The organism is Streptomyces sp. NPDC088246 (assembly GCF_044741025.1).
In the GTDB taxonomy this organism is placed as follows: domain Bacteria; phylum Actinomycetota; class Actinomycetes; order Streptomycetales; family Streptomycetaceae; genus Streptomyces.
In genome coordinates, this window is the sequence record NZ_JBIURV010000034.1 from 1 (window position 1) to 57,302 (window position 57,302).

Annotated in this window: 47 protein-coding genes and 11 pseudogenes (1 of these 58 running past the window's edge); 20 read left to right on the forward strand and 38 right to left on the reverse strand. The window is 69.5% G+C overall.

Annotated features, from left to right (window positions below; genetic code table 11):
• Positions 1-128: 128 nt before the first annotated feature.
• Positions 129-1,847, reverse strand: coding sequence for a GAF domain-containing protein (locus ACIPEK_RS34210; protein WP_402004414.1), 1,719 nt, complete (start codon positions 1,845-1,847; stop codon positions 129-131).
• 779 nt (positions 1,848-2,626) lie between these two features.
• Here ACIPEK_RS34210 and ACIPEK_RS34215 point away from each other — a divergent pair.
• The 3 genes and pseudogenes from ACIPEK_RS34215 to ACIPEK_RS34225 form a co-directional block, all read left to right on the forward strand.
• A pseudogene (locus ACIPEK_RS34215) lies at positions 2,627-2,737 on the forward strand (site-specific integrase); the annotation flags it as partial.
• Positions 2,738-2,928: 191 nt separating this feature from the next.
• A complete protein-coding gene (locus ACIPEK_RS34220) occupies positions 2,929-3,207 on the forward strand; it encodes an SHOCT domain-containing protein (protein WP_402004417.1) in 279 nt (92 codons plus the stop codon).
• An 82-nt stretch (positions 3,208-3,289) separates the two neighbouring features.
• Positions 3,290-3,661 carry a hypothetical protein gene (locus ACIPEK_RS34225; RefSeq protein ID WP_402004282.1) on the forward strand — a complete coding sequence of 124 codons (372 nt, stop codon included), beginning with the start codon at positions 3,290-3,292 and terminating at the stop codon, positions 3,659-3,661.
• A 120-nt stretch (positions 3,662-3,781) separates the two neighbouring features.
• Here the strand turns inward: ACIPEK_RS34225 and ACIPEK_RS34230 are convergent.
• The 4 genes and pseudogenes from ACIPEK_RS34230 to ACIPEK_RS34245 all read right to left on the reverse strand — a co-directional run.
• Positions 3,782-4,092 (reverse strand): annotated as a pseudogene (locus ACIPEK_RS34230) (transposase); the annotation flags it as partial.
• Positions 4,093-4,643: 551 nt separating this feature from the next.
• The gene (locus tag ACIPEK_RS34235; RefSeq protein WP_402004285.1) at positions 4,644-5,822 is read right to left on the reverse strand and encodes an acyl-CoA dehydrogenase family protein; all 1,179 of its coding nucleotides are present in this window, start codon (positions 5,820-5,822) and stop codon (positions 4,644-4,646) included.
• Between the two features lie 102 nt (positions 5,823-5,924).
• Positions 5,925-7,082 carry a methyltransferase gene (locus tag ACIPEK_RS34240; RefSeq protein WP_383074926.1) on the reverse strand — a complete coding sequence of 386 codons (1,158 nt, stop codon included), beginning with the start codon at positions 7,080-7,082 and terminating at the stop codon, positions 5,925-5,927.
• Positions 7,083-7,151: 69 nt separating this feature from the next.
• Positions 7,152-7,352 carry a hypothetical protein gene (locus tag ACIPEK_RS34245; RefSeq protein ID WP_402004288.1) on the reverse strand — a complete coding sequence of 67 codons (201 nt, stop codon included), beginning with the start codon at positions 7,350-7,352 and terminating at the stop codon, positions 7,152-7,154.
• A gap of 251 nt (positions 7,353-7,603) precedes the next feature.
• Between ACIPEK_RS34245 and ACIPEK_RS34250 the strand changes: the two genes are divergently transcribed.
• The gene (locus ACIPEK_RS34250) at positions 7,604-8,428 is read left to right on the forward strand and encodes an endonuclease I family protein (RefSeq protein WP_402004291.1); all 825 of its coding nucleotides are present in this window, start codon (positions 7,604-7,606) and stop codon (positions 8,426-8,428) included.
• Here ACIPEK_RS34250 and ACIPEK_RS34255 read toward each other — a convergent pair.
• The 3 genes and pseudogenes from ACIPEK_RS34255 to ACIPEK_RS34265 form a co-directional block, all read right to left on the reverse strand.
• Positions 8,398-8,787 (reverse strand): annotated as a pseudogene (locus ACIPEK_RS34255) (STAS domain-containing protein); the annotation flags it as partial. The gene ACIPEK_RS34250 and the pseudogene ACIPEK_RS34255 sit on opposite strands and share 31 nt — an antisense overlap.
• A 73-nt stretch (positions 8,788-8,860) precedes the next feature.
• Entirely contained in the window at positions 8,861-9,427 is a 567-nt protein-coding gene (locus tag ACIPEK_RS34260; protein ID WP_402004294.1) for a hypothetical protein, read from the reverse strand.
• 117 nt (positions 9,428-9,544) lie between these two features.
• Positions 9,545-10,039, reverse strand: coding sequence for a DUF1269 domain-containing protein (locus ACIPEK_RS34265; protein WP_402004297.1), 495 nt, complete (start codon positions 10,037-10,039; stop codon positions 9,545-9,547).
• A gap of 128 nt (positions 10,040-10,167) precedes the next feature.
• On the opposite strand from ACIPEK_RS34265, the gene ACIPEK_RS34270 reads away from it, so the two are divergent.
• Complete coding sequence (locus ACIPEK_RS34270) at positions 10,168-11,283, forward strand: chemotaxis protein (RefSeq protein ID WP_402004300.1); 1,116 nt, start codon at positions 10,168-10,170, stop codon at positions 11,281-11,283.
• Between the two features lie 138 nt (positions 11,284-11,421).
• Positions 11,422-11,745 (forward strand): plasmid stabilization protein, encoded by a 324-nt coding sequence (locus tag ACIPEK_RS34275; protein ID WP_402004303.1) that lies wholly within the window; start codon positions 11,422-11,424, stop codon positions 11,743-11,745.
• 28 nt (positions 11,746-11,773) lie between these two features.
• On the opposite strand, the gene ACIPEK_RS34280 is transcribed toward ACIPEK_RS34275, so the two are convergent.
• The 8 genes and pseudogenes from ACIPEK_RS34280 to ACIPEK_RS34315 form a co-directional block, all read right to left on the reverse strand.
• A complete protein-coding gene (locus tag ACIPEK_RS34280; protein WP_402004306.1) occupies positions 11,774-14,161 on the reverse strand; it encodes a phosphoketolase in 2,388 nt (795 codons plus the stop codon).
• 10 nt (positions 14,162-14,171) lie between these two features.
• Positions 14,172-15,596: an NADP-dependent succinic semialdehyde dehydrogenase gene (locus ACIPEK_RS34285; RefSeq protein ID WP_402004309.1), complete on the reverse strand. Its 1,425-nt coding sequence runs from the start codon at positions 15,594-15,596 to the stop codon at positions 14,172-14,174.
• 183 nt (positions 15,597-15,779) lie between these two features.
• A complete protein-coding gene (locus ACIPEK_RS34290) occupies positions 15,780-16,289 on the reverse strand; it encodes an ATP-binding protein (RefSeq protein ID WP_383074910.1) in 510 nt (169 codons plus the stop codon).
• A gap of 175 nt (positions 16,290-16,464) precedes the next feature.
• Positions 16,465-18,564: a xanthine dehydrogenase family protein molybdopterin-binding subunit gene (locus tag ACIPEK_RS34295; RefSeq protein ID WP_402004313.1), complete on the reverse strand. Its 2,100-nt coding sequence runs from the start codon at positions 18,562-18,564 to the stop codon at positions 16,465-16,467.
• A gap of 42 nt (positions 18,565-18,606) precedes the next feature.
• Positions 18,607-19,593 carry an FAD binding domain-containing protein gene (locus tag ACIPEK_RS34300; RefSeq protein WP_402004316.1) on the reverse strand — a complete coding sequence of 329 codons (987 nt, stop codon included), beginning with the start codon at positions 19,591-19,593 and terminating at the stop codon, positions 18,607-18,609.
• On the reverse strand, positions 19,590-20,156 hold the full coding sequence (locus ACIPEK_RS34305; RefSeq protein ID WP_402004319.1) for a 2Fe-2S iron-sulfur cluster-binding protein: 567 nt from the start codon (positions 20,154-20,156) through the stop codon (positions 19,590-19,592). Before ACIPEK_RS34305 ends, ACIPEK_RS34300 begins: the two co-directional genes overlap by 4 nt.
• Before the next feature lie 129 nt (positions 20,157-20,285).
• Positions 20,286-20,681, reverse strand: coding sequence for a hypothetical protein (locus tag ACIPEK_RS34310; protein WP_402004420.1), 396 nt, complete (start codon positions 20,679-20,681; stop codon positions 20,286-20,288).
• Between the two features lie 339 nt (positions 20,682-21,020).
• A pseudogene (locus ACIPEK_RS34315) lies at positions 21,021-21,516 on the reverse strand (formate dehydrogenase); the annotation flags it as partial.
• Between the two features lie 215 nt (positions 21,517-21,731).
• Between ACIPEK_RS34315 and ACIPEK_RS34320 the strand changes: the two are divergent.
• Both ACIPEK_RS34320 and ACIPEK_RS34325 read left to right on the forward strand, forming a co-directional pair.
• Positions 21,732-22,100, forward strand: coding sequence for a DUF6479 family protein (locus ACIPEK_RS34320; protein WP_383074901.1), 369 nt, complete (start codon positions 21,732-21,734; stop codon positions 22,098-22,100).
• Positions 22,101-22,224: 124 nt separating this feature from the next.
• On the forward strand, positions 22,225-23,052 hold the full coding sequence (locus ACIPEK_RS34325) for a VOC family protein (RefSeq protein ID WP_402004322.1): 828 nt from the start codon (positions 22,225-22,227) through the stop codon (positions 23,050-23,052).
• A 22-nt stretch (positions 23,053-23,074) separates the two neighbouring features.
• On the opposite strand, the gene ACIPEK_RS34330 is transcribed toward ACIPEK_RS34325, so the two are convergent.
• Positions 23,075-23,590, reverse strand: a complete 516-nt coding sequence (locus ACIPEK_RS34330; protein WP_383074897.1) for a DUF6328 family protein — start codon at positions 23,588-23,590, stop codon at positions 23,075-23,077.
• A gap of 193 nt (positions 23,591-23,783) precedes the next feature.
• Between ACIPEK_RS34330 and ACIPEK_RS34335 the strand changes: the two genes are divergently transcribed.
• The gene (locus ACIPEK_RS34335; protein WP_114242823.1) at positions 23,784-24,173 is read left to right on the forward strand and encodes a VOC family protein; all 390 of its coding nucleotides are present in this window, start codon (positions 23,784-23,786) and stop codon (positions 24,171-24,173) included.
• Positions 24,174-24,243: 70 nt separating this feature from the next.
• On the opposite strand, the gene ACIPEK_RS34340 is transcribed toward ACIPEK_RS34335, so the two are convergent.
• The 9 genes and pseudogenes from ACIPEK_RS34340 to ACIPEK_RS34380 all read right to left on the reverse strand — a co-directional run bounded on the left by ACIPEK_RS34340 (position 24,244) and on the right by ACIPEK_RS34380 (position 31,619).
• Positions 24,244-24,735: a GNAT family N-acetyltransferase gene (locus ACIPEK_RS34340; protein ID WP_383074894.1), complete on the reverse strand. Its 492-nt coding sequence runs from the start codon at positions 24,733-24,735 to the stop codon at positions 24,244-24,246.
• 10 nt (positions 24,736-24,745) lie between these two features.
• Complete coding sequence (locus tag ACIPEK_RS34345) at positions 24,746-25,195, reverse strand: DUF1992 domain-containing protein (RefSeq protein ID WP_402004327.1); 450 nt, start codon at positions 25,193-25,195, stop codon at positions 24,746-24,748.
• A gap of 148 nt (positions 25,196-25,343) precedes the next feature.
• A complete protein-coding gene (locus ACIPEK_RS34350) occupies positions 25,344-26,285 on the reverse strand; it encodes a hypothetical protein (protein ID WP_402004330.1) in 942 nt (313 codons plus the stop codon).
• Between the two features lie 173 nt (positions 26,286-26,458).
• The gene (locus tag ACIPEK_RS34355; RefSeq protein WP_402004333.1) at positions 26,459-27,256 is read right to left on the reverse strand and encodes a tyrosine-protein phosphatase; all 798 of its coding nucleotides are present in this window, start codon (positions 27,254-27,256) and stop codon (positions 26,459-26,461) included.
• 273 nt (positions 27,257-27,529) lie between these two features.
• Positions 27,530-28,118: pseudogene (locus tag ACIPEK_RS34360) on the reverse strand (transposase family protein); the annotation flags it as partial.
• A pseudogene (locus ACIPEK_RS34365) lies at positions 28,094-28,195 on the reverse strand (SHOCT domain-containing protein); the annotation flags it as partial. The pseudogenes ACIPEK_RS34360 and ACIPEK_RS34365, both read right to left, overlap by 25 nt.
• A gap of 106 nt (positions 28,196-28,301) precedes the next feature.
• A complete protein-coding gene (locus ACIPEK_RS34370; protein WP_402004336.1) occupies positions 28,302-30,263 on the reverse strand; it encodes an ABC transporter permease in 1,962 nt (653 codons plus the stop codon).
• Between the two features lie 104 nt (positions 30,264-30,367).
• The gene (gene modA / locus ACIPEK_RS34375; RefSeq protein WP_402004339.1) at positions 30,368-31,174 is read right to left on the reverse strand and encodes a molybdate ABC transporter substrate-binding protein; all 807 of its coding nucleotides are present in this window, start codon (positions 31,172-31,174) and stop codon (positions 30,368-30,370) included.
• A gap of 49 nt (positions 31,175-31,223) precedes the next feature.
• Entirely contained in the window at positions 31,224-31,619 is a 396-nt protein-coding gene (locus ACIPEK_RS34380; RefSeq protein ID WP_383074873.1) for a molybdopterin-binding protein, read from the reverse strand.
• A 207-nt stretch (positions 31,620-31,826) separates the two neighbouring features.
• Here ACIPEK_RS34380 and mutA point away from each other — a divergent pair, with 207 nt between their 5' ends.
• Genes mutA through meaB form a run of 3 tightly spaced genes read left to right on the forward strand, consistent with a single transcriptional unit; the run spans position 31,827 to position 36,925 of the window.
• The gene (gene mutA / locus ACIPEK_RS34385; RefSeq protein ID WP_402004343.1) at positions 31,827-33,692 is read left to right on the forward strand and encodes a methylmalonyl-CoA mutase small subunit; all 1,866 of its coding nucleotides are present in this window, start codon (positions 31,827-31,829) and stop codon (positions 33,690-33,692) included.
• A complete protein-coding gene (scpA, locus tag ACIPEK_RS34390; RefSeq protein ID WP_402004346.1) occupies positions 33,692-35,893 on the forward strand; it encodes a methylmalonyl-CoA mutase in 2,202 nt (733 codons plus the stop codon). The genes mutA and scpA overlap by 1 nt, the downstream gene beginning before the upstream one ends.
• Positions 35,894-35,905: 12 nt before the next feature.
• Positions 35,906-36,925: a methylmalonyl Co-A mutase-associated GTPase MeaB gene (meaB, locus tag ACIPEK_RS34395; protein ID WP_402004349.1), complete on the forward strand. Its 1,020-nt coding sequence runs from the start codon at positions 35,906-35,908 to the stop codon at positions 36,923-36,925.
• A gap of 67 nt (positions 36,926-36,992) precedes the next feature.
• Here the strand turns inward: meaB and ACIPEK_RS34400 are convergent, their stop codons facing one another.
• Positions 36,993-37,874, reverse strand: coding sequence for a GNAT family N-acetyltransferase (locus ACIPEK_RS34400; RefSeq protein WP_402004352.1), 882 nt, complete (start codon positions 37,872-37,874; stop codon positions 36,993-36,995).
• Positions 37,875-38,250: 376 nt separating this feature from the next.
• On the opposite strand from ACIPEK_RS34400, the gene rho reads away from it, so the two are divergent.
• Positions 38,251-39,390, forward strand: coding sequence for a transcription termination factor Rho (gene rho, locus ACIPEK_RS34405; RefSeq protein ID WP_402004355.1), 1,140 nt, complete (start codon positions 38,251-38,253; stop codon positions 39,388-39,390).
• An 85-nt stretch (positions 39,391-39,475) separates the two neighbouring features.
• Complete coding sequence (locus ACIPEK_RS34410; protein WP_402004358.1) at positions 39,476-40,474, forward strand: aldo/keto reductase family protein; 999 nt, start codon at positions 39,476-39,478, stop codon at positions 40,472-40,474.
• A gap of 146 nt (positions 40,475-40,620) precedes the next feature.
• On the opposite strand, the gene ACIPEK_RS34415 is transcribed toward ACIPEK_RS34410, so the two are convergent.
• The 7 genes from ACIPEK_RS34415 to ACIPEK_RS34445 form a co-directional block, all read right to left on the reverse strand.
• Complete coding sequence (locus ACIPEK_RS34415; RefSeq protein WP_383074859.1) at positions 40,621-41,982, reverse strand: NAD(P)/FAD-dependent oxidoreductase; 1,362 nt, start codon at positions 41,980-41,982, stop codon at positions 40,621-40,623.
• Between the two features lie 131 nt (positions 41,983-42,113).
• Positions 42,114-42,455: a hypothetical protein gene (locus tag ACIPEK_RS34420; protein ID WP_402004361.1), complete on the reverse strand. Its 342-nt coding sequence runs from the start codon at positions 42,453-42,455 to the stop codon at positions 42,114-42,116.
• Between the two features lie 29 nt (positions 42,456-42,484).
• Positions 42,485-44,215: a cytochrome c oxidase subunit I gene (gene ctaD / locus ACIPEK_RS34425; protein WP_383074857.1), complete on the reverse strand. Its 1,731-nt coding sequence runs from the start codon at positions 44,213-44,215 to the stop codon at positions 42,485-42,487.
• Positions 44,216-44,571: 356 nt separating this feature from the next.
• Entirely contained in the window at positions 44,572-45,309 is a 738-nt protein-coding gene (locus ACIPEK_RS34430) for a glucose 1-dehydrogenase (protein ID WP_402004364.1), read from the reverse strand.
• A 213-nt stretch (positions 45,310-45,522) separates the two neighbouring features.
• Positions 45,523-47,745, reverse strand: a complete 2,223-nt coding sequence (locus ACIPEK_RS34435) for an NADP-dependent isocitrate dehydrogenase (RefSeq protein ID WP_402004367.1) — start codon at positions 47,743-47,745, stop codon at positions 45,523-45,525.
• A gap of 115 nt (positions 47,746-47,860) precedes the next feature.
• Entirely contained in the window at positions 47,861-48,892 is a 1,032-nt protein-coding gene (locus ACIPEK_RS34440; protein ID WP_402004370.1) for a glutathione S-transferase family protein, read from the reverse strand.
• A gap of 11 nt (positions 48,893-48,903) precedes the next feature.
• Positions 48,904-50,418 carry an MFS transporter gene (locus tag ACIPEK_RS34445; RefSeq protein WP_402004373.1) on the reverse strand — a complete coding sequence of 505 codons (1,515 nt, stop codon included), beginning with the start codon at positions 50,416-50,418 and terminating at the stop codon, positions 48,904-48,906.
• 158 nt (positions 50,419-50,576) lie between these two features.
• On the opposite strand from ACIPEK_RS34445, the gene ACIPEK_RS34450 reads away from it, so the two are divergent.
• Positions 50,577-50,966: a universal stress protein gene (locus ACIPEK_RS34450; protein WP_402004376.1), complete on the forward strand. Its 390-nt coding sequence runs from the start codon at positions 50,577-50,579 to the stop codon at positions 50,964-50,966.
• Here the strand turns inward: ACIPEK_RS34450 and ACIPEK_RS34455 are convergent.
• From ACIPEK_RS34455 to ACIPEK_RS34470, 4 genes and pseudogenes are all read right to left on the reverse strand, one after another.
• Complete coding sequence (locus ACIPEK_RS34455) at positions 50,940-51,167, reverse strand: hypothetical protein (protein ID WP_402004379.1); 228 nt, start codon at positions 51,165-51,167, stop codon at positions 50,940-50,942. The genes ACIPEK_RS34450 and ACIPEK_RS34455 overlap by 27 nt on opposite strands.
• A gap of 31 nt (positions 51,168-51,198) precedes the next feature.
• A pseudogene (locus tag ACIPEK_RS34460) lies at positions 51,199-51,294 on the reverse strand (ABC transporter permease); the annotation flags it as partial.
• Positions 51,287-52,314: pseudogene (locus ACIPEK_RS34465) on the reverse strand (ABC transporter substrate-binding protein); the annotation flags it as partial. The pseudogenes ACIPEK_RS34460 and ACIPEK_RS34465, both read right to left, overlap by 8 nt.
• Positions 52,315-52,369: 55 nt before the next feature.
• Positions 52,370-53,026: pseudogene (locus tag ACIPEK_RS34470) on the reverse strand (ABC transporter ATP-binding protein); the annotation flags it as partial.
• A 284-nt stretch (positions 53,027-53,310) separates the two neighbouring features.
• Between ACIPEK_RS34470 and ACIPEK_RS34475 the strand changes: the two are divergent.
• The 5 genes and pseudogenes from ACIPEK_RS34475 to ACIPEK_RS34495 all read left to right on the forward strand — a co-directional run.
• A pseudogene (locus tag ACIPEK_RS34475) lies at positions 53,311-53,481 on the forward strand (IS1380 family transposase); the annotation flags it as partial.
• Between the two features lie 228 nt (positions 53,482-53,709).
• Positions 53,710-54,796: pseudogene (tal, locus tag ACIPEK_RS34480) on the forward strand (transaldolase).
• Positions 54,793-56,031, forward strand: a complete 1,239-nt coding sequence (locus ACIPEK_RS34485) for an NAD(P)/FAD-dependent oxidoreductase (RefSeq protein WP_402004382.1) — start codon at positions 54,793-54,795, stop codon at positions 56,029-56,031. The pseudogene tal and the gene ACIPEK_RS34485 overlap by 4 nt, the downstream one beginning before the upstream one ends.
• Positions 56,032-56,364: 333 nt before the next feature.
• The gene (locus tag ACIPEK_RS34490) at positions 56,365-56,802 is read left to right on the forward strand and encodes an ATP-binding cassette domain-containing protein (RefSeq protein WP_402004423.1); all 438 of its coding nucleotides are present in this window, start codon (positions 56,365-56,367) and stop codon (positions 56,800-56,802) included.
• 397 nt (positions 56,803-57,199) lie between these two features.
• Positions 57,200-57,302: the beginning of a plastocyanin/azurin family copper-binding protein gene (locus ACIPEK_RS34495; protein ID WP_383074834.1), read on the forward strand. It continues 146 nt past the right edge of the window; 103 of the gene's 249 nt are visible here — the first part of the coding sequence; the start codon lies at positions 57,200-57,202; its stop codon lies off the right edge, out of view.

Here is a 57,302-nt window from a genome sequence, read left to right on the forward strand (position 1 = left end):
GAACGTCCCGCTTCGCGGGACGTTCCCGAAAACCAGGACCAACCCCTACGAACCAGCCCCGCCAGGCTTGACGAAACAGATAGGGGCACCCCCCCGCAGCCACGGCCCCCGAAGTACCCCGCGAAGTGTCAGGAGAGTCGCAACGGCACCCGCCAGCTCAGTCGGGTGCCGCCCCGCGCGGATGTCCCCACGTTCATCTCGCCGCCGAGTCTCTCGGCGCGCCGAGCGAGGTTGTCGAGCCCGCTTCGGGGACCGCCATGCTTGGGCATGCCCACACCGTTGTCGGACACGACCAGGTTCACCGCCCCTTTTCCCACCACCAGCGAGATGTCCGCCGTTGTCGCCCGTGCGTGGCGGGCGACATTGCTCAGCGCCTCTCCGAGGACCGCGATCACCTGGTCGGCGATCTCGGCCGGCACATCCGTATCGATCAGCCCTCCCATCCGCAGGGACGGCTGGAAGCCCAGGGTCCGTGCGACCTGCTCGACCGTGGCCGCCGTCCGGGCGCGCAGCCCCTGGCCGGCCCGGCCCGAGTCACGGGCGCGGAGTCCGAAGATGGTGGACCGGATGATCTTGATGGTCTCGTCCAGATCGTCCACCGCGCGCAGCAACCGCTCCCTCGCCTGTGGCTGTTCCACGAGCCGCACCACGCTCTGCAGCGTCATCCCGGTGGCGAACAGCCGCTGAATGGCCAGGTCGTGCAGATCCCGGGCGATGCGGTCCCGGTCCTCCAGCAGGGCGATCTGCTCGGCGGACTCGCGCCGTTCGGTGAGCTCCATCGCCAGAGCGGCCTGTCCGGCGAACGCCAGCAGGGGTGCGGTCTCCGACTCGGTGAAGGCAGGACGCTCCCGTACCCGGGCCAGCAGCAGCACCCCACGGGTCCGCTCCCCCGTCACCATCGGGACCGCGACAGCGGGGCCGAGGAGCCCCGTCCACCTCGGCGGGCCTGCGGTGATCCTCGGATCATGTGCGACATCCAGGCTGGTGATCGGCTCGCCCGCGTCCAGGGCCGCGCCGGCGAACGATCCCGCTCGCGGCAGGACCAGACCGCGATGAGTGTCGGCGTCCACCCCGGACGCCAGTGCCACACGGAGGGATTTCCCCTCCGCGGGCAAAGCCAGCACACCGAGATCCGCGGCGAGGATGCGCGAGGAATGATCAACGATCATCTGCAGGACGTGTGCCACGTCCGCTCCGCTCAGCAGAGCCGCGACGATCTCACTGTTGGCTTCCTGCCAGCGTTGACGGTCGCACGTCTCCGCGTACAGACGGGCGTTCTCGATGGCCACTCCCGCCGCCACCGCGAGCGTCGACAGCACGGTTTCGTCCTCGGTGTCGAACACCCGGCCGCCCCGCTTCTCCGTCAGGTACAGATTGCCGAACACCTTGTCGCGGACCCGGATGGGAACCCCCAGGAACGAGTGCATCGGCGGATGGTTCGGCGGAAACCCATAGGACGACGGATGCTCGGAGAGTTCCACGAGCCGCAACGGCTCGGGGTGACGGATCAGCTCGCCGAGGATGCCGTGTCCTTCGGGCAGGGGGCCGATGGCCTCGCGCTGCTCCCCCGTGACGCCCACCGGCAGGAACTGTGTGAGCCGGGTTCCCTCACCGACAACTCCCAAGGCCCCGTACTCGGCATCGACCACGACGACCGCGGAATCGACGATCCGACGCAGCACCTGGGGCAGGTCGAGCCCTCTGCCCACCGACATGACGGCATCCAGCAGCAGGGCCGCCTCGGCTGGACCCCGCTTCACGGCGTCCAGCCGATCCTGGAGATCGCCCGGCAGCGTGCCCAGCCGACGGTGCGCCTCTGCGCAGTGGTCAGATCCCTCGTCGCCCACGGTGCCTCCGTCGTGACCCGCGCGTAGCGCGGCGGGCCACACCTTCACGGTAGTAGCCGTACGCCGAGGAGCACCTGGTGGACGGCAATCGGCCCAAACGAGCGTCACGGACATCGTTCCAGCGTCAAAAAATTCGCCTGTAACGCACGTAGTACGCATTGCGCGCACTCACAAAACCGCAGGTCAGATGTGGTCGGCCACCGCCCCTTGAAGACACACACCGACTCCGCCCCTCGCCAACGGGCGGCCGGACCCCGGGTCGGCCACCCGTGCTGTGGCGCATGCCCACCCACCGAAAGGCTGCCGAGAAGGCGAGGAGCCCCTGCCCAGCGTCTTTCGCAAAGTCTTGCCCTTCGTCGCCATCATGCGCATGAACCGGCGCCCAACTCCTCACCCCGGCGGCAATGGTCACGAGCGGCATGCCGACCGCCTGTGCCAGTCGATGACCTACCCCGTGCCCCGGCGACGCCGGCGATCTGCCGGGGGTGGGCCTGCGGGCAGCACGCGAGACCCGATGTCGGCCGCCCTCCCGTCGGACCGCGAACAACCGTGGATGAGGCCACTCCATATGGCCTTCGCCGTGACCTGATTCATCCGCGGGGTGCCCCTGCGAAGCAAACCGGGCTCGCCCAACCCGGGAGGGCCGGACACCCCAGCCACGGCAGGCCCCGCGGGGCACGAAAACACTGACCCACACAACCCTGTTGGGGACGAATCCGTGTGGATGGAAACCATCTGCGCCTGGTACGAGGGCCGCAGCCCTCCGGCGGCGGTCCTCAGCGAAATCCCGGCGCAGGAAGCCGGAGAACGTGTGCCGCTACTTCAAGCCCTCCCCGGAAGCGATCGCGCAGCTCACCAGCCTGCTCGCACCTGGCGACCGCATGCGCTGAGTCTGCCCGGCGGCGAGGCTCGGGGGGTGGGCGGCGGTACGGCGGTCTGACTGCTGCGGTCGATCTTCAGGCCGCGGGCCCGAGCCCCTGGGGCCGTTCGGCCCAGCGCCGGGAACGCGCCTCCGATTTCCGCCGAAGCCGTTCCTCGTCCACGCTGGAATTGAGGAAACCGGCCAAGGGAAGTGATCGGCATGATGTGGTACGACGGCGGCTGGGGCCGGGGCGGCTGGTTCGTCATGACCGTGGTCGTGGTGCTGCTCTTCGCACTGGTGATCGCCGGCATCGTTGCCCTTGTCCACTACCTGACCAGCGCCCACCGTGGCCATCAGCCCGGCTCGACTCCCCCCTCCGGGGGGTATGGGTGGGGAGGCAGGCGAGCAGAGGACCTGCTCGCCGAGCGGTTCGCCCGCGGGGAGATCGACGAGGACGAATACAAACGTCGCCTCGCGCTGCTGCGGGAACAGCGGTGAACGCGGACCGCCGACGCCGGGTGTGGCTGGTCCTGGGCGGTGCTGCGGCGGCGCCCTGCTGGGCATTGCCACGACGGCGCCGTTGGCCACGACCGGCGCCTTCCGCGGTCCGCACACCGCCAACCGGCGGCCGCCGGGCACCGCACGGTGCACAGCGCCTCCGTTGTCCGGCCACCTGGTGGAGGTGGCCTCGGCCGATATGGGCCCCGGCATGACGGGCCGCCCCAGCGGTCCGGGTTGCGGCTGGATCGGGGTGTGCATGATGCGCCTGATCGCTCACCCCACCACCGTCACGACCAAAACGGTGTCGCTGCGCGCGGTCGACGCCGGACACCTCACACACCAAGCGATGGTGCTGCCTCTGCCCGCGGAGCAAGGCCCAGGACAGCTGCCTACCGGTGCGGACGGGCGCATCGATGAGACAGGAAGCCTCGGCGAGGCGTCACGCAGCTGAGCCTGGACACGTTAGTTGGAACCGGTGAAGCTCGATGAGCTGGTGGTTTCTGGTCGGTGGGACACGCTTGTTGGCACCAAGTGGTCACGCTTCTCGCAATCAACCGTGAGTTGTCAGTCAGGCCGGTCGAGCTCGGCCGCGAAGAAACTTGCCGCGGCCTTGAGGATCTCGTTGGCCCGCTTCAGCTCGGCGATCTCCTTCTTCATCGCCTTGATCTGCGCGGACTCCTCCGTCGTCGTCCCCGGCCGGGCGCTGGCGTCGACCTGGTCCTGCCGGACCCACTTGCGCAAGGTCTCGGTCGTGCCGATGCCGAGTTTCGATGCGACCGCTTTCATCGCGGCCCACTCGGTGTCGTACTCCGGCCGCACCTCGGCGACCATCCGCACCGCACGACGGCGCAGCTCAAGCGGGCACTGGGAAGGACGTGCCATGACTCGATCCTCTCAAACGATCGAGTCCCTACCGAACCCGGAACGGTTCACTGCACCGCTGGATGTACGAGAAGGCGATCGGGGAGACCTTGCGCAAGGGCCAGCAGGTTCGCCAGACCTGCGGGAACAAGCGGTGCTTGGCCCCCGGTCACCTTGAGGTCTCCGTCCCCCGCCAGGGTAGACCGCCGCTGGGTGACGCGGGCAGGTACGTGGGGAAGCGGAAGCGGGAAGACCACTTGGAACGGTGCGCGAACGGACGCGATCGCACGGAGGAAACCCCCACCGTGATGTCCACGGTCGTCTCGCGTGCCGAGAGTGTGTCTCGAATGCCCGGGCTGCCCAGCAGGGCAAGAGCTCGGACACCACCGGTGGAAGCCTCGGACAAGGCGGCTTCGACCTGCCGTTCGCCCCTCGCGCCCCTCCGTCCGGGCACCAATGCTCCACCATGTGACGAGTCCCGTCCCCCACCCTTCCGCTGGATGCTTACGCGAATCCATCCAGTGCCAACTATCCCCGGTATGTGACAACTAAAAATCTGTGGTCGCACCCGCTCACCGCCGTACGCGCGGCATGCCCAGACCGATCCACGAGATGATCTCCCGCTGAATCTCATTGTTGCCGCCGCCGAAGGTGAAGATGACCGCGGACCGGTATCCGCGTTCGAGCTCGCCGTGCAGTACGGCGCCAGCCGACCCTTCCTTCAGCGGTCCCGCCGAGCCGACGACCTCCATCAGCCAGGCATAGGCGTCGCGGCGTGCCTCGGAGCCGTAGACCTTGACGGCGGAGGCGTCCTGCGGGGTGAGGGTTCCGTTCTGGACCGCGGACACCATCTGCCAGTTGAGGAGCTTCATGGCGTCGAGCCTGGTGTGGGTGCGGGCCAGGAGGGCGCGGACCCAGCTCAGGTCGATGACGCGGCGGCCGTCGGTGAGCCGGGTGTCCGTCGCCCAGTGCTGGACGTTGTGGAGGGCGCGGATGGCCATGGTGCCGTGGGCGGCGAGGGTGACGCGTTCGTGGTTGAGCTGGTTGGTGATGAGCCGCCAGCCCTTGTTCTCGTCGCCGACGCGGCGGGAGACGGGGACGCGGATGTTCTCGTAGTAGCTGGCGGTGGTGTCGTGCGAGGCGAGGGTGTTGATGATGGTGCAGGAATAGCCGGGGTCGCTCGTCGGGACGAGGAGCATGGTGATGCCCTTGTGGGGTGGGGCGTCCGGATCGGTGCGGACGGCGAGCCAGACCCAGTCGGCTGTGTCGCCGTTGGTCGTCCAGATCTTCTGCCCGTCGACGACATAGTCGTCGCCGTCGCGCACGGCCCGGGTCTTGAGCGCGGCGAGGTCTGTTCCCGCGTCGGGTTCGCTGTATCCGATCGCGAAGTCGATCTCGCCGGCGAGGACCTTCGGCAGGAAGTAGTCCTTCTGTTCGTCGGTGCCGAACTGCATGATCGTCGGGCCGACGGTGTTGAGGGCCATCAGCGGCAGCGGAACGCCCGCCTGGGCGGCCTCGTCGAAGAAGATGAACTGTTCCATCGGCGACAGGCCGCGTCCGCCGTACTCCGTCGGCCAGCCGACGCCGAGCCAGCCGTCGGTGCCGAGGCGCCGGATCGTCTCGCGGTAGAAGTTCTTCTGCGAGGAGGGGTCGGCGTAGCGCGCGTAGGCGTTGTCGGGGACCAGGCCGGCGAAGTACGTACGCAGTTCAGCGCGCAACTGCTGCTGCTCAGGCGTGTATTCGAGGTGCACGGCCCCTCCAGGAGTCTCGCGGTCGCGTCGCCCGTGTGCGGCGGCGCACACAGTAGAACGTGTTGCAAGAATCCGGAAGGGCCAGGACGTCTCCGGCGGGCGTCAGCGCTTGACGGCGCGCAGGACGACGAACTTCGGGTCGCCCGCGACCGTGGTGCAGTTGCCGAAGATCCGGCGCAGCTGGGTGTGGTAGCCGAGATGCCGGTTGCCGACGACCCACAGCTCGCCGCCCTGCCGCAGTGCGGCGCGCGCCCCGTGGAACATGTTGCGGGCCGTTGCGTCGGTGGTGGCCTGGTGGGAGTGGAACGGCGGGTTGTTGAGTACCAGGTCCACACTGGCGGGCGGCAGCTGTGCCGGCCCGTCGCCGACGACGAAGTCGGCCTTGGCGCCCGGGCCGGTGTTGGCCCGGAAGGTCTCCTCGGCGGAGGCGACCGCCTGGTACGACTCGTCGATGAAGGTAACCGTCGCTTCGGGATTGGCGAGCGCGGCGGACAGCCCGACGACGCCGTTTCCGCAGCCGAGGTCGACTACCCGGTCGGGGCCGCTGCGCGCGGGAAGATGGCCGAGGAAGAAGCGGGTGCCGATGTCGAGGCGCTCGGCGCAGAAGATCCCGGCATGGTTGGTGACCGTCCGGCCGGAGACCGGACCGACGCCCTCGGGCAGGTCGTAGCGGTGTGGCCAGGGACTCGGCGTACGGGCCAGGGCCGGGTCCGGGGTGCAGAGGATGAGCCGGGCCTTCTTGACCGCGAGGGAGGTACGGGTCGGGCCGATGATCCGCTCGAAGAGTTTGAGGGTGGAGGTGTGGATCTCCTTGACCATGCCGGTGCCGATGACGACGGTGCCCGCATGGACGGCCGGCGCCAGCCGGTGGAGCTGGTCCTCCAGGAGCGCGAGGCTCTTCGGGACACGTACCAGCAGGACGTCGATTCGGTCCGGCGGGGTGTCCCTGGCCGACAGGAGGCGTACGGCATCCGCGCCCACGCCGTTGCGGTCCAGATTCGCCAGGGTCGCGCGCTGCGCCAGGTAGGAGTCGGTGATCTGTACGGGGCGGCGCCCGGCCAGCACGGTGCTCAGGGCGCCCCAGCGGTCGCCCACCACGACCACGGCGCCCGACAGGTCGACCGGTTCCGACTCGTCGGTTCCCTCCAGCCGCCGCAGCAGATACTCATCGGCAGCGTCCCAGGCACGGAACGGGTCGCGCGGGTCCTCGGGGAAGCGGGCGAGGTCGTACCCGGCCCCTGACGTAGTCAAACGGTTCATTGTGCACCCAGGCTAGCCGAGCTGCGGGGAGCGCCCACACACTCCCCGCATCGGCCGCCGGGCCATGCGCTAGGGCAGCGCCTTGTCGATCGCCGACCGGCCCTCCCGGGCGAGCCTGCGCTCCGCCCACTGAAGATTCTTCGGAGTCAGGTCCCGCCCTGAGGCGAGCACCAGGTCCTCTGCCGTCGGATTGTCGCTCCCGCCGGTGTGCAAGAGGCTGTCGGGAGTCACTCCCCGAGCTGCGGATACGGATTCGGACTCGTCACTCATGCCGCCTCCTCGTCCTTTCGGTCATTCTCGCCCCGTGCCCGGCCCGCCGCATCCGATGCCTCCCCGATCCGCTCCAGGCGCCACGGACAAGCCCTCACTTGACCTGCACATGATAGATACACAGCGTTCACACCATGGTGACGGTGCGTGTGGAAGGCTCCCGCTGACCACCTACCACACGACCGCCGCGGCGCCGCCCCCCACCTTGTGACGGCTTCGTGGTGCCCGCATTTTCGGAGAGGACACCCCACATGTCCCGTCGTCACCTTCATTACCGGCGCCCCCTGCTGGCGACCCTGGCCGCGTTCGCGGTACTCGCCGGCACCGCGGCCGCCGCGCCCGCCGCCACACCCCCGGCCGCGCCGGTCGCCACGACATCTCTCGGCACTCTCGACGACATGTACTACCAGGACGCGCTCGGCAAGTCCGGAACCGCACTCAAGAGCGCTCTGCACACGATCATCAGCAGCCAGACCAAGATCTCCTACAGCCAGGTCTGGGACGCACTCAAGAACACGGACGAGGACCCCGCCAACCCCTCGAACGTGATCCTCCTCTACTCCGGGCGCTCCGAGCCCAAGAGCGACAACGGCGGCTCGGTCGGCCAGTGGAACCGCGAGCACGTCTGGGCCAAGTCCCACGGCGACTTCGGCACCGCCACCGGCCCCGGCACCGACATCCACCACCTGCGCCCGGAGGATGTCACCGTCAATTCCATCCGCGGCAACAAGGACTTCGACAACGGCGGCAGCGCGGTCAGCGGCGCACCGGGCAGCTACACCGACAGCGACTCCTTCGAACCGCGCGACGCGGTCAAGGGCGATGTGGCCCGCATGATCCTCTACATGGCGGTGCGCTACGAGGGCGACGATGCCTTCCCGGACCTCGAACCCAACGACCGTGTGTCCAACGGCTCCGCACCGTACATCGGCCGTCTCTCGGTGCTGAAGGCGTGGAGCCAGGAGGACCCGCCGGACAGCTTCGAGAAGCGGCGCAACGACGTCATATTCGAGCAGTACCAGCACAACCGGAACCCGTTTGTCGATCACCCGGAATGGGTCGAGTCCATCTGGTAGAGGGAAAGACCCGGACCAGCTCCTTCCCCGTTTCGGTCGGCCAGGCCGCTCGCGCACCGGGCCACGGCCTCCTCACGGCAGTCGAAGGGCCGAAGGGCTGTGCGCTCGTCCTGCTCCCCGGCACCGGGGAGCAGGACGAGGTGCCCCGCCGGGTCGGCCACGGCGGTGCGCACACCGCCTTCCACGAGCCGGCCGAGTCCGCTCTGCAGCACCGCCCGGGCCACCGAGTCGATGTCGGTCACCCGCCGCAGATCCAGTACCGCGGCCCCCGTCTCCTGGGGTCGCGCCTCGTCGAGGGCGTACAGCACCTGCTCGGCCGCGGTGAAGTCGAGAGCACCCTGGGCGGCGACGACCGCGACCCGTTCGCGCCGGGCGCGCTCCCGCGGCCCGACCTGGGTGGACGGCTTCGGCGGCGCTCACCCGGCCCGGCCGTCAGCTGCGCTCGGCCTGGGCGATCCGGGGGAACGTCTTGACGCCGGCCACCTTGCGGCTGTTGGCGTGCTGGCTGACGGTCCGGCCGGGCGGGACGTCCGCGAAGCCGAGCACCACGGTGTCGAGCACCTTCTGGGACGAGTCGACGAACTCCACCTTGACGGCGTAGAAGGCGGCCTTGTCCGTGCGATTGGTGACGCGGACGAGGGCGCTGCGGAACTGCTCGGACTTCGCGACCGGCAGTCCCGTCACCGAGACGTCCTTGACCGCGTTGCCCCGTCCTTTGACGCCTGCGAGCCGCTTGGCGGCCTGCTGCCGGTTGCGCTCGGCGGCGGCGGAGACCGAGGCCGCGAATTCCTGCTGGGTACGTGGACTGGCGCTCGCGGACCGGGTCATGGCCGGTTCCGGGGACACCGTACGGGTGCTCCTGGCCGTGCCCTGCGAGGAGGTGCCGGAGCCGCCGCAGGCGGCGGTACCGGCGATGATCAACACGGCCAGCACGGCTGGGGTGAGGTTGCGGGCTGCGCGGCCGCCGAGGGCGTGCCGCAGGGGGCTGGTCGGGTTCACGGACGCTCCGTCTGCTCGGAAGGGCGTAAGGGAGATGAAGAGGCAGGGAGAGATGAGGAAATGGGGGTGAGGCAGAGACGGTGCGGGGAACCCGGACCGCCGCGGCTCACCGGTCGGTCAGGCCGCGTCCTCGCCGAAGATCTCGCGCAGCCGCGCCTCGCTCTGCGTGTCCAGGTTGCTGTGGAGCAGTTCGGCGCCGCCGTCGGGCAGGGCGTCGCTGATCCGGTCGGGCACCTCGTTCATGGTCAGCAGGAACAGTGCCGAAGTCCCGGGCGTCACCTTTTCCTTGACCTCGGCGATGAAGTCGTCGTCGATGCCGACATCGGCCAGCTTGCCGCCCAGCACCCCGGCCGCCGCACCGATCGCGGCGCCCAGCAGCGGCATCAGGAAGATCAGGCCGAACAGCATTCCCCAGAACGTGCCGCTCAGTGCGCCGGCACCGACGAGGTTGATCAGCTGCTTGGTCCTGGGCTTCGCCCGGTCGGCGGGCCAGCTGACCACGGCCGCGTCGAGAATCTTGATCAGCCCCTCCTTCTGGAGGGATTTGAGCGTGGTCTCCACAGTCTCCGCGCCCTCGGCCGACTGGAACTTCCACACAGTGAGCGTGGACATCGCGCGTACCTCCTGAGACCGACGATGGAGAACTCGCTCATATTAGGATCAAAAGGTATGAATTGACTCGTCGAATTCACCCGCTTCACTCGGGAGCGGATGCCCGCCGAAGCCCCTGGGAGAGAACGATGGATGCGGACGCCCTGACCGCCGGCCTGTTGCAGGAACTGCGGGCGGCCAAGCCCTATCCGGCCCTGTCCCTGACCATGCCGACGCACCGCCGCGCTCCGGACAACGCGCAGGACGCCGTTCGGCTGCGCAACCTGGTGTCCGAGGCCGTCAGCCGGCTGGAAGCGGATCCCGCGGTCACCCGTGAGGCCCGGAACGCCATCAAGGAGCAGCTCGACCGGGCAGTCGACGAGGTGGACCCCCGCCGGACCCTGGACGCCCTGGTCGTCCTCGTCACCGCCGACGAGCACCAGATCTGGCAGCTTCCCCGTACTGCACCCGAGCGGGTGGTCCTCAGCGACACCTATCTGACCCGCAATCTGGTCGCGGCGAAGGCCCAGGCCCAGCCGTTCTGGGCGCTCACGGTGTCGGCCGAGCACGCCGCCCTGTGGAGCGGCACGGCGGACGTCCTGCACGAGGAGCGGACCGGCGGATTCCCGCTGACGGCTCCCAGGGAGGCACCCAACCCACAGCGCGAGGAGCGGATCGGCGACACGCCGAGCACCTTCAGCGACGAGGAGACGCGCAACTTCCTGCGCACCGTCGACGAGAAGCTGCGCGCGGTACTGGCGACGGACCCGCGCCCGCTGTATCTGGTCGGCCTCGCCCCCGCGCTCGCCCTGCTGGACGACGTCGGCGAAAGCGCCAAGTCGGCCGTGGGCCGGGTCACCAGGGGTGTGCCGGCCGACATGACACCGGCCGGCCTGCTCAATGAGCTGCGGCCCGCGCTCGAGACGCGGCAGCAGCGGTTCGCGGCGGAGATCGACGGCAAACTGGACGAAGCGCGCGGCCGTCGTGCCTTCGCCGGTGGTCTCGACGAGGTGTGGGCCGCGGTACGGGAGGGCCGCGCCGGACTGGTCGCGGTGGAGGAGCACTTCCAGCAGACAGTACGGGTGACGGACGAGCACCTCGAACCGGTGAGCGGCGAAGCCGCGGACCTCACAGACGGCTCGGTCCGAGAGGACATCGTGGACGAGCTCGTCGAGGCGGCGCTGGACAGCGGCACCGACGTGGTCTTCCTCGCGGACGACTCGCTCGCGGAGTACGGACGGATCGCGGCGGCCCTGCGCTACTGAACAAACCGACAACACACCGTACGCCGCATCGGGTACGCGGCAGGCGTGCGGGCTCCGGGGGCCGCTGGGACACTGGGGAAGGGCCCGATCGAGCCCCGGGCCGAGTCCTGGGGCAGATCCCAGGGAGAGGAGCGCACCATGCCACGCGGATCCAATGCCAAACGGGAACGGCAGTACGAACACATCAAGGAGAGCGCGCAGGAGCGCGGGGTCAGCGAGGAGCGGGCCGAGGAGATCGCGGCCCGTACGGTCAACAAGGAGCGCGCCCGCGCCGGCGAGTCGAGGACCGCGAGCCGTACCTCCATCGAGGACATGTCGTCCCCGCGGCGCGGCGGTCTGCGCTCCCACAGCGGAGCCGAGGGGCCCACTCGCGACCAGCTCTACGAAGAGGCGAAGAGGAAGAACGTCCACGGACGGTCCCACATGACGAAGGCCCAGCTGGCAAAGGCTGTCGGCCGCTGAGCCCACGTCGCGGGACCCCGGGGCGGTGTCAGCCGCTCCAGGTCCAGTCGGCCACCTCGGGCAGGTCCGTGCCGTGTTCACGGATCCAGGCGTGGTGGCGGGTACGGACATCCGCCATCGCCTGGCGTACCGCCACGGCGCGGACGCCGAGGCCGGGCACCCGGTCGATGACATCCATGACCAGCCGGTAGCGGTCCAGGTCATTGCGGACCACCATGTCGAAGGGCGTGGTGGTGGTGCCCTCCTCCTTGTAGCCCCGCACATGCAGATGGGCATGGCCGGCCCGCCGGTAGGCCAGTCGGTGGATCAGCCACGGGTAGCCGTGGTAGGCGAAGATCACCGGGGTGTTCCTGGTGAACACCGCGTCGTACTCGGAGTCCGGCATGCCGTGTGGGTGCTCTCCGTGGGGCAGCAGCCGCGTCATGTCGACCACGTTGACCACCCGTACCGCCAGTTCCGGCAGATGCCTGCGCAGCAGATCGGCTGCCGCCAGAGTCTCCAGCGTGGGTACGTCACCGGCGCAGGCGAGCACCACGTCGGGTTCGCGGCTGCCGTCCTCCGTGCCCGCCCACTCCCACACACCCGCTCCGCGGGCGCAGTGCGCCCGGGCCTCGTCCATGGTGAGCCAGTCGAAGCTCGGCTGTTTGCCCGCCACGATCACATTGACGTAGTCCCGGCTGCGCAGCGCATGGTCGGCGATGGAGAGCAGGGTATTGGTGTCCGGCGGCAGATAGACCCGTACGACTTCGGGGCTCTTGTTGAGGATGTGGTCGACGAAGCCCGGGTCCTGGTGGGAGAACCCGTTGTGGTCCTGGCGCCAGACGTGCGAGGTGAGCAGGTAGTTGAGCGAGGCGATGGGGCGGCGCCAGGTCAGCCGGCGGGATGTCCTGAGCCATTTGATGTGCTGGTTGACCATCGAGTCGACGATGTGGGCGAACGCCTCGTAGCAGGAGAAGAGACCGTGCCGGCCGGTGAGGAGGTACCCCTCCAGCCAGCCCTGGCACAGATGCTCGGAGAGCACCTCCATGACGCGTCCGTCGCGGGAGAGGTGCTCGTCGGTCGGCAGGATCCGCTCCTGCCATGCCTTGCCGGAGGACTCGTAGATGGCGTCGAGCCGGTTCGACGCGGTTTCGTCGGGGCCCACGACCCGGAAGTCTCGGCGTTCGGAGGTGGCGGCCATGACGGCCTCCAGCAGGCCGCCGAGCACCCGCGTCGGCTCGTGCAGTACCGTGCCGGGCTTGTCGACCTCGACGGCGTGGTCGTCCAGCGGTGGGATGGGCAGATCGCGCAGGAGCAGACCGCCGTTGGCGTACGGGCTCGCGCCGAGCCGGGCGGCGCCTTCGGGCACGCAGTCGAGCACCTGGGCAGTGGGGCGCCCCGACGTGTCGAAGAGTTCCTCCGGCCGGTAGGAGCGCATCCACGCCTCCAACTGGCGCAGATGTTCGGGGTTGTCCCGGACGCCGGGCAGCGGGACCTGATGGGCGCGCCAGGTGCCTTCGACGGGCACCCCGTCGACCTCAGCCGGGCCGGTCCAGCCCTTGGGGGTGCGCAGCACGATCACCGGCCAGTGCGGGCGCTCGGTGTCGCCGCCGGTACGGGCGGCGGCCTGGAGTTCCCGGATGCGGTCCACGGCCCGGTCCATCGCGGCGGCCATCGCCCGGTGGACGGTGAGGGGGTCGTCGCCGCCGACATACAGGGGGTCGTGCCCGTAGCCGCGCAGCAGGGCGTCGAGTTCCGGCTCGGGGAGGCGGGCCAGCACGGTCGGGTTGGCGATCTTGTAGCCGTTGAGGTGAAGGATCGGGAGGACGGCTCCGTCGTGCACCGGGTCGAGGAATTTGTTGGAGTGCCAGGACGCGGCGAGTGGTCCGGTCTCGGCCTCCCCGTCGCCGATGACGCAGGTGACGAGCAGGTCCGGGTGGTCCAGGGCGGCACCGTAGGCGTGGGTGAGGGCGTAGCCGAGCTCGCCGCCCTCGTGAATGGAGCCCGGAGTCTCCGGTGCCACATGGCTGGGCACCCCGCCGGGGAAGGAGAACTGTTTGAACAGCAGCCCCATGCCCTGGGCGTCACGGCTGACGTCGGGGTACGTCTCCGAGTAGCTGCCCTCCAGCCAGGAGTTGGCGAGGACGGCCGGTCCGCCGTGGCCGGGACCCCAGACGCACAGGCCCTGGACGCCGCGGGACTTGATGACGCGGTTGAGATGGGTGTGGACCAGGTTCAGTCCGGGTGAAGTGCCCCAGTGTCCGAGCAGGCGCGGTTTGATGTGCTCCCGGGTGAGCGGCCGGGTCAGGAGCGGGTTGGCCATCAGATAGATCTGGCCGACGGCCAGATAGTTGGCGGCCCGCCAGTGCGCGTCGAGGGCCGCGATCTCTTCGTCGGAGGGGCCGGGCGTCACTGCCGGGTGGGCGGCATGACTCATGTTGTGTCTCCTAGGACGTGGCGCCGACGGGATCGGGGCCGTACCAGACCGTGGTCGCGTTGCAGAATTCGCGGATGCCGTGCCCGGAGAGTTCACGTCCGTAGCCGGAGCGCTTCACGCCGCCGAAGGGCAGCGCGGGGTGGGACGCCGTCATGCCGTTGAAGAAGACACCACCCGCCTCCAGATCGCGCACACAGCGACGGGCCTCGTCCGCGTCGCGGGTCCATACGTTGGAGCTGAGTCCGAAGGGGCTGTCGTTGGCGAGCGCCACGGCTTCGTCCAGCCCTTCGACGCGGTAGAGCGTGGCGACGGGGCCGAAGGTCTCCTCGCGGTGGATGCGCATGCCGGTCGTGATCCCGGTGAGGACGGTGGGGGCGTAGAACCAGCCCCGCTCCAGCTCAGGGCCCAGGTCGTCGGGCCGGCCGCCTCCGCAGAGCACGCTCGCGCCCTGCCGTACCGCGTCGTCCACCAGCTCCTCCAGGTCGGCGCGGCCCTGTTCGCTGGAGAGCGGTCCGACGTCGGTGGATTCCTGCAGCGGGTCGCCGACCGTCAGATCGCGCATGCCCACGGTGAAGCGCTCGGCGAATTCGTCGTACACCTCCGTGTGCACGATGAATCGTTTGGCGGCGATGCAGGACTGGCCGTTGTTCTGCACGCGGGCGGTCACGGCGGTCCGGGCGGCCCTGGCGACGTCCGCCGACGGCATGACGAGATACGGGTCGCTGCCGCCCAGTTCCAGCACGGTGTGCTTCACCTCGTCGCCGGCGATCGACGCGACCGAGCGGCCGGCCGGCTCGCTGCCGGTGAGGGTGGCGGCGGCGACCCGGCGATCGCGGAGGATCGACTCGACGGCTCCGGATCCCACCAGCAGTGTCTGGAAGCATCCCACGGGGAATCCGGCCCGGCGGAACAGGCCCTCCAGATACATCGCCGTCTGCGGGACGTTCGACGCGTGCTTGAGCAGGCCGACGTTCCCGGCCATCAGCGCGGGGGCGGCGAATCGTACGACCTGCCAGAGCGGGAAGTTCCACGGCATCACGGCGAGGACGGCGCCCAGCGGGCGGTAGTGGACATAGGCCCTGGAGGCACCGGAATCCTGCACATCGTCCGCCGGCGGATGCTCGTCCGCGAGAAGTTCTTCGGCGTGGGCCGCGTACCAGCGCATCGCCTTCGCACACTTCGCGGCTTCCGCTCGTGCCGCCTTGACGGGCTTGCCCATTTCGGTGGTCATGGTGCGCGCGATGTCCTGCACGTCCTCGTCGAGAAGACCGGCGGCCAGGTTCAGCAGGCCGGCCCGCTCGTCGAATCCGGTGGTGCGGTACTGCCGGAACGCGGTGTCGGCGGCGTCGAGCTTCTGCTCGATCTCCGCCTCTCCCAGTGCGTCGAACGTTCTGAGCGTCTCGCCGTTCGCGGGGTTGACCGTCGCGATGGGCATGACTGGGGCCTCCTTGCCTCGGTACTTCGACCGTGCAGCGCCGCACGCCGTGCCGCAACGCGGGCCCTGCGGGCGGATACCCGACCGACGCGGACCATGCGTGCGGTGCGCACGCCGTCCGCGCCGGGAGGTGAAGCGTTCAGCGGGTACGGAAGCCGGCAGTACCGGTCCTGGTGGCCCGGCTCAGACGAGAGCGGGGGCGGAGTCGGATGCCGTCGTGGTTTCGGGAACCGGATCCGGAACGGCGACGGGCGGACGACGGAACTCGCCCGCACCGGGCAGCGGCGGCAACGGCACCAGGTCGACGGTGCGCGGCTCCTTCGCGTACCGGGTGAACCAGACGACTTTGCCGTCGGCCGTGCGGCAGGTGCCCCAGCTGTCGCTCAGGGCCATGACGCGGCTGAGACCACCGCCGCCGGTGCTGAGCAGCCGCGGCATCTCGGAGCCGTTGTCGGCGACAGAGACCGTGAGATGCCGCCCGGACCAGCGGAGTTCGACGACACAGTTGTTGTCGTCACCGACATGCCGGTGGACATTGGTCAGCAGCTCCTCCACCCCCCGGCACACCGGCCGGATGTGAAGTTCGAGACTCCAATGGCGGAGGTGCGCGGCGATTATCCGCCGCAGCTGCGAAACACGCTCTGCCGAAACCTGGAGTTCGACCAGATAGTGCCGGTCGAATTGAACGGTCATCGTCGAGGCTCCTCACATCGAGGCCCACTGACTTCGCCTCATTGAACCAACGACCCCCCCGAATACGAAGAGTGAGCGGATGTCGCTTCTGGGTCACTCAACAGAGTGACCCTGCAGAGCCGGATGCGCAACACAGGGGCCGACGGGTCTGCCGTACAACAAATATCTGCCCAGGTCAGAGCAGATACGGCAGCAGTGTGTCCGGGGTGAGGGGAAGGCTGCGCAGCCGGACGCCGGTGGCGTGCCGGACAGCGTTGCAGACGGCCGCGGCGGCGCCGACGATGCCGATCTCACCGATGCCCTTGCTGCCCATCGGGTTGAGGTGCGGGTCGTCCTCGTCGATCCAGTGCACCTCGATCTCCGGTACGTCGGCGCAGACCGGCACATGGTAGGAGGCGAGATCGCTCTCGGTGAAGTCGCCGAAGACGGGGTCCATGGTGCTGCCCTCGGTCAGGGCCATGCCGATTCCCATGGTCATACCTCCGATGAACTGGGAGCGTGCGGTACGGGGGTTGAGGATGTGCCCGGCAGCGAAGACACCGAGCATCCGGCGCACCCGCACTTCTCCGGTGCGGGAGTCGACGGCGACCTCGGCGAATTGCGCACCGAAAGCATGGCGCGCGTACGGGGACTGCCCTGAGGTCTCCTGCCCGGTGTCCGCGAAGGCCGTCAGCCCCTCGGCGGGAAGGGGGCCGGTGCGCTCGCGCAGCTGTCCCAGCAGGGCGGTGGACGCCTTGTGCACGGGCCAGCCCCAGGAGGCCGTGCCCGATGAGCCGCCGGCCAGCGAGGCGTCGGGCAGTTCGCTGCTGCCGATGTCGATCCGGACGTTCGCCACCGGGGTGTCCAGTACGGAGGCCGCGATCTGCGCGAGTACGGTGCGGGCGCCGGTGCCGATGTCGGTGGCGTTGACCTGGACGCGGTACGAGCCGTCGGGGGCCGCGTGCGCCGAGGCGCTGGAGCCGAAGAGGTACACGGGAAACGTGGAGGACGCGACGCCCGTACCGACCAGCAGCGGACCCTCTTCACGGACCGCGGGGCGCGGATCGCGGTCGTGCCAGCCGAAGCGTGCGGCACCCTCCTCCAGACAGGCGGCGAGGCCCCGGCTGCTGAACGGGCGGCCCGAGTCGGGGTCGTCGACCGGATCGTTGCGCAGGCGCAGTTCGACGGGGTCCATGCCGAGGGCCGAGGCGAGTTCGTCCATGGCAGATTCCAGCGCGTACATGCCCGGGGCTTCGCCCGGTGCGCGCATCCAGGAGGGGCTCGGCACATCCAGGGCGGTCACACGATGGGTGGTACGGCTGTGAGCCGACCCGTACATGATGCGGGTCGGGACGGCCGCCTGCTCCACGAACTCCTTGATGGTGGAGGTCTGGGTGACCACCTCGTGGGAGACCGAGGTCAGGGTGCCGTCGAGTTCGGCACCGAGCCGGAGGCGCTGCACGGTGGGCGAGCGGTGGCCGACCACGGCAGCCAACTGCCGCCTGGGCAGAGCGACCTTGACGGGGCGTCCGGTGTGGCGCGCGGCCATGGCCGCCAGGACGGTCTGCGGGCGTGTGGTGCCTTTGCAGCCGAAGCCGCCCCCGACGTGTTCGGCGACCACGGTGACCTGCTGCGGCCGGAGCCCGAAGGCGGCGGCGAGGCTCTCACGGACCGCGGTGGACCCCTGATTCGAGTCGTGGACGTGCAGATGCCCGTCCTCCGTCCACTGCGCGGTGGAGGCGTGCGGCTCCATGGGGTGGTTGTGCAGGGCACCGATGGTGTAAGTGGCGTCGACCTGTACGGGTGCCCTGGCGAAGGCCCGGTCGGCGTCGCCGCGTTCGCGGACGGCGGGGTACTCGCCGTTGACGGTCTCCGGCGTGTACAGGCCGGGGTGGTTCTCGGACAGGAGGACATCGTGCTCGGTGGCCTCGTACGCGATCCGCAGTGCCTCGGCCCCGGCACGGGCCCGGTCGAGCGTGTCGGCCACCACGAGCGCGATGTACCAGCCCCGGTGCGGGACCCGGTCGTCCTGGAGGACGGCGAGGATCGGGTCGTCGGGCTGCTTCAGCCGCGGGGCGTTGTCGTGGCTGAGGACGGCGTGCACGCCCGGCAGGGCCAGCGCCTCGTCGGTGTGGACGGCGCTGACGCGGCCGCGGGCGATGGTGGCGGGGACGGGCCAGCCGTACAGACAGCCCGGTGGGGTGTGCTCAGCGGCGTAGCGGGCCGTGCCCGTGACCTTGTCCCGGCCCTCGCGGCGTGCGACGGGGGTGCCCAGTGGTGGAGGGGCCTGGCTCATGACGGGGTCCTCACGTCTGCGGGTCGGCGTTTGTGTGGTTGCTCAGCTGTCGGCGGCGAGTTCGGCCAGCGCGTCGACGGCCAGACTGCGGGCGAGGCCTACCTTGAACGCGTTGTCGCGCAGCGGCCGGGCCGCGGCGAGTTCGGCGTCCACGGCCCGTTCGAAGGTCTCATCGGTCGCCGGTGCACCCCGGAGTGCGTCTTCCGCGGCGTGCGCGCGCCAGGGCCTGTGGGCAAGCCCGCCGAAGGCCAGCGCCACATGCTCGATCCGGCCGTCGCGGACGCTCAGTACCGCGGCGACGGACGCGAGGGCGAACGCGAACGAGGCGCGGTCGCGGGCCTTTCGGTAGAGGGATCCGGCGCCGTCCGGGCGCGGCGGCAGGACCACTTCGGTGATGAGCTCGCCGGCCCGGATCTCGGTGTCCCGGTGGGGGGTGTCGTCCGGCAGCCGGTGGAATTCGGTGGCGGGTACGGTCCGTTCACCGTCCGGCCCGTGCAGTTGGACGGTGGCGTCGAGCGCGGACAGGGCCACGGCCATGTCGGACGGGTGCGTGGCGACGCAGTGCTCGGAGTGGCCGAGTACGGCGAGATCGCGGTGGGCGCCTTCGAGGGCTGGGCAGCCCGTGCCTGGTTCCCGCTTGTTGCAGGGCTTGGAAGTGTCCTGGAAGTAGGGGCACCGGGTGCGCTGCAGCAGGTTGCCGCCGGTCGTGGCGGTGTTGCGGAGCTGCCCGGATGCGCCGGACAGCAGTGCCTGCGACAGGACGGGGTAGCGAGTGCGTACAGCGGGATGGGCGGCCAGGTCGCTGTTGCGCACGGTCGCGCCGATGCGCAGTCCACCGTCGTCGGTGTCGCCCACCTGGTCCAGGGGCAGTCGGCCGATGTCGATGAGCAGGTCGGGGGTTTCCACTCCGAGCTTCATCAGGTCGACGAGGTTGGTGCCGCCGCCGAGGAATCCGGCGCCGGGGTGGGCGGAGCTCTCACGGACCGCTTCGGCGGTGGACCGGGCGCGGAGGTAGGCGAATGGTTTCACGGCGCCACGTCCTCGATCGCCTCGACGATACGGGGGTAGGCGCCGCAGCGGCACAGGTTGCCGCTCATCCGCTCGCGGATCTCGGGGGTGTCGAGCGGCGCCGGGGTGGATACGGGTGCGGTGCGAGCGGTGGCATGGGACGGGAAACCGTCCGCCGCCTCGCCGAGCATGCCGACGGCCGAGCAGATCTGGCCGGGTGTGCAGTAGCCGCACTGCAGGGCGTCGCGGTCCAGGAAGGCTTCTTGGACGGGGTGGAGCCGGTCGCCGTCGGCGAGGCCCTCGACGGTGGTGATGCGGGCGCCGTCGTGGGCGACGGCGAGCAGCAGGCAGCTGTTGGCGCGCCGTCCGTCGACGATGACGGTGCACGCCCCGCACTGTCCGTGGTCGCAGCCCTTCTTCGCGCCGGTGAGGTCGAGGTGTTCGCGGAGCGCGTCCAGGACCGTGGTGCGGTGATCGAGCGTCAGAGTCTGCTCGGTTCCGTTGATGTGCAGTGTCAGGGTGGAACGGTCGCCGGTTGCCCCCGGCTGTTGCGCACCGTCGTCCCGCCCGCGAGAGGGGTCCACTCACTCGCACCTTTCAGAGGTGACCTTTTGTCCGCTTTCTATCAGATATGCATTACCTTCCTGCTTCATTGCTCCGTCGCCGGGCCGTGGCCTGTCGGCCTGTCGACCCTCTCGGCCCTCTCGGCTTTCTCAACTCTCTCGGCTTTTCAGGCGGAGGCGTACCTCTTCCTCCTGATCTCCGGAGACCGTCCCGACGACCCGTACATCGAAGGCATGCGCCAGGCTCCGCCTGAGCCGTTCGACCGCCCAGTAGCCGCCCTGCACATCGACCGACACGGGTCCGCCGAGTGAGACCGGTCCCGAGACCACTCTCTCCTCGGTGACATCGACGGTCGCCACCCATGCGGTGGGGCGCCTTTCCGCGAGTTTCTTCGGTACGTCGACCGAGGCCCGGTCGGTGGTGAAGGCGGCCCGCAGCGCGTCGAAGACCATCCGCGCGTCGCCCGTATCGCACCCGCTGATGACGACAGAGACGTCCTCGACGTGCGAGCTCTCCTCCGTCTGCTTCTCCTTGATGCTGTTCACCGCGGTTCCTTCCGCTCGGCGTTGTGTGGTGCGTCCCCGCGCTGGGGGCCGACGGTGTAGACGGGGTCCTCGGCGGAGGCGATGCCTGCCGCGAAGATCCCGAAGCGTGTGCAGGCCGAACCGGCGAGCGGGGCGAGCCGGGGGCCGCCGCGGCCCGTTTGCAGAGGATGCGGCGGTTGGCCGGCCAGGCCCGGGCCCACTCGGCGGCCACCCAGTCCTGTCGGTGTGCGGCTTGCGGCGGGCGGCCTGGTTGACGTCGTCCGCGTACACCCCGCAGTGGATCCAGCAGCCGCAGGCGGTCGAACCGTCGTCCTTGAGTTCGGTGTACTCGGAGAGCGGCTCCCTGTCCTGGGCGCGCCCGCCGAGACCCGCGATACCTGGCGTGCGGGCCGCGCGGAGCCCCTCGTGCTCCCACTCCCTGATCCTGCACCGGGTCTCGACCACCCGGTCGGCGACCATGTCCATGGCGGGATCCAGGTCGAGCGGCTCCCGGTCGGTCGCGTACGGGCGCCGGTGCAACACCTGGTGGCGGCGGGACGGGCCCGTGGTGAGCTGGAGCGTCACGGAACCCTTCGGACAGAGCCGTCCCCGGCTGATCGGCGAATCGGGGTCGCCCTCGATCTGAACGACCCGGTCGTCCTTGACGTACACCTGTCGACCGCAGCCGACCGCGCAGTACGGACAGACCGACTGCACGACCCGGCCGGACGTGGCGGTGCGGGGCCTGAGGTCCTCCGTCGCGGGCGTCATCGCGGCACGCCCGCTGCCCAAGCGGATCACCACCGGTCAACTGCCGGCAGACCGGCCACCGGCTGAGCGGATTCGGCACTCCCATTCGCTTCCCTCCAGCGATTCAAGGATCCTCTCCAGGCTCGCCCCACGGCTGGGTGACGGCGACACGAAGCCGTCGGCAAGTGGATGGTCCAGGCGCCGCGAACCCCCTCCGATCGCCCCTCGCGGGACCGAAACACTTTTAGGTTCATATCCACTTAAAACATGAATTCACAGTCATTGCCGAGTGATGCCTCTGCCTCGGGGTATCCGGGAGGCATGGACGTATCGAACGGAGATCTCAGTTCGCTGGCCCTCACCCTCGCCGACGGGCGGGGCGCGACCGGCGCGATCATGGGCATTGTCGGAGTGGCACTGGTGGGCGTGCTGATCGGTGCCGTCTGGCTGGGCAGGCGACGCCGAGCCCAGGAGCTGCCTCCGCCCCGGCCCGAGGAGCAGCCGCTGCGGCCCGACCACCGGAGCCATATCGAGCAACGCGATGTCCACGGCGACGACAGCTTCCCGCCCGACGGCCGGGGCCTGTCCCCCTATGAGCTCGGTGACCACGGAAGCGAGACCATCCATCGCGACAGCGACGAGCAGCGTGACCGGCCTCCGGGAGACCAGGGGACGCAGACGCCTCACTGAGCGGCTACGGCGAGGCGGGCGGCGGTGCCGCGTGTTGCGGGAGCGACCTCTCGCGGTGAGGCTGGTGGGGCTCCGACGGCCGCCGTCACGCGCAGGCCGCAGAACCGATGAAGGCAGTAGGACCATGACCGGAAGCCATCCTGGGACGGCGTCGATGCCGGCGCCGCTGACCGGATCCGCAGCGCCCTGCTGGGTCAACCTCATGACCCGCGACCTGGAATCCGCGCAGAAGTTCTACGCCGCCGTGCTGGGCTGGACCTTCCGGCCGGGCAAGCTGGGGCAGGAGTTCTCTGTCGCACGCCGCGGGGATGTGCCGGTCGCCGGCATCGGCGCGGTGGCGGCCGCCTACCGGGTGGCCGTGGCGTGGACCCCATACTTCGCCGTCCCCGACGCCGACGCGGCGGCCTCACGCATCCGTGAGCGCAGTGGCACGGTCGCGGTGGGACCGCTGGCACTCGGCAAGGGGCGCGGGGCCCTGGCGGCGGACCTCGACGGTGCGGTGTTCGGCATCTGGGAGCGGACCGAGCCCGCGACTTCGCCCCCCGCGCCGGACAACCGCTCGCACGCATGGCTGCGCCTGCACACCAGGAACGCCTTCGATGCGGCGATCTTCTACGGCGGGGTGCTCGACTGGGCGAGCGGGCGGCCTGGGTGCTGCGAGGTGTCGTACGAGAAGGACGAGGTCATCGTCGAGTGCGAAGGGCGTCAGCTCGCCCGGATCAGCTCCGGTGCGGTGGAGGCGGCACCCGATCCGCTGGTCCGCCCGCACTGGCAGGTCCACTTCCCCGTCGCCGATCTGGCGGCCACGATCGAGGCGGCGCGGCAGCACGGCGGCAGTCTGGTCGAGCAGCGTCCGCTTGGGCAGGGCAGCGAGGCGACCCTGCTGGACCCGGACGGCGGGCTCTTCACGGTCACGGACATCCGGGGACCCGTTGCCGGCGATTCCGGCTGAACGGACCTCCCTCGCGCAGCGGTCACTTCTCGCGCTCGAGTGAGGAGCGGGCCAGCGCCCAGGCCGGGAACACGAACCAGCAGACCAGGAACCACAGCGCCATGCCGCCGACCAGCCACAGGGCGAGAGGGTTGTGCAGGGCCACCCGAAGGATGAGCAGCAGCGCGGAACACATGGTGCACAGCAGCAGGCCCAGCCCGAGCACGGTCAGCCGTGACGCCCAGGTGACCGTCTGTGGCTTGAGCCGCCGTCCGGTGAGCAGCCGGTGGTACGACACGGGCCCGATGAGGGCTGCAACGGTGGCGGAGCCCAGCATCACGGTGACCACATAGATGGTGCGGTCCGTGTCCGACAGCTCGGTGAAGCGCGGCTGGAAGACGACGGCGAGCAGGAAGCCGAACAGGATCTGGACGCCCGTCTGGGCCACCCGCAGTTCCTGGAGCAGTTCGTTCCACTGCCGGTCCGCCCGTTCCTCCGGCGTCTCGTGGCGGCCTGTGTCGCGGCCCGGGCCTCCGGGGAGGTGGGATGTCGAGGTCACCGTGAGCCTCCGTCCGAATGCGCGGAGTACTTCGCCTTCCCCTCCTCCCCCACCGTAGACCTCATGGCGGGCACACCGGGCCTCGACGACCGGCAAGGCCCCGCCTAGGATCTTGAGTACGGCATCGCGCGTCGGTCACCGGCCGGGTGAGGCGTGGAGGTGCCCGTGAGATGCCCGTTGGAGGCATTCCACAGTGTCAGTCGAGTTGAATCACACCATCATTCATGCCCGGGACAACCGGGAGTCCGCAGAGTTCCTGGCGAACATACTGGGTCTGGAAGTCGGCGGGGAATGGGGCCCGTTCATACCGGTCGCCACCGCGAACGGGGTCACCCTGGACTTCGCGACCATTCCCGAAGCGTCGATCGTCATGCAGCACTACGCCTTCCTCGTCTCGGAGGCGGAGTTCGACACGGCGTATGCCCGCATCAAGGAGCTCGGGATCACGTACTACGCGGATCCGCATCAGAAGCATCCGGGCGAGATCAACCACAACGACGGCGGCCGAGGCGTCTACTTCCTCGATCCCGCCGGTCACGCCATGGAGATCATCACGCGTCCGTACGGGGGCTGGACCTCATAACACGACGTGCCGGAAAGGGGGTTCGGCCGGGGTCCGCGTACGGGTTCCGGCCGGGCCCTTCCGCGTCGGGTCAGGCGATCGGCAGTAGCAGCTCGGGCCGGTCCCACATCACAGCGGGCGGACTGGCAGCAAGGGTGCCGGTCCGTTCGGCCCCGACACTGCGGTAGAAGCCCTCGGCGGGCGGATGCGAGACGATGCGGACGCCGGTCAGGCCGGCGCTCTGCGCCTCGTCGCGCAGGTGCCCGATGAGCAGCCGCCCGATACCCAGCCCCTGCGCATCGTCGGCGACGAACATGAGGTCGAGTTCCGGCGGGGCGAGGATCAGCGAGTAGAAGCCGAGGAGCCGGTCGGTGCCGGGCTCGACGGCCGCGAAGACCTGGTGGGTCTCGATGTAGTCGGGCCCCACCCGGTATCCGGCGACCATGGCGGCGTAGGGCCCCTCATAGGCGCGGGATTTCCTGACCAGCCGGGTGAGCCGCTTCGTGTCCCGTGCGGTCGCCCGCCTGATTCGTACGGTCTCGCTGCGCACCCCGTCACCCGGACGCGTAATGCTCGATGTCATGAAGTGAGTATTACGCATCCGGCTGCGGGGAACCCACTTCCGGGTCTACGGGCTCCCGACAGCTACGACGGTCCGCGCGCCACTCCTCGACCATGGCGTCGATGTCGAACGGCTTGAGGTTCAGCAGGGGACCCGGCGGCGGCCGCCTGATGGCTGCCCGGATCTTCTCGTTGACCTCCGCCAGCATGCGCCGCACCTCGGCCTCCGTCCGCGCCCCGGGCACGGCGTCGCGCACATCCTCCGCCTCTTTGCGCAGCGCCAGTGTCGGCGGGAGCACCGACACCCCTTCCCGCTGCATCTTCTGCTTGATCCACCAGGTCTCGTCATAGGGAGCGTCAAGGCCGTCGAGCGGCTTGCCGAATCCGGGCAACTGCGAGAAGTCGCCGCGCTGCTCGGACTCGCGGATCTGCTTGTCGACCCATGATTCGAAGCTGACGCCCGCAGGCTTGCGTTCGGTCAACGTACGCCCCTCTCAGAGGATTCGTGATCCTGCCCTTTCACGATACCGAGGGGCCGCAGGAGCACCCGCTGCGCCCACGCCGTCACCTCGCAACGGGCGTCGGCCCGACGCCGCTTCGGGGTTCGGGGGGCACACCCCCGCGCCCGCTTCAGTGCGCGTGCCCGCCGGTTGCCCCTGTCCCGCTCTCCTCATGGCCGACGACACCCTTCCCCGATGCCGCCACCGGGACGGTGAACGCCGCGGTGCGGACCTTCCCTTCGTGCTGGAAGTCGAGGAAGAGCCTGTACGTACCCGCACTGGGCGCCGTCGCCGTGAAGGACACCACAGGCCCCGGGCCGCCCTCGTTCGGGTGGACGTGCAGATAGGCCAGGTCGCCCGAGCGCAGCGCGACCAGGTGCCCGTACGCGCCGAGGTAAGGCTGCAGATCGGTGACGGGCCGGCCGTTCCGGCTGACGGTCAGCCTCAGCTCTCCACCCTGGCCGGCGCGGAGTTCGCCGTCGAGTGCGACGCGGTAGCCGTCCATCTCGGCGGTGGCGCGCGGGACCGGCAGAGCCGCGGGGCGGTAGGTGCCGGAGACCGCCAGATCCGCGCCCAGCGTGAGGTTCTCGGCACCCTCGGCGGCCGGTGTGAAGTCGGCGAACGCCCGGTAGCCACCGGCCTCGGTCAGGTCGACGGCGGTCGACCACGTCCCGTCGGCCGCACGGACGGGGTGCAGGTGCCGGAATTCGGTGAGATCGCTCGACGCAAGGATGAAGTGCAGTTCCTTGCCGTGCTCGCGTTGAAAGGCGGTGACCTTGCGGCCATTCTCATCCGTGATGGCGAACCTGATCTCGGTCCGGGCCCCTGCTCGTATCGTGGGCGTCTCGAGGGCCAGCGTGTAACCGCCGTCGGAGATCTGCAGTCCGCCGGCCACTTGACCCATCGCCCCCTTCGCCCTGCCCCCCTCTCCCGCGCCGTGGCCGGCGTGCTGCTGCGCGGGGCGGTCCTCAGCGGCCACGAGCGGGTCGGCGCCCCTCCCCACGGCGTACGCGGTCCCGAAGGTCGCGGCGAGCGCGGCGGCGAAGGCCGTGATCCTCAGTGCGTTGTTCATGACGGTGTCCTCCATCGGGTCCATCGGGAGGCGAGGCTCCGCGATGGGACTCAACATACCCCCTAGGGGTATCAAGTCAACCCAGGAGTGCGTCATTGCCTGCCGATTGCTTCACACATCCGAGAGAGGCCGGCCGACGACACCGAAGAGGGACCGGGGTCTCGGCGCCCGGCTCATGCGGACACCACGAGCCCGCTGCGCAGCCGCTCCACCGCGGCCTCCGGAATTCTCAGGCCGTCGCGTACATACCCGTCGAGCCCGCCCCACCTCTCATCCATGGCGTCCAGCGCCATGTCGAGATAGCGGGGGCGGACCTCGATGATCGCGGACGCGATCTCCGGGTCACCGCCCGCATCGAGGAAGCCCTGCACGTACGGGGCGTAGGCGACCCGAACGACCGGGTTCACCGCGAGGAACTCGGCCCGCACCACATCCCGTGACGCACCGACCAGCATCAGCAGCAGCGCGGTGGCCCAGCCGGTACGGTCCTTGCCGGCCGTGCAGTGGAAGAGCACCGGGCGGGCCCGGTCGTCGGCGGCCGTCTCCACGAAGGCCCGGTAAGCGGCGGCGGCACCCGGCGAGAGCACCATCTGACGGTAGGTCTCGGCAAACATCTCCTCGGCCTTCCCGCTCCCCAGCAGCTGCTCCGCCTCGACCGGATCGGCGAGCAGCGCACGCAGCCGGGCGGGCGCCACGCCCGGGTTGTCGCCGAGCACATCGGCGACGAAGAGCCGCGCACCGGGTGGCAGCCGGTCGGGGGCCGCCGCACGCTCGTCGGCAGTGCGCAGATCGACGACGGTACGGATGCCGAGCGCGGCCACCGCCATGTCCTGCGCCGCGTCCAGGCCGCTGAGCTGGCCGGAGCGCAGCACGGCACCCGTCCGGACCCGATGGTCAGGGCCCAGAGCGATGCCGCCCAGGTCGCGGAGATTGACGACGGTGGATGCCGGGACGGCCCTGGCGGTTTGCACGATGAACTTCCCCTTTTCCCGGCACGTATCCGAATTGATTCGACCTGGCCGGATCAAACGTCGCACGCGGTCGGGAGATCGACAAAGTAAAACGCCGGAGAAGCACCGATCGACGACATCGAAGGAGATAAAGGAAATGTGAAATTGCAACCGCCCTCCTCCAGGTCAGGAGCACAGAATATTGAGATGGTGTCCTGGTCTTAATGGGCCACGCTTCCGCGGTAAATCGCTCGACATGGAACCTCGACATGGAACAGTGAGTCCTTTCCAACCTCACGTCGATGCGCGGTGAAGGACGGGGACGGCCGTGGCGAGGTCGGTGATGCGGCTGGTGCCGCAGCGGAGCTTTCGCAGGACTCGCCGACCCTTGAGGGCGGCCATGGCCTGTTCGCCGAGGCTGCGGATCTTGGCGTGGGTGCTGTTGTGCCGGCGCTTCCACCGCTTGAGCCGGCGGCCTCGGAAGGGTACTCGGATCGGGCGGCCGGCACCCTGGTACGCCTTGTCGGCCCAGCACTTGAGTTCCATACCGACGAGCGCGTCGATGATGCCGCGGGTGCGGGCGGCAGTCAGGTCGTGGGTCGCCCCGGGAGTGCGGGCGAGGCCCAAAGCGGCCGCCCGAACAAGTCGGTGAGGACTTGGATATTCATGCCGTGGCGCTTGTGTTTGCCGGAGTGGTACGGAGTGTCGGCGGCGATCCGGTCGATGGCAGCAGGGTTCCGCCGAGGACCACGAAGGCCGGCCGGCTTGCGGTCCGCATCATCTCTGCCGAGCTCGGTGCGAGCGCGGCCAGGACCTCTGTCGCCTCGCGCACGTAGCGGTGGACCGTCGCGATCCCGACGCCGAACCCGGCGGCGAGCTGAGCAGCGCCGGTGCGATGGCGCCCGTGAACCGGCTGCCCGGGAAAGCGATGACGAGGTACTCCACAGGTCCCACAGCCACGGGCGTGTCCTCTCCGGATGGATGGATTGCCAGCAGCATAACTTCGGTCATTTAGCCCTACATTGTGGCCAATCACCCATAATCGGTGGACACAAAGGTGATTCCGTCACAGGGTGACGACGGTGACCTCGGTTGCCTTCACGCTGGTCCAGATGGCCGTCCCCTCGCTGAGAGCCAGCTCGGTCGCCGCCTCGGGGGTGATCTCGGCAACCAGGTCCGGAGCCTCGTCGGAGACGATCACCACCCGGAGCCGGCTGCCCACGGCGGTGAGCTCGCGAACCGTTCCGGGCCAGACGTTGCGGGGGCTTCCCCCGGGCCTGTCGTGGTGCAAGGCGACCGCTTCCGGCGCGATGATCGCAAGGGCTGCCGTCCCCTCGGTGAGGGAGTCCGCGACGACCAGGCGGCCGCCGCCCGCGAGGGCGAGGGTGCCATCGGGGGCAGCGGTACCGGGCCAGGCGTTGCGGCCGAGCATCCGGGCGACCCACGGCGAGCGCGGATGCCGGGTCACCTCGGCAGGCGCCGCGTACTGGAGGGTGCGGCCCTCGTCGAGTACGAGTACCCGGTCGGCCAGTGAAACCGCTTCGACGGGGTCGTGGGTGACGATCAGACAGACGCCGCCGAACCCGGCGAGATGGGTGCGCAGGGTGTGCCGGACATGGGCGCGGGTGGTCTGGTCGAGCGCGGCAAGCGGCTCGTCGAGCAGCAGCAGCCAGGGGCGGGCGGCGAGCGCCCGGGCCAGGGCCACGCGCTGGGCCTGGCCACCGGAGAGCTGGGCGGGCCTGCGGTGGGCGAGACGGCCGACTCCCAGCCGGTCGAGCCACTGCTGCGCCTCGCGGCGGGCCTCGGCCCGGGGAACGCCGTGGGCGCGGAGCCCGTACGCCGTGTTCGTCAGTGCGCTCAGATGCGGGAAGAGCGCACCGTTCTGCGGCACCCAGGCCACCTGGCGGCGGTGCGGGGGCAACTCGGTGACGTCGGTTTCGCCGAGGCGCAGTCGGGCCCGGGCGCGCGGGGTCAGGCCGAGAAGCGCGCGCAGGAGGGTCGTCTTGCCCGCGCCGTTGGGTCCGACGACGGCGATCGTGGTGCCGGGCGCCGCGTCGAGGGTCAGCCGGTTGAAGCCGGTGACCTCGGCGTGCAGCGACCGGCGTTCCTGCGGAACCGGAGGCATTTCGTCGCTCCATCGGGCGGCCTGAGCGCCTGCTGTGTCCGTATCGCCCCTGCCGTCCGTGTCGTCGGCCTCGGGCTCGGGGCCGCGTGAGCGGTCGCGCGGCGCTCCGGTCCAGCGACCGCGCAGAGCGACGAGTACGGCCATGGCTATGGCGAGCAGGAGGAGCGATACCGATGTGGCGGCCTCCGGGGAGTCCTGGAGCAACAGGTAGACCTGGAGGGGCAGCGTCTGGGTGGTGCCCGGCAGGTTGCCCGCGAAGGTGATGGTCGCACCGAACTCGCCGAGCGCCCGCGCCCAGGTGAGTGCGGCACCGGCGGCGAGACCGGGGGCGACCATCGGGAGGGTGACCGTGAAGAACACCCGGGCCGGTGAGGCCCCCAGCGAGGCGGCGGTCTCTTCGTACGAGGGGCGCAGACCGGCCAGTGCTCCTTCGAGGCTGATGACGAGGAACGGCATCGCGACGAAGGTCGCCGCGACCACCGCGCCCGAGGTGTGGAACGGCAGCGTGATCCCGAAGGCGTTCTCGAGCCAGGGTCCGAGCAGACCCCGGCGGCCGAAGCCGAGGAGCAGTGCCACGCCTCCGACGGTGGGCGGCAGCACCATCGGCAAAAGGACCAGCGAGCGGACGAGCGCCTTGCCGGGGAAGTCGACCCGGGCCAGCAGCCAGGCCAGGGGCACCCCGAGCAGGAGCGAGAGACCCAGGGCCCAGAACGAGACGAGCAGGGACAGCCTGAGCGCCTGCGTGACACCGGGGCTGGTCAGATGAGTGCCCAGGTCGGCCCAGGAGGTACGGGCCAGGATGCCGATCAACGGCATCGACAGGAACGCGATGGCGAGCAGCGCGGGGAGCGCGAGGGCGACAGGGGTGCGCGCGCCGGGCACACGGCTGCGGAGGGCTTTCATCGGAGGTTCCCGGGATCGGTCGGTAGGTGCAGGACTGGCTCAGCCGCAGGGGCTGCCCCGGTTCCCCGGCCCGGGCAGCCCCTGCGGTGCGTACGGCGTGCCGGCTACGGCTGCTGGAAGCCGGCGGCCTGCAGGATCTTCTGCGCCTCGGGGGTGCTCAGCCACTTCACGAAGGCCGTGGCGGCCTCGGTGTTCTTGGACTGCCGCAGCGTAGCCGCCGGGTAGGACGCGACGGCGTTCTGCGCGTCGGGGATGTCGACGGCGTCGACCTTGTCGGTGGCCGTGGCGGCATCGGTCTTGTAGACGATGCCCGCATCGGCCTCGCCCAGCTCGACCTTGCTGAGGACGGCGCGGACGTTGGGCTCCTGGGACACCGGCTTGACGGTGAGCTTCTGGGCGTCGAGGACCTGCTTGCTGTAGCGGCCGACCGGAACCTCGGGTGCGGCCAGGACCACCTTGAGCTTGGGGTCGGTCAGGTCCTTCAGGTTCGCGATCTTCTCCGGGTTGCCCTCCCCGGTGGCGATGACGAGGCGGTTCTTGGCAATGACGATGGGGGTACCGGTGTCGGACTTCAGCCCGTCCATCGTCTTGGTGTCCGCGGTGACCAGGGCATCAGCGGGTGCGCCCTGCTTGACCTGGGCGGCGAGTTCCTGGGACCCGGCGAAGGAGAACGTCACCTTCGTACCCGGGTGTTCCTTCTCGTACGCGGCACCCGCGGTCTTGAACACATCGGTGAGCGAGGCCGCGGCCAGCACCGTCAGCCGGCCTTCGGGGGCGCCGGACGACGCCGCGGACTTTGCGGCGGAGTCCTTCTTGTTGTCGTCGCCGCTGCCGCAGGCTGCGAGCGGGAACAGCAGGGCGGCGGTCGCGATGGCGGCAGCGGTGCGGCGCCCGGTGAAGGTGGTCGTCATGTTGACGGGGGGCTCCTTGGAGTTGATGTGCGTCGCAGGTGATGCGCGATCAGACACGGTCGATGTGCACGTTGGTGGACTTCACACGAGCGGTGGCCTGCATGCCGACCTCCAGGCCGAGTTCCTCGACGGCCTCCCGGGTGAGCAGCGACACCAGCCGGTGCGGGCCTGCCTGGATCTCGACCTGGGCCGCGACATCGCCGAGCTTCACTCCGGTGACGATGCCCGGGAAGGCGTTGCGGGCCGACGTGTACGAGGTCTCGTCCTCGCCTCCCCCGCCCTGGCCGATCTCGATGGAGAACGCGGCCAGATCACGGCCGTCGATGAGCCTGCGGCCGCCTTCGTCACGGTGGGTCGCGACTCTTCCGGCGTCCGCCCAGCGACGGGCCGTGTCGGGGCTGACCCCCAGCAGACGCGCCGCCTGCCCGATTGTGTAGGACTGCATGTGCGACAAGATATTCGGATTGATATCGCAACTGCAATCCATACAGCCGATCCATGGAGCAAATACCAGGCCCATTGGAGGAAGCGCCAAGTCACCGGAGCCACGACGGGTACGCGACGGTGCGTGAAGGATCAAGTGCGCTCGGAGAGGGCAAGGTCACAGACGGAGCCCCTGCTGCTCGTCTGAGACCTGACCTAGCATCTGGGCATGACGGTCCTGCCTGCCGACGGGCTTTCGTTGGCCGCCGAGTTCCCTCACCCCGCCCATGAACAGTGGCAAAGCCTTGTCGAAGGCGTGCTGCGCAAATCGGGCAAGGATGTCGCGGGTTCGGCCGCCGAGGAAGCACTGTCCACCACGGTGGAGGACGGGCTCATCACCCGCCCCCTCTACACCTCGCGCGATAGCGCGCCCGATGCCGGATATCCGGGCTTCGCCCCCTTCACCCGCGGCGGCAAGGCCGAGGGCAACGCGGCGGGCGGCTGGGACGTACGGCAGCGGCACACCCTGCCGGATCCTGCGCGTCTCAACGAGGCGGTGCTCGCCGATCTGGAGAACGGTGTCACCTCGCTGTGGTTGACCGTGGGCGGTACCGGCGGCATTCCGGTGTCCGCTCTGGCGGGGGCGCTGGACGGCGTATATCTCGATCTGGCTCCCGTGGTGCTGGACGCAGGAGGCGAATTCGGCGCTGCGGCGACGGAGTTGCTGCGGCTCTACGCGGAGCGGGGCGTCGGTGCGCAGACCGCGCGCGGCAACCTCGGCGCCGACCCGCTCGGGCAGGCCGCCCGCAGCGGCGCCGAACCCGCCCTGACGGCGGCGGTCCACTGGGCACGGCGGTGCGCGCAGGAGTATCCCGGACTGCGGGCCCTGACCGTCGACGCCCTGCCGTACCACGAGGCGGGCGGCTCGGCCGCCGAGGAGCTGGGCGCTTCGCTGGCGACAGGTGTCGCCTATCTGCGGGCGCTGACGGAGGCCGGGCTCTGTGTCGAAGAGGCCTGCGCACAGATGGAGTTCCGGTACGCGGCGACGGCCGATCAGTTCCTGACCATTGCCAAGCTGCGGGCCGCTCGACGGCTGTGGGCCCGGGTGGCCGAGGTGTGCGGGGCCGCCGACGCCGGGGCACAGCGCCAGCACGCGGTGACGTCCTCGGTGATGATGACGCGGCGCGATCCCTGGGTGAACATGCTGCGGACGACGCTGGCATGTCTGGGCGCGGGTGTCGGCGGGGCCGACTCCGTCACCGTGTTGCCGTTCGATCACGCCCTGGGGCTGCCGGACGCGTTCGCCCGGCGCATCGCCCGTAATACGTCGACGATCCTGCTGGAGGAGTCGCATCTGGCCCGGGTGATCGACCCGGCGGGCGGTTCCTGGTACGTGGAGCGGCTCACCGCCGAACTCGCCGACGCCGCCTGGGCGTTCTTCCAGGATATCGAGCGGTCGGGCGGCCAGGAGGCCGCCTTGCGCTCGGGAATGATCGGCGAGCGTCTCGCGGCCACCTGGGCGGCACGCAGCAAGGATCTGACGCGACGCAAGGAGCCGGTCACCGGGGTCAGTGAGTTCCCGCAGCTGGCGGAGCGCGCGGTGGAGCGCGAGGCGGCCCCCGCCGAGGTGTCCGTCACGGGATCGGGCGGTCTGCCCAGGGTCCGTCGTGACGAGGCTTTCGAGGTGCTGCGCGCCCGGTCGGACGCCCATCTCGCGGCGACCGGGCAACGGCCGCGGGTGTTCCTCGCCGCGCTCGGACCGGCCTCGGCCCACACCGCGCGGGCGTCGTTCGCCTCGAACCTGTTCCAGGCGGGCGGGATCGAGCCGGTCCACGACCCGGTCTCGGTCGACGCGGCAACGGCCGCCGACGCGTTCCGGGCCAGCGGGGCCGGCGTGGCGTGCCTCTGCTCCAGCGACACGCTCTACGCCGAGCAGGCCGGGGCGGTCGCCGAGGCGCTGGGCTCGGCCGGCGCCCAGCGAGTGTTCCTCGCGGGCCGACCCGGCGAGTACACCGGTGTCGACGAGTACGTCTTCGCGGGCTCCGATGTGGTGGCCGTGCTCTCTTCCCTTCTCGACCGTATGGGTGTGGCGTAATGCGTATCCCTGACTTCTCCGACATCGAGCTCGGACTGGGCGGCGCCGCCGAGGTGTCCGAGGACCAGTGGCGCGCCTCGATGAAGGAGTCCTCCGGCAGTTCCGACAGCGATCTGCTGTGGGAGACCCCGGAAGGCATCACGGTCAAGCCGCTGTACACCGGGCGCGACCTGGAGGGGCTCGACTTCCTCGGTACATATCCGGGCATGGCCCCGTATCTGCGGGGCCCTTATCCGACGATGTATGTCAACCAGCCCTGGACGATCCGGCAGTACGCCGGGTTCTCCACCGCCGAGGAGTCCAACGCCTTCTACCGCCGCAACCTCGCGGCCGGGCAGAAAGGCCTCTCCGTCGCCTTCGACCTGCCGACCCACCGCGGCTACGACAGCGACCACCCGCGGGTGACCGGCGACGTCGGCATGGCCGGTGTGGCGATCGACTCGATCTACGACATGCGTCAGCTCTTCGACGGCATTCCGCTGGACAGGATGTCGGTTTCCATGACGATGAACGGCGCGGTGCTCCCCGTACTCGCGCTGTACATCGTGGCCGCCGAGGAACAGGGCGTTGGGCCCGAGAAGCTGGCCGGGACCATTCAGAACGACATTCTCAAGGAGTTCATGGTCCGCAACACGTACATCTATCCGCCGAAGCCCTCGATGCGGATCATCTCGGACATCTTCGCGTACACCTCGCAGAAGATGCCGCGCTACAACTCGATCTCCATCTCCGGATATCACATCCAGGAGGCGGGTGCGACAGCCGATCTGGAGCTGGCGTACACCCTCGCGGACGGGGTGGAGTATCTGCGGGCCGGGCGGGACGCCGGTCTTGACGTGGACTCGTTCGCACCGCGGCTGTCGTTCTTCTGGGCGATCGGCATGAACTTCTTCATGGAAATCGCGAAGTTGCGGGCGGCCCGGCTGCTCTGGGCCAAGCTGGTCAAGGAGTTCGAGCCGAAGAACGCCAAGTCGCTGTCCCTGAGGACCCATTCGCAGACGTCGGGGTGGTCGCTGACCGCGCAGGACGTGTTCAACAACGTCACGCGGACCTGCGTGGAGGCGATGGCCGCCACCCAGGGGCACACCCAGTCGCTGCACACCAACGCGCTCGACGAGGCCCTCGCCCTGCCGACGGACTTCTCGGCGCGGATCGCCCGGAATACCCAGCTGCTGCTCCAGCAGGAGTCGGGCACCGGCCGGGTCATCGACCCGTGGGGCGGCAGCGCGTACGTGGAGCGGCTGACGTACGACCTGGCGCGCCGGGCCTGGCAGCACATCCAGGAGGTCGAGGCGGCGGGCGGCATGGCGCAGGCCATCGACGCGGGCATCCCGAAGCTCAGGGTCGAGGAGGCCGCGGCCCGTACCCAGGCGCGCATCGACTCCGGGCGCCAGCCGGTGATCGGGGTCAACAAGTACCGGGTGGAGACCGACGAGCAGATCGATGTGCTCAAGGTCGACAACTCCTCGGTGCGCACCCAGCAGATCGAGAAGCTGCGCCGGCTGCGCGAGGAGCGCGACGAGTCGGCGTGCCAGGCCGCACTGCGGGCGCTGACCGCGGCGGCCGAGCGGGCCCCCGGCCCCGGTCTCGAAGGCAATCTGCTGGCGCTCGCCGTCGACGCGGCACGCGCGATGGCGACCGTGGGCGAGATCTCGGACGCCCTGGAGAAGGTGTACGGAAGGCATGCGGGCCAGATCCGTACGATCTCCGGTGTGTACCGCAACGAGGCAGGTGAATCCCCTTCCGTGGACCGGACCCGGGCGCTGGTGGACCAGTTCGAGGAGGCCGAGGGGCGCCGTCCGCGCATCCTGGTCGCCAAGATGGGGCAGGACGGCCACGATCGCGGCCAGAAGGTGATCTCGACGGCCTTTGCCGACCTGGGCTTCGACGTCGACGTCGGCCCGCTGTTCCAGACGCCGGCCGAGGTGGCGCGGCAGGCGGTGGAGGCGGACGTGCACGTCGTGGGCGTCTCCTCGCTGGCCGCCGGGCACCTCACCCTCGTCCCGGCGCTCCGCGAGGAGCTGGCCGCCGAGGGCCGCGACGACATCATGATCGTGGTGGGCGGGGTGATTCCGCCGCAGGACGTCGAGGCACTGCACGAGGCGGGGGCGACGGCGGTGTTCCCGCCCGGCACCGTGATTCCGGATGCCGCGTACGACCTGGTGACGCGGCTCGGTGCCGCGCTCGGCCACGAGCTGTGAGCCGCTGACCCGATGCCTGCGAAGATCGACATCGACAGCTGTGCGAAGGGGGTGCTCGACGGGAAGCGCGCGTACATCGCGCGCGCGATCACGCTCGTCGAGTCCACCCGCCCCGATCACCGGGCACTGGCCCAGCGGTTGCTGCACGAGCTGCTGCCGCACTCCGGGAACGCCCGGCGCATCGGCATCAGCGGCGTGCCGGGGGTCGGGAAGTCCACCTTCATCGACGCGCTCGGCACGATGCTCACCGGGCTCGGCCACCGGGTCGCGGTGCTGGCCGTCGATCCCTCCTCCAGCCGTACCGGCGGCTCCATCCTGGGCGACAAGACCAGGATGGAGCAGCTCGCGGTGGACCCCGCGGCGTTCGTACGTCCTTCTCCGACCGCCGGGACGCTCGGTGGGGTGGCCAAGGCGACCCGGGAGTCCATCGTGGTGATGGAGGCCGCGGGGTACGACGTGGTGCTGGTGGAGACGGTCGGCGTCGGCCAGTCGGAGACAGCGGTGGCCAATATGGTCGACACGTTTGTGCTACTGACCCTGGCCCGTACCGGCGATCAGCTCCAGGGGATCAAGAAGGGCGTCCTGGAGCTGGCGGACGCCATCGCGGTCAACAAGGCGGACGGCCCGCACGAGCGCGACGCACGAGCGGCCGCGCGCGAACTGGCTGGCGCACTACGGCTGATGCACCCGGTCGACGCGGCCTGGACGCCTCCGGTCCTCACCTGCAGCGCCCGGGAGTCGACCGGTCTCGATACGCTGTGGGAGCGGCTGGAGCAGCACCGTGCGCTGCTCGAATCGACCGGCCGGCTCGCCGCGAAACGACGTGACCAGCAGGTCGACTGGGCCTGGACGATGGTGCGGGACGAGCTGCTGGAGAGCCTGCGCGGCCATCCGGAGGTGCGCGCGCTTGCTCCGGAGCTCGAACAGCGGCTACGGGACGGCGAGTTGACGGCCACACTGGCGGCCGAGCAGATCCTGGGGGCGTTCCGGGGCACGCTCCCGGCGGCGGAGGGCGGTGCCCCTGGGGGGTGACGGGCGACGCAAGGCCGGAAGCCGCGCGGCCGCCCTTCGCGCGATGACGACAGTTCGACGACGGGAGCTATAGATCGAGCTGGTACTCGACCGACTTGTGCGTCGGCTCGTAGCCGAGCGCGTCGTTGACGCTCCGCATGTACGTGTTGCTGTCCGCGGTATCCGCCAGCAGCCCGTCGAGGCCCGGGTGGCGTTCGCGGGCCTGCAGGATGGACTGCGCCTTCATCCACCGTGCCAGGCCGTGCCCCCGGTGTTCGGGGAGGACTCCGGTGCCGTAGTGCTGGCCGTCGCCCTTTCCGTTGCCCGGGACGACCAGTTCGGTGAAGCCCGCGATCGTGGAGTCGGACTCGTCGACGGCGGCAACGGTGTGGAGCAGCTCGCCGCGTGCCGCGACGGCAGCCGCGGCGGCCCTGACCCGGTCCACGTCCCAGACGACCGTGCCGTAGTCGGTGTCGTCCATGGGCATGTCGTCCATGGCGCGGCGCGATGCGGCGAACGTCGGCGCAAGGTCGTGCGGGACGGTGCCGTCCCAGGACACCAGCCGGTAGCCCGGATGCGGCTGTCCGACGATCCTGCGGAGAGCTCCGGTGTCGGCCTTCGCCAGCGGCAGGCGGGCGTACGTCAGGGTGAGGACCCTGCGCAGCCCCTTGGCCCGCAGAAAATGATCGCCGCAGGAACCGGCCTCGACCTGTGTGATGACGCTGCGTCGGCCCTCCTCGCGGGCAGCGACGACGGCCGCGTCCAGCAACTGTGAGCCGATGCCGTTGCGGCGCTCCGCCGGGTGGACGTGGAGTTCCAGTTCGGCGAGATGGTCCTGGCCCTCGCGGGTGAAGACGCGCAGGAACGCCGAGCCGACGGGGCTGCCCGCGGGGTCGGACGCCAGCCATGCCAGCCGGTGGCTCACGCCGGCACGGTCGGGGTCGGTCAGTGCGGTGATGCGTATCGACAAGATGACTCCTCCGCGCCGAGGGCGCCGGTCAGGACGGGTGGGCGGGCGTACAGCCCGGAGCACCACATCACTGCGCGAGCGCCTAGGCAACCGGTTGTCGCAGCCGTCGCCGCCGACCCGGTGTGCGCGCACCGTGGTACGGTGCAGTTGGTACATGTGTACGCCTCGATTCAAGGCGCCGGTGCCGATTCACTCTCGTAAAGCTGCTGCGCCCGTCCTTCCCGACCGGCGAACCAGCTTTCCCGCACCATTTCTTCCAGTCCGGTACAGGCTCTCCCCGTCCGGGCTTCCCTGCCCGTCGTCCGGGGCGTGATCTCTTCCGCCCCCATACCGGCCGGGCCCCTTCATTCGCCATGTCCGCGAAAGGACCACCCGTATGACCAGCACCCTCGAACACCCCGTTGCTCAGCAGGAATTGCCCGCCGAGGCCGCCGGTGTCCTCGACATCACACACCAGGGGCACGGCACGTTGCGCGTCCGTGGCGACCACCCCTCCCCCGGCGACGTACAGGTCTGCGCCACCCTGATCCGCCGCCACGGCCTGCGCAAGGGCGATGTCGTCGAAGGCTCCTGCGACCGGCCCCGCACCCTGTCCGGCGTCGTACGGGTCAACGGCCGCTCCCCGCAGGCACTGCGCGGCCGGCCCCACTTCCGTGATCTCACCCCGCTCCACCCCCGGCATCGGCTGCGCCTGGAGACACCGTCCGGCAGTCCGGCAACGCGCCTCGTCGACCTGATCTCCCCGATCGGCAAGGGGCAGCGCGGACTCATCGTCGCGCCGCCCAGGACGGGCAAAACGGTGCTGCTGCAACAGGTCGCGGCAGCGGTCGCCGCCAACCACCCCGAGTGCCATCTGATGGTGGTGCTGCTCGACGAACGCCCGGAAGAGGTCACGGACATGCACCGGTCCGTACGGGGCGAGGTACTCGCCTCGACATTCGACCGGCCCGCGAAGGAGCACATCGCGCTCGCCGAACTCGCGGTCGAACGCGCCAAGCGTCTGGTCGAGCAGGGCCAGGACGTCGTCATCCTGCTGGACTCCCTCACCCGGCTGTGCCGCGCCCACAACAACGCGTCAGCCGCAGGCGGACGCACCCTCAGCGGCGGCGTCGATGCGGCCGCCCTGCTCGGCCCCAAGCGGCTCTTCGGTGCCGCACGACTCACCGAGGAGGGCGGCTCCCTCACTATCCTGGCCACCGCGCTGGTGGAGACCGGCTCCCGTGCCGACGACTACTTCTTCGAAGAGCTGAAGAGCACCGGCAACATGGAACTCCGGCTCGACCGCACGCTGGCGGACAGGCGCACCTACCCGGCCGTGAACATCCAGGCCTCCGGCACCCGACGCGATGAACTCCTCGTTCCGGAAGCCGAGTTGCGGGTGGTACGCGGACTGCGGCGCGCGCTGCACTCCCGGGACCCGCAGACGGCGCTCGAAACGCTGCTGGACCGGATCCGGCACACTCCGGGCAACGCGGCATTCCTCCGTACGGTCCACCGCACCCTCCCGGATGCCTGAGCCTGCCCGAGTTGCACCGGACGGCGCAATAGCATGGACCGCCCTTGCATGATCCGTCCCTCACGAGCACAGGGAGAGCAGGAACATGGAATTCCGCCGACTCGGCCGCAGCGGTCTGACCATCAGTGAGATCGCCTACGGAAATTGGCTCACCCACGGCTCCCAGGTGGAGGAGGACTCAGCAGTCGCCTGTATCCGCGCCGCCCTCGACGCCGGGATCACCACCTTCGACACGGCGGACGTCTATGCGGAAACGCGGGCCGAAGCCGTCCTGGGCCGGGCGCTCAAGAACGAACGCCGCGAGGGACTCGAGGTGTTCACCAAGGTCTACTTCCCGACAGGTCCCGGGCACAACGACCGGGGGCTCGGCCGCAAGCACATCATGGAGTCCATCGACAACTCGCTGCGCCGCCTGCAGACGGATTACGTGGACCTGTACCAGGCGCACCGCTACGACCACTCGACCCCGCTGGAAGAGACCATGGAGGCGTTCGCCGACGTCGTCCGCTCCGGGAAGGCTCTCTACATCGGCGTTTCGGAATGGACGGCCGACCAGCTCCGCACCGCACATGGGCTGGCCCGCGAACTACAGGTGCCGCTGATCTCCAACCAGCCGCAGTACTCGGCGCTGTGGCGGGTCATCGAAGGCGAAGTGGTGCCCGCGTCCGAGGAGTTGGGTATCGGTCAGATCGTCTGGTCACCGATCGCGCAGGGCGCCCTCACGGGCAAGTACAAGCCCGGTGCGCCGCTCCCGGCCGGCTCTCGGGCGACGGACGACAAGGGAGGCGCGAGCATGGTCGCCGGCTGGCTCCGTGACGACGTGCTGGAGCGTGTCCAGCGGCTGCGGCCGCTCGCCGACCAGGCCGGCCTGAGTCTTGCCCAGCTCGCGGTCGCCTGGGTGCTGCAGAACTCCAATGTCTCCGCCGCGATCATCGGCGCCTCCCGGCCCGAGCAGGTGACGGAGAACGTCGGGGCGGCTGGTGTGGCACTCGACGCGGAGCTGCTGAAGGGCATCGACGACATCCTGGACCCGGTGGTGGAACGGGACCCCGGGCTGACGGCCGGGCACGAGAGCAACAGCTGATTCGACCGGCCCGCGCGCGTGGGGCAGGGCCGCCGGAACAGCGGCCCTGCCCCACACCTCGGACGGGTGGATGATTGTCTTGACCGGCGCCGAGGCGGATTCTTTTCCGAGCTGTACGCGGATCTTTCCTTCCGAGCTGTACGAGGTCAGGCGCCGGTATGCAGCGAGGCGGTGTGCTCCCGGACCTGCGCCGGTGTGAGGTAGGAGTCCGTGTACTCGAAGTCGCGCAGCTTGGCCGGGTTCCGGGACTGGAAGCCGGTGCGTACGAAGTCGTCGCCCGCGATGGCGTTGAGCATCCAGTTGGTCATGACCCTTGCCTTGGCCACATTGGTCCGCAGCGCCGACCAGTGGTAGCCACGGGCGACGGCCTGCGCGATGATTCCGTGCATTTCGATGCCGACCGGCTTGGAGACCGCGTCCTTGCCGCCGAGATCCACGACAAGGCCGAGATCCTTGTGGACGTACGGCTTCAACGGCTGGTGCCGCAGCGTGGCGATGAGGTTGTCGGCGAGCCTGCGGCCCTGGCGCATGGCGTGCTGCGCGGTGGGCGGGCAGACCGCCCCGTCGCCCTTGCTCAGGTCCGGTACGGCCGCCGCGTCGCCGAGCGCGAAGACGCCGTCGAAGCCCGGCAGTCTCATCTCGGGCGTCACCGCCAGCCGGCCGCGTACGGTCTCCGCGTCGAAGGTGGCGACCAGCGGACTCGCGGTGACCCCCGCCGTCCAGATCAGGGTGCGGCAGGGCACCACCCGGCCGTCGGTGAAGGTCACCCTCTCCGGCCCGGCCTCGGCGACCGAGACGCCGAGCGACACCTCGATGCCACGTGCGCGCAGCACCTCCAGGGCGCTCCGGCCGAGCTTGTCCCCCAGCTCGGGCATCAACTTCGGGGCGATGTCGATGAGATGCCACTTGATCAGTCTCGGGTCGAGCCGTGGGTAGTGCCTGACCGCGTTGGTGGTGACACGCTGCAGGCAGGCAGCCGTCTCGGTGCCCGCGTATCCGCCACCGACCACCACGAACTGCAGGCGTGAAGCCCGCTCGTTCTCGTCGTGGCTGGCGTCCGCGAGATCGAGCTGAGCGATCACGTGGTCACGTACGTACGCCGCCTCGGCCAGCGTCTTCATACCCCGGGCGTTGTCAAGCAGGCCGGGGATGTCGAAGGTACGGGTGACGCTCCCGGGGCTGAGCACGATGTAGTCGTAGGGCTCGTAGACGACCTCGTCGGTGATCTTTCGAATGACGCAGATCTTCGCCTTGGGGTCCACACCGATGGCCCCTCCCGGGACGATCCGGGTGCGGTGCTTGCGACTGCGGCGCAGCGACACCGCGACCGACTGCGGGGTGAGCACACCTGCGGCCACCTGCGGCAGCAGGGGCAGATAGAGCTGGTACGAGAACGGGGCGACGAGCGCGATCTCCGCCTCGCCCGGCATCAGCCCACGCTCCAGACGGCGTACGCACTCCACCCCGGCAAATCCGGCGCCGACAACGAGAATCCTGGGTCGTGCCACAGTGATCGTCCCTTCTCGGGCCTGCACAGTCGTCCGTGCGCCTGCCCGTCGCACGCGCCCGTCATCTCACATCTTTACGAGCCGCAACCGACTTCGCCTGCTGGGGGAGGCGGACGGACGACACCGCCGGGTCAGCGGGCCAGAAGGGTGACTGCCGTGCAGGTACCGCCGACCGCGCCCACGAGCACGACACCGGCGGCCACACAACGTGCCTTGAGCCTGCGGTAGCGCGCCTCGTATTCGCCGCGCAGCCCGGTGGCGCGGGCGGAGACACGGCAGAGCATGACCCGCGACGCGGCGAGGCGGTCCGCGGTGTAGACCCGCTCCACGTCCTCGCGCTGTGCCGTGGTGAGCCAGGGCAGCTCGTCGGTGAAGCGGCCGGCCTGTCGTCGCGCCTCCTCGACCTCGGCGTTCCACAGCAGATAGCCCTCCAGTTGTGCCAGACCGCGGGCACTGTCCTTGTCGGGGTCCACTCGCTCCTCCTCTCCCGGGGCCGCCGTGCTCACGCCTGCCTGTCCCCCGGGGCCCACGTCGTCCCGGTGTCTGGACGGTTGAGGCCTTCGTCGAGGGCGCGCACCGAGGGGTGATGCAGATCGAACGCCGGGGATTCGGAACGGATCCGCGGCAGCGTGAGGAAGTTGTGCCGCGGCGGCGGGCAGGAGGTCGCCCACTCCAGCGAACGGCCGTAGCCCCACGGGTCGTCGACCCCGACGTTCTTTCCGTACTTGGCGGTCTTCCACACGTTGTAGAGGAACGGCAGCATCGACAGGCCGAGCAGGAACGAGGAGATCGTCGAGATCGTGTTCAGCGCGGTGAAACCGTCGACGGCGAGGTAGTCGGCGTAACGACGCGGCATGCCTTCGGCGCCCAGCCAGTGCTGAACCAGGAACGTGCCGTGGAAACCCACGAACAGCGTCCAGAACGTGATCGTGCCGAGCCGCTCGTCCAGCATCTTGCCGGTGAACTTCGGCCACCAGAAGTGGAATCCGGCGAACATCGCGAAGACCACGGTGCCGAAGACGACGTAGTGGAAGTGCGCGACGACGAAGTACGAGTCCGAGACGTGGAAGTCCAAGGGAGGCGACGCCAGGATCACGCCGGTCAGACCACCGAAGAGGAAGGTGACCAGGAAGCCGATCGACCAGAGCATCGGCGTCTCGAAGGACAGCGATCCCTTCCACATCGTGCCGATCCAGTTGAAGAACTTCACACCGGTCGGCACCGCGATGAGGAATGTCATGAACGAGAAGAACGGCAACAGCACACCCCCGGTGACGTACATGTGGTGCGCCCACACGGTGGCCGAGAGCCCCGCGATCGCGATCGTCGCGCTGATCAGACCGATGTAGCCGAAGATCGGCTTGCGGCTGAAGACCGGAATGATCTCGGTGACGATCCCGAAGAACGGCAGAGCGATGATGTACACCTCCGGATGCCCGAAGAACCAGAAGAGGTGCTGCCAGAGCAGGGCGCCACCATTGGCCGGGTCGAAAACGTGTGCACCGAACTTGCGGTCCGCCTCCAGCACCAGCAGGGCCGCCGCGAGGACCGGGAAGGCCAGCAGGACCAGCACAGCGGTCAGCAGGACGTTCCAGACGAAGATCGGCATGCGGAACATCGTCATGCCGGGGGCGCGCAGACAGATGATCGTGGTGATGAAGTTGACCGAACCGAGGATCGTGCCGAAGCCGGAGAAGGCCAGACCCATGATCCACATGTCGCTGCCGATGCCCGGCGAGCGGACCGCGTCGGTCAGCGGGGAATAGGCGAACCAGCCGAAGTCGGCCGCGCCGCTCGGGGTGAGGAAGCCGGCCACCACGATGATCGAGCCGAAGAGGTACAGCCAGTAAGCAAACATGTTCAGCCGCGGGAACGCCACGTCGGGCGCGCCGATCTGCAGCGGCATGATCCAGTTCGTGAATCCGGCGAACAGCGGCGTCGCGAACATCAGCAGCATGATCGTGCCGTGGATCGTGAACGCCTGGTTGAACTGCTCGGGCGAGACGATCTGGATTCCGGGACGGGCCAGCTCGGCGCGCATGACCAGGGCCAGCACACCGCCGACGATGAAGAAGGCGAACGAGGTGACCAGGTACAGCGTGCCGATCGTCTTGTGGTCGGTGGTGGTCAGCCACTTGATGACGACGTTTCCCGGTTCCTTGGCCCGGACCGGAAGCTCGTTCGCGTACGCCTCCTCTTCCTCGGCTGCCCCTGTTGTGCCCGTCGTCGTCACTGGGACGCTCCTTCGATTGTCATTCGCGAGTGGACTGAGCACCCTGCAGGGGCGCCGCCTCCACCGGCCGGCCGACAGGCCGATCCCACGCGCGTCACGCCAGATTCCAGGTGCAGCAAATCAGCCGCGGGGCCACTATGTGCGGCCCTGCGGCCGCCGTCGCGTGACTTTCACTCGTCAGGGCGTCCTGGGGTCCGGGCCTCGGCCCGCTCGCACACGGCCGATGCCGGTGCGGACTTCCGCATCGGTGACGGACGTCTCGGGGCAGCCCGAACTCCCGCACGACCCACCGCTGTTACCGCCGAATCCGGTGAACGCCCGGATCGGTGACCGGTCCCGGGCGACCCGGCTGTCGCTCAGGCCAGCCCGCCCGTCGCGCGCACGTTCTGGCCCGTGATCCACCGACCGTCGCGGCCGGCCAGGAAGGCAACCACATCGGCCACATCGGAGGGTTCGCCCAATCGGCCGAGAGGGGTCATGCCGGCGACTGCCTCGAGCGCCTGCGGCTGGTTGGTTGCGCGCAGCAGATCGGTGTCGGTCGCGCCGGGCGAGACGGTGTTGACCGTGATCCCACGCGCTCCGAGCTCGTGGGCGGCAATGGTGGTGAGTTGCTCGACCGCACCCTTGCTGGCGGCGTACGCAGAGATGCCTGGGCCCGGCCGCACGGTGTTCGCCGTGGAGATGTTCACGATGCGACCGCCGTCGCGCATCCGCCGGGCCGCATGGCGGATCGTCATGAAGACCGCTCTGGTATTGACCGTCATCACCTTGTCGAACACGGCCGGGTCGGTGTCCGCGATGAGGGACGGGGTGAGGCACAGTGCGGCGTTGTTCACCAGGATGTCCAGGCCGCCCAGCTGTGCCTCGGCGGCTTCCATCAGCTGCTCCGGCGCGTCCGGGACCGCGAGATCGAGCCGGATGGCCCAGGCCTTGCCGCCGTTGTCCTGCACCGTGCGGACGACCTCTTCGGCCGCGTCGTCGCTGGTGGCGTAGTTGAAGACCACATGGGCCCCGTCTCGGCACAGGCGCTCGACGATCGCGCGGCCGATGCCCCGCGACCCTCCGGTGACCACAGCGTTCCTGCCTGTCAGCACGGTCTCTCCCCCTCCAGACAGCAGTTGATCCGGGTCATTCGAACCTACCGGCACAGCGGCTCCTTGTACGCGATTGCGCGGAGAACGGTCGGCGCCGACCGAGCGGCTTCGGTGCCGGCTCGGGACACGGAACCGCCCCGGCCGGGCATGGTGCCGGCCGGGGCGGGAGGGGTGAGGGGGCGCCGGGATGCGCCCCCTTCCGCGACTGTCGCGTCAGCCGATGGCGGCGATGGCCTGCGTGAACGTCGCCGACGGGCGCATGACGGCCGAGGCCTTGGCCGGGTCGGGCTGGTAGTAGCCGCCGATGTCGGCCGGCGAGCCCTGCACCGCGATCAGCTCGTCGACGATGATCTGCTCCTGCTCTCCCAGCGTCTTCGCGAGCCCGGCGAACGCCTGCGCGAGCTGCGCGTCGTCGGTCTGCTGCGCCAGCTCCTGGGCCCAGTAGAGGGCCAGGTAGAAGTGGCTGCCGCGGTTGTCGATGCCACCCAGCTTGCGGCTCGGCGACTTGTCCTCGTTGAGGAAGGTGCCGGTCGCGCGGTCGAGGGTGTCCGCGAGGACCTGGGCACGCGAGTTGCCCGTGGTCGTCGCCAGGTGCTCGAAGCTGGCCGCGAGCGCGAAGAACTCACCCAGGCTGTCCCAGCGGAGATAGTTCTCCTTGACGAGCTGCTGGACGTGCTTGGGCGCGGAGCCGCCGGCACCGGTCTCGAACAGTCCGCCGCCGTTCATGAGCGGGACGACGGAGAGCATCTTCGCGCTCGTGCCCAGCTCAAGGATCGGGAACAGGTCGGTCAGATAGTCACGCAGCACATTGCCCGTGACCGAGATGGTGTCCTCGCCGCGGCGGATGCGCTCCAGCGAGAACGCGGTCGCCTTCACCGGCGACATGATCTCGATCTGCAGGCCGTCGGTGTCGTGGTCGGCGAGGTACGTCTTGACCTTGGCGATCAGCTGCGCGTCGTGGGCGCGGTCCTCGTCGAGCCAGAACACGGCCGGGACGCCGGTGGCGCGGGCGCGGGTGACGGCGAGCTTTACCCAGTCCTGGATCGGCAGGTCCTTGGCCTGGCACATGCGGAAGATGTCGCCCGCGCCCACGACCTGCTCCAGCACGACATTGCCGCTGCCGTCGACAACCCGCACCGTACCGGTGGTGGGGATCTCGAAGGTCTTGTCGTGGCTGCCGTACTCCTCGGCCTTCTGCGCCATCAGGCCGACGTTCGGCACCGAGCCCATCGTCGACGGGTCGAAGGCGCCGTGGGCGCGGCAGTCGTCGATGACGACCTGGTAGACACCCGCGTAGCTGCTGTCGGGGAGCACCGCGAGGGTGTCGGCCTCCTTGCCGTCCGGGCCCCACATGTGACCGGAGGTGCGGATCATGGCCGGCATGGAGGCGTCGACGATGACATCGCTCGGTACGTGCAGGTTGGTGATGCCCTTGTCGGAGTCGACCATGGCCAGCGCGGGGCCTTCGGCGAGCTCGGCCTCGAAGGATGCCTTGACCTCCGCGCCCACGTGCGGCACCGAGTCCAGGCCCTTGAGGATGCCGTCGAGGCCGTCGTTCGGGGAGAGACCGGCCGCGGCGAGCACCTGGCCGTACTTGGCAAAGGTGTTCGGGAAGAAGGCACGGACCACGTGGCCGAAGATGATGGGGTCGGAGACCTTCATCATGGTGGCCTTGAGGTGGACGGAGAACAGCACGCCCTCGGCCTTGGCGCGGGCGACCTGCGCGGTGAAGAACTCGCGCAGGGCCGCGACTCGCATGACCGCCACATCGACGACCTCGCCGGCGAGCACCGGCACCGACTCACGCAGAACGGTGGTGCTGCCGTCGTCGCCCGCGAGCTCGATGCGCAGCGAACCGGCCTCGGCGATGACCGTGGACTTCTCGGTGGAGCGGAAGTCGTCGACGCCCATGGTGGCGACGTTCGTCTTCGAGTCGGCCGACCATGCGCCCATCCGGTGCGGGTGCGCCTTGGCGTAGTTCTTGACCGAGGCGGGGGCACGGCGGTCGGAGTTGCCCTCGCGCAGCACGGGGTTCACCGCGCTGCCCTTGACCTTGTCGTAGCGCGCGCGGACGTCCTTGTCCTCATCGGTCTGCGGGTCGTCCGGGTAGTCCGGAAGTGCGTAGCCCTGTGCCTGCAGCTCGGCAATGGCGGCCTTCAGCTGCGGGATCGAAGCCGAGATGTTCGGCAGCTTGATGATGTTGGCCTCGGGCGTCCTGGCCAGCGCGCCGAGCTCGGCGAGCGCGTCGTCGATGCGCTGGGCCTCCTCCAGGCGCTCGGGGAAGCTGGCGATGATGCGCCCGGCCAGCGAGATGTCACGGCTCTCGACATTGACCCCGGCCGTCGAGGCGTAGGCCTGGACCACGGGCAAGAACGAATACGTCGCCAGGGCCGGGGCCTCGTCGGTGTGTGTATAGATGATGGTCGAGTCAGTCACCCTGTGCTCCGCTCCACGTCTGCAACATTGCTTGACATCAAGATATCTCGTGATCGCTGCCGACTCGACAGGGCCCCGCCCCCTGCTTCGGCGGGAGCCATCACGGGTGCCGGGTTCAGGGACGCCCCGACGGCGGGACTTCCTCCCCGGACGGCACCGGACCGGGCGGGGTGCCGTCGCCGAACGGGCGTCCGCCCAGCTCTTCCCGGTGGTGCGGGGTCAGCCAGCCCGACAGATCGGGACCGACGGGCACGATGCCGGTGGGGTTGATGCCTGTGTGGACCCGGTAGTAGTGCTGCTTGATGTGGTGGAAATCGACCGTGTCGCCGAAACCGGGGGTCTGGTACAGGTCTCTGGCGTACGCCCACAGGACGCGGTCCTCGGCCAGCTTCGAACGGTTGCACTTGAAGTGTCCGTGGTAGACGGCGTCGAAGCGCACCAGCGTGGTGAACAGCCTGATGTCGGCTTCGGTGAGGGATTCGCCGACGAGATAGCGCCGGTCCGCGAGACGCTCGGACACCAGGTCCAGGCGGCCGAACACATCCTGGTAGGCGGCCTCGTATTCGGACTGCTGCGCCGCGAAGCCCGCGCGGTACACGCCGTTGTTGACATCGCGGTAGATGCCCTGCATGACCGCGTCGATCTCGTCACGCAGGGCCTCGGGATACAGGTCGGGGGCGCCCTGCCGGTGCAGCGCGGTCCACTCGGTCGCGAAGTCCAGCGTGATCTGCTGGAAGTCGTTGGTGACGAGCCTGCCGCTCGGTACGTCGACGATCGCGGGCACGCTGACCCCGCCGGGGTAGTCCCGCTCCCGCGCGTTGTACGCCTCACTCAGGTACCGGATGCCGAGCACCGGGTCGCTGCCGCCCTCGTCCAGGGTGAAGCGCCAGCTGCGGTCGTCCTGGATCGGGTCGGCGACGGCCAGCGAGAGGGCGCTCTCCAGCCCGAGGAGCCGCCGGGAGACCAGGGAACGGCTCGCCCACGGGCAGGCCCGGCTGACGACCAGCCGGTAGCGGCCGGCCTCGACGGGCCAGCCGTCCCGGCCGTCGGCGGTGATGCGGTCGGCGAAATGGCTCCTGGACCGTTTGAAGGCCTTGTGCCCGTACGCCGCGTTGCTGTCGGTCCCCGCGCTGGTGGTCGCGCTCATCTCGCTCTCCTTCATGGCGTTCTCCCCATGGACGGACTGCGGACGGACCGGTGCGTACGACTCCTGCTGCGGCGCTCCCCGCGCACATCTGCCAGCCCGATGAGCAGAGCGGCCAGGACGAAGGCGACCGCGACGACGAGCCCGTGGTCGTACGCGATGGCCCATCCGTCGCCGCCCAGTCGGGCGAAGAACATCGAGCCGACCGCGGCGATCCCGATCGCCGACCCGACGCGCTGGCCGGTCTGGAGGGTTCCGCCGGCGCTTCCCGCCCTGGCCACCGGCACCCGGGAGAGGGTCAGTGTCTGGTTCGGGGCGATGACCAGGCCGCTGCCCAGACCGGCCAGGAGCAGTGGGGCCACCATCGCCCACCCCGCGCCTCGCCCGGGCACCAGATGCACTGCGAGCGCGGTGGCCGCCAGCCCCACGGCCACCGTGGTCAGACCGGTCACGACGAGGGGGCGCCCGAATCGGCCGACCATTCGGCCGCCGGGGCTCGCCGCGACGGCCGCGCCCAGTGCGAAGGGTGTGATGGCGAGTCCCGCCTGCAGGGCGGAGTAGTGCAGTCCGCTCTGCAGGTAGAGCGTGGTGATGAAGAAGATCGAGGTGAATCCGGCGAAGTACATCAGGCTCAGCAGACAGCCCAGCCAGTAGGAGCGGACCCGGAAGAGCGACAGGTCGACGACCGGTTGCGTGCCACGTCTGCCGCATCGGGATTCCCAGCCGACAAAGACGACGAGCAGCGCCACGGCCACCACGATCAGCAGCCATTTGCGGTTGCCGGGCCACTGCTGCGACTGTACGAAGGGCAGCAGCAGAGCCAGTACACCCGTGCCGAGCAGCAGCACGCCGAGGGGGTCGAGGTCACGCAGGCGCACCCGGCCGGCCGAGGGGGTGTCCGGGAGCAGGCGCCGGGCAAGCAGAAGGCAGACGGCGCCGAGCGGCAGATTGACGTAGAACACCCAGCGCCAGCCTTCCTCGGCCCCGGCCGCCTGGATCAGCAGGCCACCGGCGAGCGGGCCGACCGCGGTGGAGATGGCGACTACGGTGCCGAACATGCCGAAGGCCCGGCCGCGCTCCTGGCCGGAGAACATCTGCTGGATCAACGCGGAGATCTGTGGCGAGATCAGGCCGCCGGCGAGGCCCTGTACCAGACGGGCGACCACCAGCCAGAGGCTGGACTGAGCGGCTCCGCAGGCCGCTGATGCCAGGGTGAACAGGGCGAGCCCGGCCATGAACACCACACGGCGTCCCCGCGCGTCACCGAGCCGTCCCGCGGGGATCAGGAACAGGCCGAAGGCGAGCGAGTAGCCGGAGAGGACCCATTGCAGGTCGGACTCCGGGGTGTGGAGCCCATTCCGGATCGACGGCAGGGCGACATTGACGATGGATACGTCCAGCAGGGTCATGAACCCCGCGATCAGACACACCGCGAGCGCCTGCCACCGGCGCGGGTCGGGGGTGCCGGGGCCGGGGGCAGAGTGAGCATCCCACCCCGCAGCGCCCCAGTGAGCTGCACTCTCTGCCATGGTTCGCACACTAGGACCACGGGCCCCGATACTCATCCCGGCAGGGCCGCGACGGCGGTTTTCCGGCATCCGTTTCAGTGGACGGGAGGCACCGGTACTCGTCAGCCGCGTGGCATCCGCACCGGAGCCGTGCTCACACCGCGGCGCCGGCTGTCGCTGTGCCTGCGCAGATTCTCGATCTGCTGGACGAGGCGGTCCACGCGGTCGGCGAGGTCGCGGCGGTCCTCCGAGTGGGGGCGCACGTCGGCGAGCGGCCCGATGAGGCGGGCAGGGGCGTTGTCGCCGAGGGCGATGCGGCCGCCGACCGCCTGGGTCGACCCGCTGTGCGCCTGCAGGCCCACGGCCGCGCCGAAGAGGAGGTCGTCCGCGCCGCCGAGGGCGCCGGCCTGCTCATCTGCGCCCGCGACGGCGACCGGCACCGTCCGGGGCCCCGCAGCCTGGGCCCTGCGACGCGCTTCGTCGTCGACCACGCTCCTTGCCCGGTCCTGTTGGTCTGGCCGCAACCGCCGCCCGGCGTCGGCTCACTGCCACCGCAGCCGCACCCTTGACTGCTCGGCCGTCCAGTGGTCAGCCCGCGAGCCCTCGTCGGCTGTTGAGGGCTTCACCGAGTAGTCGCGTTCACATGCCCATTCAGGCTCGTCGAGGACTCCGGGGCCGCGACCGGCGAGCGGAGGGAACAGCTGCCCGTGCCGACGCAGGGCGTCGAAGTCGGTGGAGTCGGTGTCGCCGACCGTCGTCAACGACAGCATGCGGGAACCTGCGATCCCCTGACCCCACCGGTCAGATGCGGCTGCCGGAGGCGGTGTCCGACGACAGCCGCTGGACGAGGTAGATCGGTATGACGGACAGCAGGACGAGGACGGCCGCGACAGGCCTTCGCGTTGGACGGTGCCTCACCGAAGTACTCGGCGACCTGGGCGTTCACCTTCGGCGAGATGATCCAATTCATCCAGTCGTAGGCGCAGTTGGGGTGCTTGGCCTTGGCGGAGATCATCCATGTGTCGGACCATCCGGTGGCACCCTCCTTGGGGAGAACGGCCTCGACCGGGACCTTCTCGGCCTGGGCGGTGTTCAGGATCACCTGCCAGCTGGTACCGATCACCGAGTCGCCGCTCTTGAAGGCGGAGACCTCCTTCAGGTAGTCGCTCCAGTACTCACCGACGTTGGCGTTCTGCTCCTTGAGCAGGTCGACGGCGGCGTCGAACTGCTTCTGGTCCAGGGCGTACGGGTCCTTGATGCCGAGGGACGGCTCGGTCTTCATCAGATACAGGGCGGCGTCCGCGAGGTAGATCGGCGAGTCGTACGCCGTGACCTTCCCCTTGTACGCCGAGGACTTGTCGAAGACCACGGACCAGGAGTCGGGCGCAGGGGAGACCTTCTTCGTGTTGTACATCAGCAAATTGGCGCCGCGGCCGTGCGGGATGCCGTAGGAGACGCCCTTGACCGAGTTTCACTGCTGGCCCTCAGCCCGGAGAAGACGTCCTTGTAGTTGGGCACCAACTCGGTGTTGACGGGTGCGGCATCACCGGAGGCGATCAGCCGCAGCGCCGCGTCACCGGAGGCGGAGACCGCGTCGTACTGACCGGTCTTCATCAGGCTCACCATCTCGTCGGAGGTGCCCGCGGTCTTGGTGTTGACCTGACAGCCGGTCCGCCTCTCGAAGTCGGTGACCCAGTCGGCCTTCGGGTCGTTGGAGCCGTCCTCGGCGTATCCGGCCCACGCGTTCAGGTTCACCTGGCCCTCCGCCTTGCCGAGGGCCTTCTGCGCGGCGAGCTTGGGCGGGGTGAAGTCGCTGCCGCCGGGCGACGTAGCAGCGGTGTTCGAGGAACCGCAGGCGGTGGCGAGGAGCAGGGCGCCGAGCGCGGCCGCTGCTCGGGACGTTCGGTTCAGACGCACAGGGATCTCCACGGGAGAGGGAAGGTGCGGGGACGGATCGTGCGGGTGTGTGCGCTCACCGGGCCTCAGGGACCTGGAAGTTGTGCCTTTGGTGCCACTGGAGCGTGACCCGGGAGCCACGGAAGGCGGCGACGTCCTCGGAGGAGGTCTCCAGGTTCTGCTGGAGCGCGGTGAGCCGGCCGCCTGCGTCGAGGTCCACCAGGAAACGGGTGGCGTCCCCCAGGTAGACGACCTCCGCGACGGTGCCGGTGGCAGTGGAGTGCTGCGGCTCGTCGGCGATGGCGGACTCCCCCAGCACGCGGATCTTCTCCGGCCGGATGCTGTACGTTCCCCGGTCGCCCACGACCTGCTCCGCGGCGTCGTCGGTCAGCAGGTTCGACGTACCGACGAAGCCCGCGACGAACGGGGTGGCGGGACATTCGTATATCTGGGCCGGGGTGCCGATCTGTTCGACGCGGCCCTGGTTGAAGACCGCGATCCGGTCGCTCATCGTCAGCGCTTCCTCCTGGTCGTGCGTGACGAAGACGAAGGTGATGCCGACCTCGCGCTGGATCGCCTTGAGTTCCACCTGCATCTGCTCGCGCAGCTTGAGATCGAGGGCGCCCAGCGGCTCGTCGAGCAGCAGCACCTTCGGACGGCCGACCAGGGCGCGGGCCAGTGCCACGCGCTGGCGCTGGCCTCCGGAGAGCTGGGACGGGCGACGCGTGCCGAAGTCCCCCGCCACCTGGTCGGATCACTCACCAAGGCCCCGGACTTCGCGGCGGTACTGGCAGGACCGGCAGGCGGCGCCGAACACTACGGGCTGCAACTGCGGCCCTGCGACGATGTCCCCCTTCTCCTGGCGACGGCGCAAACCCCGGCAAAACACCCCTGAGCCCCGTTCTGCCGGAGGCCGCGGATGCGTGCTCCGGCCCGGGGTCGAGTGGCCTGCGGGCCGGGGGCCCGGCGTCCGTCCCCCTTGCTGCCGGGGCCCGTTCTTCGGGTACGTACCGACTGCTGGCCCCGGCGCACTCCGAGAAGGAGGACGCCGCCGCGACCTGGAAGAAGACGTTCGGCCATCACCCGCTCTTCGCGTTCGTCGACCACGGCCGCGAGGGGACCGGGGAGCCGGTAGCGGGCCTGCTGCCGCTGGGCAAGGCAGGCAGCAACACCGCCGCCGACCACATCGAATCACGCGCTCAGCGCGCATCGTCGCCCAGCTCCGCCGTCCACGACCGACCGACTTTCGCGGCTCTCCCCTGGTGGGTCCACGTCCGATGGGTGTCTGTTCGGCTACCCGGTGCAAATGCGCCGTAGGAGGCCGGCAGGTTCGACGTGCGCCGCCCCGCCGGATGGGTGAGCCTTGACCCAAGGAGCCTTTCGCGTCTCGACCGTGCCCGGGTAAGGAGGCACATGGTGTCCGACACTCTCGCCCGGCTCTCCGCGTCCGGGGTGTCGATCCGGTTGGACGCCCTGAGCCGACAGCGACTGGTGGACGGCAGCCTGGGCAGGCTCGTCTCGTACCGGAACGTCGTCGGCGTCACCACCCACCCGACGATCGTCGCAAGGGGCATCGAAACCAGCGACTGCTATGGCGTCCAGATCGCCGGCCTTTCGTTGCGCCAGGTCGGGGTGGAGGAGTTGCTGCGCGCGCTGACCACGTTCGATGTCCGCTGGGCCTGTGATGTGCTGCGACCGCTGTACGAGGCCAACGGGGGCGTGAACGGGCGGGTCTCGATCGGGGTGGACCCGCAGCTGGCACATGACACCGCGCGCACCATCGCCGAGGCCCGGGCGCTGTGGTGGCTGGTGGACCGGCCCAAGCTGTTCGTCAAGTTCCCCGCGGTGAAGCAGGGCCTGGAAGCGATCAGCGGATGTCTGGCCGAAGGCCTCGGCATCAACGTCACCCTGCTGTTCTCCCTGGACCGCTACGGCGCGGTGGCGGAGGCGTTCCTGACGGGGATGCAACGCGCGCAGGACGCCGGGCGCGACCTGTCCAGGATCGCTTCGGTGGCGTCGTTCTTCGCCTCGCGGGTGGATACCGGGATCGACCGGCGGCTTGACCGGTCGGGCGGCGTCCGGCCCGCCGCGCTGCACGGGCGCACGGCCATAGCCATTGCCGACGCCCGCATCGCGTACGAGCACTACGAACGCATGCTCGCCACCGAGCGGTGGAAGAAGCGGCTGGAGCGGGCCGGCGCCGGGCCACAGCGGCTGTTGTGGGCGTCCACGGGTGAAGGACCCGGCATACGGCGCCACGCGGTACGTCGTGGACCTGGTCGTCCCGGGCGTGGTCGGCACCATGCCGGAGGCGAAACCGAACGCTGCCGCCGAGCACCGCGCGCTTCCGGTTGGCGGTATCCGCGACACCTCATGGCGAAGCGCAGGCGTGGAGAAGTTCGACGCCGGCTGGAATGAGTTGATTGAGAAACTCGCGGTCAGCCCGCACGAATCCGACAGCGGCCGGCCCCACGGCACAGACCGCAGCAAGGAGAAGGTGTGATGGCGCAATCCACGTTCGTGATCGTCGGGGCGAGTCTGGCCGGAGCCAAGGCCGCTGAAGCGCTACGCGGGAACGGCTTCGACGGCCGGATCCTGCTCATCGGGGACGATCCGGACCCACCGTATGAGCGTCCGCCGCTGTCCAAGGGCTACCTCATGGGCAAGCAAGACCGCGAAACGATCTTCGTCCACCCGTCGCAGTGGTATGCCGATCAGGGCATCGATCTGCGGCTGAACACCACCGTCACGGCCATAGACCGTGATCGGAAGGCGGTCACCGTCTCCGGTGGCAAGACGATCGGCTACGACAAGCTGCTGCTGGTCACCGGCGCCTCCCCGCACCGCCTGGCCGGCGTACCGGGTGCGGACCTCGACAGCGTGCTCTACCTGCGCCGCGTCGGCGACTGCGAGCGCATCCAGCGCACCTTCCGCTCCGCGTCCCGCATCGTCCTCGTCGGCGGGGGCTGGATCGGCCTGGAGGTGGCCGCCGCTGCACGGGAAGCAGGCGTCGAGGCCACCGTGCTGGTAGCAGGCGAACTGCCACTGCTGCGCGTCCTGGGCCCGCAGATCGCGCCCGTCTTCGCCGACCTCCACCGTGAGCACGACGTGGACCTGCGGCTCGGTGCGCGGGTCACCGAGATCGTCGGCGAGAGCGAGAAGGCCGCGGGCGTTCGGTTGGCCGACGGCACCCGCATTGACGCGGACGCGGTCGTGGTCGGCATCGGCGCCACTCCCAACACCCAACTGGCCGCCGAATCCGGTCTGCAGGTCAACAACGGCGTCGTGGTCGACGCCTCCCTGCGGACCTCCGACCCGGACATCTATGCGGCCGGCGATGTGGCCAACGCCCTTCACCCGATGCTGGGCAAGCACATCCGCGTGGAGCACTGGGCCAACGCCCTTCACCAGCCCGGGACGGCCGCGCGGTCGATGCTGGGCGAGCCCGCGTTCTACGACCGCGTCCCGTACTTCTTCACCGACCAGTACGACCTGGGCATGGAGTACGCGGGCTACGCCGAGCCCGGTAGTTACGAGGACGTGGTGGTGCGCGGCGATCTCGCAAGCCGGGAGTTCATCGCCTTCTGGCTGGCCGACGGTCGCGTGCTGGCCGGCATGAACGTCAACATCTGGGACGTCAACGACGCGATCCAGCACCTGGTCCGCTCCGGCGAGCAGATCGACCGGGACAGGCTCGCCGACCCGGATTTGCCGCTGGAACAGCTGACTGCCGGGTGACGTACGGCCGCGGGCCGCTTCACGGGCCCGTCGGGCGCCGCCCACAGGGATGGGCAGGCCGGCGATGCCCCAGCAAGGCTGAGTCCCCTGTTTCCTGCCCTCGTGCTCCGGCCGGTCGCGGCGCTTCAGCCAGCTCCGCATGGGTCAGGTCCGACGGATACCGGCGTTGCCGATACGGGCGGTTGCCCGCGTTCCCCCGGCGACATCGTCGCAGCCGCGAAGGGCTCCGGCGAGCGCATCCTGGGCATCCTCGACGAGCCTCGCAGCCCGGCGCGGAGCGAGGCCGGGCTGCCCGTTCGAGCGGTCGGCCGGATCGACTTCCGGTGCGTCTTGATGGCCTACGGGTCCCGGCCCGCGCCGGGCGGCCTGGACCTGACCGTCCTGCCCTGCGAACGGGTCGCGCTGACCGGCCCGAACGGCGCCGGCAAGTCCACCTCACTCGCTCTGGTTGCGGTCCTGTATCCGCCCACCCTCGGTTCGGCGGCGATCGGCGGCCGTGCGAGCACCGAGCTCCCGGAGCTCGGACCGACAGGCGATCGCGGCTCCGGCGCGCATGACGCCACCGGTACGGGCGTCGGCCGACGGTGCAGCAAGCCTTTGGCTGGGTCGAAGTGCAGTGTTTGTCCGCCTTCGCCTGCGGTCCCGTACGGACACCGCAGAAACTCCCCTGGCTCCAGGCGTACTGCTACCCGCCGCCACAGTGAAACAACGAAGACTTCGCTGTGGATTCGTTTCGCTGAATGGAATCCACCACCTGCTCACCTAACGTAACCATCGGGTTACGCCCCTTCAATACCCCCGGGGCGTGATCCTGTCGCCTATCTGCCTGAAACAGACCGATCCCGGATCGGTCTTGGATCACACCCGCCCGTGCGGCGGGGAACGCGTAGAAGGAACGATGACCATGAATGCGAACTCCTCTGTGCTGGTCCGGCGGTCGCGCACGTGCCTGGCCGCTGTCGCCGTTGCCGGAGCACTGGGACTGCTCAGTGCGTGCGGCGGATCGTCACAGCCCAAACCAGCGGGCGCACTGAGTCCCGGCACTGGCCAGACTCTGCCTGGAACGCCCGGTGTCTCCGGAACGGGCGGTACGGTCACCCCACCACCAAGCACTCCCTCGACCTCACCTACCGCCGGCCAATCGTCCGCTCCGGCGGCCGCCAACGCGGTGACGATCAAGAACTTTGCGTTCTCCCCGGCGAAACTGACGGTCAAGGCGGGCACGAAGGTGACCTGGACCAACACCGACCCCGACACTCACACCGTCACCA

Bases quoted from the DNA above. Each gene is read 5' to 3' on its own strand.
- ACIPEK_RS34265 (WP_402004297.1), bottom strand. From the start codon at position 10,039: ATGTCCACGCTCACTGTGTGGAAGTTCCAGTCGGCCGAGGGCGCGGAG.
- scpA (WP_402004346.1), top strand. From the start codon at position 33,692: ATGCGTATCCCTGACTTCTCCGACATCGAGCTCGGACTGGGCGGCGCC.
- ACIPEK_RS34285 (WP_402004309.1), bottom strand. From the start codon at position 15,596: ATGCCCATCGCGACGGTCAACCCCGCGAACGGCGAGACGCTCAGAACG.
- ACIPEK_RS34290 (WP_383074910.1), bottom strand. From the start codon at position 16,289: ATGACCGTTCAATTCGACCGGCACTATCTGGTCGAACTCCAGGTTTCG.
- ACIPEK_RS34490 (WP_402004423.1), top strand. From the start codon at position 56,365: ATGGCCTACGGGTCCCGGCCCGCGCCGGGCGGCCTGGACCTGACCGTC.
- ACIPEK_RS34380 (WP_383074873.1), bottom strand. From the start codon at position 31,619: ATGCAGTCCTACACAATCGGGCAGGCGGCGCGTCTGCTGGGGGTCAGC.
- ACIPEK_RS34325 (WP_402004322.1), top strand. From the start codon at position 22,225: ATGACCGGAAGCCATCCTGGGACGGCGTCGATGCCGGCGCCGCTGACC.
- ACIPEK_RS34295 (WP_402004313.1), bottom strand. From the start codon at position 18,564: ATGAGCCAGGCCCCTCCACCACTGGGCACCCCCGTCGCACGCCGCGAG.
- ACIPEK_RS34240 (WP_383074926.1), bottom strand. From the start codon at position 7,082: ATGAACCGTTTGACTACGTCAGGGGCCGGGTACGACCTCGCCCGCTTC.
- ACIPEK_RS34410 (WP_402004358.1), top strand. From the start codon at position 39,476: ATGGAATTCCGCCGACTCGGCCGCAGCGGTCTGACCATCAGTGAGATC.
- ACIPEK_RS34220 (WP_402004417.1), top strand. From the start codon at position 2,929: ATGATGTGGTACGACGGCGGCTGGGGCCGGGGCGGCTGGTTCGTCATG.
- rho (WP_402004355.1), top strand. From the start codon at position 38,251: ATGACCAGCACCCTCGAACACCCCGTTGCTCAGCAGGAATTGCCCGCC.
- ACIPEK_RS34350 (WP_402004330.1), bottom strand. From the start codon at position 26,285: ATGAACAACGCACTGAGGATCACGGCCTTCGCCGCCGCGCTCGCCGCG.
- ACIPEK_RS34445 (WP_402004373.1), bottom strand. From the start codon at position 50,418: ATGGCAGAGAGTGCAGCTCACTGGGGCGCTGCGGGGTGGGATGCTCAC.
- ACIPEK_RS34440 (WP_402004370.1), bottom strand. From the start codon at position 48,892: ATGAGCGCGACCACCAGCGCGGGGACCGACAGCAACGCGGCGTACGGG.
- ACIPEK_RS34370 (WP_402004336.1), bottom strand. From the start codon at position 30,263: ATGAAAGCCCTCCGCAGCCGTGTGCCCGGCGCGCGCACCCCTGTCGCC.
- modA (WP_402004339.1), bottom strand. From the start codon at position 31,174: ATGACGACCACCTTCACCGGGCGCCGCACCGCTGCCGCCATCGCGACC.
- ACIPEK_RS34250 (WP_402004291.1), top strand. From the start codon at position 7,604: ATGTCCCGTCGTCACCTTCATTACCGGCGCCCCCTGCTGGCGACCCTG.
- ACIPEK_RS34320 (WP_383074901.1), top strand. From the start codon at position 21,732: ATGGACGTATCGAACGGAGATCTCAGTTCGCTGGCCCTCACCCTCGCC.
- ACIPEK_RS34340 (WP_383074894.1), bottom strand. From the start codon at position 24,735: ATGACATCGAGCATTACGCGTCCGGGTGACGGGGTGCGCAGCGAGACC.
- ACIPEK_RS34270 (WP_402004300.1), top strand. From the start codon at position 10,168: ATGGATGCGGACGCCCTGACCGCCGGCCTGTTGCAGGAACTGCGGGCG.
- meaB (WP_402004349.1), top strand. From the start codon at position 35,906: ATGCCTGCGAAGATCGACATCGACAGCTGTGCGAAGGGGGTGCTCGAC.
- ACIPEK_RS34455 (WP_402004379.1), bottom strand. From the start codon at position 51,167: ATGCTGTCGTTGACGACGGTCGGCGACACCGACTCCACCGACTTCGAC.
- ACIPEK_RS34275 (WP_402004303.1), top strand. From the start codon at position 11,422: ATGCCACGCGGATCCAATGCCAAACGGGAACGGCAGTACGAACACATC.
- ACIPEK_RS34280 (WP_402004306.1), bottom strand. From the start codon at position 14,161: ATGAGTCATGCCGCCCACCCGGCAGTGACGCCCGGCCCCTCCGACGAA.
- mutA (WP_402004343.1), top strand. From the start codon at position 31,827: ATGACGGTCCTGCCTGCCGACGGGCTTTCGTTGGCCGCCGAGTTCCCT.
- ACIPEK_RS34245 (WP_402004288.1), bottom strand. From the start codon at position 7,352: ATGAGTGACGAGTCCGAATCCGTATCCGCAGCTCGGGGAGTGACTCCC.